General features: G+C 67.2%; 49 protein-coding genes and 3 pseudogenes (1 of these 52 cut by a window edge). 30 read left to right on the top strand and 22 right to left on the bottom strand.

All coding sequences use genetic code 11. The annotated features are described in order from the left end of the window. Together AC3WQZ_RS11940 and AC3WQZ_RS11935 are read left to right on the top strand one after the other, a co-directional pair. Positions 1-895 carry the 3' portion of a GGDEF domain-containing protein gene (locus AC3WQZ_RS11940; RefSeq protein WP_492300600.1) on the top strand. 419 nt of this gene lie to the left of the window's left edge, so the window shows 895 of its 1314 coding nt (coding positions 420-1314); its start codon lies off the left edge, out of view; its stop codon occupies positions 893-895. Between the two features lie 144 nt (positions 896-1039). Then, the gene (locus AC3WQZ_RS11935) at positions 1040-1171 is read left to right on the top strand and encodes an entericidin A/B family lipoprotein (RefSeq protein ID WP_010814145.1); all 132 of its coding nucleotides are present in this window, start codon (positions 1040-1042) and stop codon (positions 1169-1171) included. A gap of 94 nt (positions 1172-1265) precedes the next feature. Here the strand turns inward: AC3WQZ_RS11935 and AC3WQZ_RS11930 are convergent, their stop codons facing one another. The 3 genes from AC3WQZ_RS11930 to AC3WQZ_RS11920 all read right to left on the bottom strand — a co-directional run bounded on the left by AC3WQZ_RS11930 (position 1266) and on the right by AC3WQZ_RS11920 (position 4193). Next, a complete protein-coding gene (locus AC3WQZ_RS11930; RefSeq protein ID WP_010814144.1) occupies positions 1266-1910 on the bottom strand; it encodes a bifunctional 4-hydroxy-2-oxoglutarate aldolase/2-dehydro-3-deoxy-phosphogluconate aldolase in 645 nt (214 codons plus the stop codon). A 65-nt stretch (positions 1911-1975) separates the two neighbouring features. Continuing rightward, entirely contained in the window at positions 1976-2911 is a 936-nt protein-coding gene (locus AC3WQZ_RS11925) for a sugar kinase (protein ID WP_010814143.1), read from the bottom strand. 13 nt (positions 2912-2924) lie between these two features. Then, a complete protein-coding gene (locus AC3WQZ_RS11920; protein WP_439669988.1) occupies positions 2925-4193 on the bottom strand; it encodes an amino acid deaminase in 1269 nt (422 codons plus the stop codon). Between the two features lie 224 nt (positions 4194-4417). Between AC3WQZ_RS11920 and AC3WQZ_RS11915 the strand changes: the two genes are divergently transcribed. The 7 genes from AC3WQZ_RS11915 (at position 4418) to AC3WQZ_RS11885 (ending at position 10092) form a co-directional block, all read left to right on the top strand. Further along, entirely contained in the window at positions 4418-5323 is a 906-nt protein-coding gene (locus AC3WQZ_RS11915) for a MurR/RpiR family transcriptional regulator (RefSeq protein WP_010814141.1), read from the top strand. A gap of 2 nt (positions 5324-5325) precedes the next feature. Further along, positions 5326-6798: an N-acyl-D-amino-acid deacylase family protein gene (locus AC3WQZ_RS11910; protein ID WP_010814140.1), complete on the top strand. Its 1473-nt coding sequence runs from the start codon at positions 5326-5328 to the stop codon at positions 6796-6798. A gap of 52 nt (positions 6799-6850) precedes the next feature. Continuing rightward, a complete protein-coding gene (locus AC3WQZ_RS11905; protein ID WP_010814139.1) occupies positions 6851-7243 on the top strand; it encodes a RidA family protein in 393 nt (130 codons plus the stop codon). Between the two features lie 110 nt (positions 7244-7353). After that, positions 7354-8715 carry a GntP family permease gene (locus AC3WQZ_RS11900; protein WP_492300598.1) on the top strand — a complete coding sequence of 454 codons (1362 nt, stop codon included), beginning with the start codon at positions 7354-7356 and terminating at the stop codon, positions 8713-8715. A 497-nt stretch (positions 8716-9212) separates the two neighbouring features. After that, positions 9213-9398 (top strand): DUF1484 family protein, encoded by a 186-nt coding sequence (locus AC3WQZ_RS11895; RefSeq protein WP_081225830.1) that lies wholly within the window; start codon positions 9213-9215, stop codon positions 9396-9398. A 110-nt stretch (positions 9399-9508) separates the two neighbouring features. Then, the gene (locus AC3WQZ_RS11890; protein WP_010814136.1) at positions 9509-9715 is read left to right on the top strand and encodes a type II toxin-antitoxin system VapB family antitoxin; all 207 of its coding nucleotides are present in this window, start codon (positions 9509-9511) and stop codon (positions 9713-9715) included. Continuing rightward, the gene (locus tag AC3WQZ_RS11885) at positions 9712-10092 is read left to right on the top strand and encodes a type II toxin-antitoxin system VapC family toxin (RefSeq protein ID WP_011617075.1); all 381 of its coding nucleotides are present in this window, start codon (positions 9712-9714) and stop codon (positions 10090-10092) included. The genes AC3WQZ_RS11890 and AC3WQZ_RS11885 overlap by 4 nt, the downstream gene beginning before the upstream one ends. Before the next feature lie 92 nt (positions 10093-10184). On the opposite strand, the pseudogene AC3WQZ_RS11880 reads toward AC3WQZ_RS11885, so the two are convergent. Together AC3WQZ_RS11880 and AC3WQZ_RS11875 are read right to left on the bottom strand one after the other, a co-directional pair. Next, a pseudogene (locus AC3WQZ_RS11880) lies at positions 10185-11467 on the bottom strand (ShlB/FhaC/HecB family hemolysin secretion/activation protein); the annotation flags it as partial. 1 nt (position 11468) lies between these two features. Beyond that, positions 11469-11984 (bottom strand): annotated as a pseudogene (locus AC3WQZ_RS11875) (two-partner secretion domain-containing protein); the annotation flags it as partial. A gap of 329 nt (positions 11985-12313) precedes the next feature. On the opposite strand from AC3WQZ_RS11875, the gene AC3WQZ_RS11870 reads away from it, so the two are divergent. From AC3WQZ_RS11870 to fghA, 9 genes are all read left to right on the top strand, one after another. Continuing rightward, positions 12314-13231: an aldo/keto reductase gene (locus AC3WQZ_RS11870; RefSeq protein ID WP_011617074.1), complete on the top strand. Its 918-nt coding sequence runs from the start codon at positions 12314-12316 to the stop codon at positions 13229-13231. Between the two features lie 13 nt (positions 13232-13244). Beyond that, on the top strand, positions 13245-14612 hold the full coding sequence (locus AC3WQZ_RS11865) for an NTP/NDP exchange transporter (RefSeq protein ID WP_454749473.1): 1368 nt from the start codon (positions 13245-13247) through the stop codon (positions 14610-14612). 150 nt (positions 14613-14762) lie between these two features. Continuing rightward, entirely contained in the window at positions 14763-16226 is a 1464-nt protein-coding gene (locus tag AC3WQZ_RS11860; protein WP_010814129.1) for an MFS transporter, read from the top strand. Continuing rightward, on the top strand, positions 16223-17746 hold the full coding sequence (locus AC3WQZ_RS11855; protein ID WP_492300595.1) for an FGGY family carbohydrate kinase: 1524 nt from the start codon (positions 16223-16225) through the stop codon (positions 17744-17746). The genes AC3WQZ_RS11860 and AC3WQZ_RS11855 overlap by 4 nt, the downstream gene beginning before the upstream one ends. A gap of 18 nt (positions 17747-17764) precedes the next feature. Then, positions 17765-19444 carry a glycerol-3-phosphate dehydrogenase/oxidase gene (locus tag AC3WQZ_RS11850; RefSeq protein ID WP_010814127.1) on the top strand — a complete coding sequence of 560 codons (1680 nt, stop codon included), beginning with the start codon at positions 17765-17767 and terminating at the stop codon, positions 19442-19444. After that, positions 19441-20991: an FAD-binding oxidoreductase gene (locus tag AC3WQZ_RS11845; protein WP_010814126.1), complete on the top strand. Its 1551-nt coding sequence runs from the start codon at positions 19441-19443 to the stop codon at positions 20989-20991. Before AC3WQZ_RS11850 ends, AC3WQZ_RS11845 begins: the two co-directional genes overlap by 4 nt. Positions 20992-20996: 5 nt before the next feature. Beyond that, the gene (locus AC3WQZ_RS11840) at positions 20997-21581 is read left to right on the top strand and encodes a glycerol-3-phosphate responsive antiterminator (protein ID WP_010814125.1); all 585 of its coding nucleotides are present in this window, start codon (positions 20997-20999) and stop codon (positions 21579-21581) included. Between the two features lie 169 nt (positions 21582-21750). Then, complete coding sequence (locus tag AC3WQZ_RS11835; protein WP_010814124.1) at positions 21751-22857, top strand: S-(hydroxymethyl)glutathione dehydrogenase/class III alcohol dehydrogenase; 1107 nt, start codon at positions 21751-21753, stop codon at positions 22855-22857. Positions 22858-22870: 13 nt separating this feature from the next. Continuing rightward, positions 22871-23713: an S-formylglutathione hydrolase gene (fghA, locus tag AC3WQZ_RS11830; RefSeq protein ID WP_492300593.1), complete on the top strand. Its 843-nt coding sequence runs from the start codon at positions 22871-22873 to the stop codon at positions 23711-23713. A gap of 10 nt (positions 23714-23723) precedes the next feature. Here the strand turns inward: fghA and AC3WQZ_RS11825 are convergent, their stop codons facing one another. Then, positions 23724-24737, bottom strand: coding sequence for an AraC family transcriptional regulator (locus tag AC3WQZ_RS11825; RefSeq protein ID WP_439669983.1), 1014 nt, complete (start codon positions 24735-24737; stop codon positions 23724-23726). Positions 24738-24889: 152 nt separating this feature from the next. On the opposite strand from AC3WQZ_RS11825, the gene AC3WQZ_RS11820 reads away from it, so the two are divergent. From AC3WQZ_RS11820 to AC3WQZ_RS11795, 6 genes are read left to right on the top strand one after another with little or no spacing between them, the layout of a single operon-like run. Further along, positions 24890-26023, top strand: coding sequence for an acyl-CoA dehydrogenase family protein (locus AC3WQZ_RS11820; RefSeq protein ID WP_010814121.1), 1134 nt, complete (start codon positions 24890-24892; stop codon positions 26021-26023). A gap of 44 nt (positions 26024-26067) precedes the next feature. Next, positions 26068-27591, top strand: coding sequence for a CoA-acylating methylmalonate-semialdehyde dehydrogenase (locus tag AC3WQZ_RS11815; RefSeq protein WP_010814120.1), 1524 nt, complete (start codon positions 26068-26070; stop codon positions 27589-27591). 37 nt (positions 27592-27628) lie between these two features. Continuing rightward, positions 27629-28534, top strand: a complete 906-nt coding sequence (gene mmsB, locus AC3WQZ_RS11810) for a 3-hydroxyisobutyrate dehydrogenase (protein ID WP_492297035.1) — start codon at positions 27629-27631, stop codon at positions 28532-28534. After that, positions 28531-29301 (top strand): enoyl-CoA hydratase, encoded by a 771-nt coding sequence (locus tag AC3WQZ_RS11805; protein ID WP_454749476.1) that lies wholly within the window; start codon positions 28531-28533, stop codon positions 29299-29301. Before mmsB ends, AC3WQZ_RS11805 begins: the two co-directional genes overlap by 4 nt. A 9-nt stretch (positions 29302-29310) precedes the next feature. Next, positions 29311-30438, top strand: a complete 1128-nt coding sequence (locus AC3WQZ_RS11800) for an enoyl-CoA hydratase/isomerase family protein (RefSeq protein WP_492300591.1) — start codon at positions 29311-29313, stop codon at positions 30436-30438. A gap of 14 nt (positions 30439-30452) precedes the next feature. Continuing rightward, complete coding sequence (locus AC3WQZ_RS11795; protein ID WP_011617068.1) at positions 30453-31121, top strand: Crp/Fnr family transcriptional regulator; 669 nt, start codon at positions 30453-30455, stop codon at positions 31119-31121. Positions 31122-31134: 13 nt separating this feature from the next. On the opposite strand, the gene alaC is transcribed toward AC3WQZ_RS11795, so the two are convergent. From alaC to AC3WQZ_RS11745, 10 genes and pseudogenes are all read right to left on the bottom strand, one after another. Next, positions 31135-32361: an alanine transaminase gene (alaC, locus tag AC3WQZ_RS11790; protein WP_011617067.1), complete on the bottom strand. Its 1227-nt coding sequence runs from the start codon at positions 32359-32361 to the stop codon at positions 31135-31137. Between the two features lie 130 nt (positions 32362-32491). Beyond that, positions 32492-32902 carry a hypothetical protein gene (locus AC3WQZ_RS11785; protein WP_010814114.1) on the bottom strand — a complete coding sequence of 137 codons (411 nt, stop codon included), beginning with the start codon at positions 32900-32902 and terminating at the stop codon, positions 32492-32494. Between the two features lie 56 nt (positions 32903-32958). Beyond that, positions 32959-33786, bottom strand: coding sequence for a siderophore-interacting protein (locus AC3WQZ_RS11780; protein ID WP_492300588.1), 828 nt, complete (start codon positions 33784-33786; stop codon positions 32959-32961). 78 nt (positions 33787-33864) lie between these two features. Continuing rightward, complete coding sequence (locus tag AC3WQZ_RS11775; RefSeq protein ID WP_041688074.1) at positions 33865-34572, bottom strand: PadR family transcriptional regulator; 708 nt, start codon at positions 34570-34572, stop codon at positions 33865-33867. A gap of 91 nt (positions 34573-34663) precedes the next feature. After that, entirely contained in the window at positions 34664-35752 is a 1089-nt protein-coding gene (locus AC3WQZ_RS11770) for an MBL fold metallo-hydrolase (protein ID WP_492300587.1), read from the bottom strand. A gap of 156 nt (positions 35753-35908) precedes the next feature. Continuing rightward, positions 35909-37354, bottom strand: a complete 1446-nt coding sequence (locus tag AC3WQZ_RS11765; protein WP_492300586.1) for an FAD-binding oxidoreductase — start codon at positions 37352-37354, stop codon at positions 35909-35911. 25 nt (positions 37355-37379) lie between these two features. After that, complete coding sequence (gene hpaI, locus AC3WQZ_RS11760) at positions 37380-38189, bottom strand: 4-hydroxy-2-oxoheptanedioate aldolase (RefSeq protein WP_492300585.1); 810 nt, start codon at positions 38187-38189, stop codon at positions 37380-37382. Between the two features lie 37 nt (positions 38190-38226). Beyond that, positions 38227-39700, bottom strand: a pseudogene (locus tag AC3WQZ_RS11755) (NAD-dependent succinate-semialdehyde dehydrogenase). 34 nt (positions 39701-39734) lie between these two features. Next, positions 39735-41258, bottom strand: coding sequence for a UxaA family hydrolase (locus tag AC3WQZ_RS11750; protein WP_492300584.1), 1524 nt, complete (start codon positions 41256-41258; stop codon positions 39735-39737). 23 nt (positions 41259-41281) lie between these two features. Next, positions 41282-42298, bottom strand: coding sequence for a tripartite tricarboxylate transporter substrate binding protein (locus tag AC3WQZ_RS11745; RefSeq protein ID WP_492300583.1), 1017 nt, complete (start codon positions 42296-42298; stop codon positions 41282-41284). Between the two features lie 144 nt (positions 42299-42442). On the opposite strand from AC3WQZ_RS11745, the gene AC3WQZ_RS11740 reads away from it, so the two are divergent. Then, positions 42443-43384 (top strand): LysR substrate-binding domain-containing protein, encoded by a 942-nt coding sequence (locus AC3WQZ_RS11740; protein ID WP_492300581.1) that lies wholly within the window; start codon positions 42443-42445, stop codon positions 43382-43384. On the opposite strand, the gene AC3WQZ_RS11735 is transcribed toward AC3WQZ_RS11740, so the two are convergent. Next, complete coding sequence (locus AC3WQZ_RS11735; RefSeq protein WP_011617060.1) at positions 43381-44136, bottom strand: sulfite exporter TauE/SafE family protein; 756 nt, start codon at positions 44134-44136, stop codon at positions 43381-43383. The two genes, AC3WQZ_RS11740 and AC3WQZ_RS11735, sit on opposite strands and share 4 nt — an antisense overlap. A 424-nt stretch (positions 44137-44560) precedes the next feature. On the opposite strand from AC3WQZ_RS11735, the gene AC3WQZ_RS11730 reads away from it, so the two are divergent. From AC3WQZ_RS11730 to AC3WQZ_RS11720, 3 genes are read left to right on the top strand one after another with little or no spacing between them, the layout of a single operon-like run. Next, positions 44561-45994 (top strand): cytochrome ubiquinol oxidase subunit I, encoded by a 1434-nt coding sequence (locus tag AC3WQZ_RS11730; RefSeq protein ID WP_011617059.1) that lies wholly within the window; start codon positions 44561-44563, stop codon positions 45992-45994. A 4-nt stretch (positions 45995-45998) separates the two neighbouring features. Next, the gene (cydB, locus tag AC3WQZ_RS11725; protein ID WP_492300580.1) at positions 45999-47006 is read left to right on the top strand and encodes a cytochrome d ubiquinol oxidase subunit II; all 1008 of its coding nucleotides are present in this window, start codon (positions 45999-46001) and stop codon (positions 47004-47006) included. Continuing rightward, a complete protein-coding gene (locus tag AC3WQZ_RS11720) occupies positions 47006-47155 on the top strand; it encodes a DUF2474 domain-containing protein (protein ID WP_084187059.1) in 150 nt (49 codons plus the stop codon). Before cydB ends, AC3WQZ_RS11720 begins: the two co-directional genes overlap by 1 nt. A gap of 25 nt (positions 47156-47180) precedes the next feature. On the opposite strand, the gene AC3WQZ_RS11715 is transcribed toward AC3WQZ_RS11720, so the two are convergent. The 5 genes from AC3WQZ_RS11715 to AC3WQZ_RS11695 form a co-directional block, all read right to left on the bottom strand. Then, positions 47181-47945, bottom strand: coding sequence for a fumarylacetoacetate hydrolase family protein (locus AC3WQZ_RS11715; RefSeq protein WP_058697059.1), 765 nt, complete (start codon positions 47943-47945; stop codon positions 47181-47183). 92 nt (positions 47946-48037) lie between these two features. Further along, on the bottom strand, positions 48038-49486 hold the full coding sequence (locus AC3WQZ_RS11710) for an MFS transporter (protein WP_037025473.1): 1449 nt from the start codon (positions 49484-49486) through the stop codon (positions 48038-48040). 109 nt (positions 49487-49595) lie between these two features. Next, positions 49596-51122, bottom strand: coding sequence for an amidase family protein (locus AC3WQZ_RS11705; RefSeq protein ID WP_492300578.1), 1527 nt, complete (start codon positions 51120-51122; stop codon positions 49596-49598). Between the two features lie 93 nt (positions 51123-51215). Next, positions 51216-52520: an MFS transporter gene (locus tag AC3WQZ_RS11700; protein ID WP_492300577.1), complete on the bottom strand. Its 1305-nt coding sequence runs from the start codon at positions 52518-52520 to the stop codon at positions 51216-51218. A gap of 118 nt (positions 52521-52638) precedes the next feature. Further along, positions 52639-53859, bottom strand: a complete 1221-nt coding sequence (locus AC3WQZ_RS11695; RefSeq protein WP_010814096.1) for a pyridoxal-phosphate-dependent aminotransferase family protein — start codon at positions 53857-53859, stop codon at positions 52639-52641. Between the two features lie 180 nt (positions 53860-54039). Here AC3WQZ_RS11695 and AC3WQZ_RS11690 point away from each other — a divergent pair, with 180 nt between their 5' ends. Further along, positions 54040-54759, top strand: a complete 720-nt coding sequence (locus tag AC3WQZ_RS11690) for a GntR family transcriptional regulator (protein ID WP_439669954.1) — start codon at positions 54040-54042, stop codon at positions 54757-54759. A 181-nt stretch (positions 54760-54940) separates the two neighbouring features. Continuing rightward, the gene (locus AC3WQZ_RS11685; RefSeq protein WP_492296983.1) at positions 54941-56992 is read left to right on the top strand and encodes a LamG-like jellyroll fold domain-containing protein; all 2052 of its coding nucleotides are present in this window, start codon (positions 54941-54943) and stop codon (positions 56990-56992) included. Positions 56993-57064: the final 72 nt, after the last annotated feature.

Raw genomic sequence — 57064 nt, 5'->3', positions numbered from 1 at the left:
ACGCAGCCTGCAGCAGGCCCTGGACGCCATGCTGCGGGTCGATCGACGGGGAGGCGACGGCCTGGCGCGCGCCGACAAGCCCGCCGCGCCACCGACGGCGCCCCTGCTGGCCGCCCTGCCCGACGCACTGGAGCGCGGCGAACTGAGCCTGCAGCTGCAGCCGCGCGCCGACTTCGCCAGCGCCGTGGTCAGCGGCTACACCGTGCGGCTGCGCTGGCACCATCCGGCGCTCGGGCGGGTGGCGCCGCAGGATTTCCTGCCGGCGGTGGAGTCGCTGGGGCTGGTCGGCCGGATTGGCAGCTGGCTGCTGGAAAGCGTGCTGCCGCTGGTACGCGCCGCCGAAAACGTGGCCCCGCTGCAATTCACCCTGCTGGCCTCCAGCGCCCAGCTGCACCGTCCGCAGATGGTGGAGGCACTGGCCCAGGCCATCGACGCAGGCGGCATCGCACCGGACCGCCTGTGCATCGAAGTGTCGGCCAGCGCGGTGCCGGCCGACGCCGACATCATTGCCCGCTTTGCCGCCCTGCGCCGGCGCGGACTGCAACTGACGCTGGGCGATTTCGACGACAGCCCGGGCTGCCGCCAGTTGCTGGCGGCGCTGCACCCGGACCGCGTCACGCTGGACGCGCGCCGGCTGGGCCATGCCCCCCGGCCCGGTGATTCCGCCAAGCGTGCCGACAGCCTGCGGGCCGCCTGCCGGCTGGCCCGGGGCGCCGGCGTGTCGGTCTGCGCCAAGGGGATCGAGACCCGCCAGCAGCTCGAGGCGGTGCGTGCCTGGGGCTGCCACAGCGTGCAGGGCTACCTGCTGGCGCAGCCATTCCCTGCGACCTGGCTGCTCCAGACCCATGCGGCAATCCAGCAGCGCGCCCGGGAACTGCTGGCGCCCCACGCCTGAGAAGCGGCTGGCGTTGCGCCCGTTGCACGATTTACAAATTGGCACATACCAGATGTCAAACCCGCTCACAGCAGCGGTAAAATCGGCGCAAATCCCTCAATCCCTGAATCTCTCGATTCTTGAAATCCTCGAAAGGAGCCCGGCGTGAAGAAAGGTTGGATCTGGTGCGTTTTGTTTGCCACACTGTTGGCTGGATGCAACACGATGGCGGGGCTCGGCCAGGATATTCAGCGCGGTGGCCAGAAGCTCGAAAGCTCGGCGGACCGTCACAAGTAAGCCGCCAGCCCCCCAAGTCTGATGCGGCCCGGACCGCGTCGATATGAAAACGGCACGCCGCATGGCGTGCCGTTTCTCTTTGCGCTGCCGCTGCTCAGCGCTTGTTGCGCAACGCCCTGGCCTGCTCGGCCAGCGTGCGGATGCGGCCCCAGTCGCCACTGGCAACCGCGTCCTTGGGCACCACCCACGAACCGCCCACGCACACCACGTTCGGCAGCGCCAGGTAGGTCGGCGCCAGCGCGGCGTCGATGCCGCCGGTCGGGCAGAAGCGCAGCTGCGGCAGCGGGCCGCCCAGCGACTTCAGCATCGGCACGCCGCCCGCTGCCTGCGCCGGGAAGAACTTGAGGAAGGTGAAGCCGGCTTCCAGCGCCGCCATCGCCTCACTGGCGGTGGCCACGCCCGGCAGCAGCGAGATGCCCGCGCCCTGCGCGCCCTCGGCCAGCGCCGGGGTCAGGCCGGGCGAGACGGCAAACTGCGCGCCCGCATCGCGCACGGCGTGCAGCTGCTCGACGTTCAGCACCGTGCCGGCTCCGACGCAGGCCTGCGGCAAGGCTGCCGCCACCGCCTTGATCGCCTCCAGTGCCACCGGCGTACGCAGCGTGATCTCAAGCAGCGGCAAGCCGCCGGTGACCAGTGCCTCGCTGACGTGCAGGGCCTCGTCGACCGAGTGGAATTCCAGCACCGGGATCACCGGCACGTCGGCAAGGCGTTGAAGCAGCGGGGAAGTCTGGTTTTGCATGGCTGTCTCGGAGTAGGGAGTGCAGGAGCAGGGTTTCAGGGAAGCAGGAGTTCAGGCCAACCGGGTCATGCGATCACCGACACCGACTGCGCCAGCCGGCCCAGCACGGTCTGGGCGTCGGGGATCGGCGCCACCGCGCCATAACCGGTGGTCGACAGCGCGGCAGCCACGTTGGCATAACGCGCCGCCTCGAACGGGTCGGCACCCGCGGCCAGGCGCGCAACAAAGCTGCCGCCGAAGCAGTCGCCCGCCCCGGTGGCATCGACCGGCTTGACCGGATAAGGCGGCACCAGCGCGCGCGACTCTGGCGTGGCCACATAGGAGCCCTCTTCGCCCAGCTTCAGCGCGACCAGGCCGATGCCGCAGCCCAGCAGGTAGTCGACGATGGCGTCGCGGTCGTCCAACCCGGTCAGCACGGTGATGTCATCCCAGCTGGGCAGGCACACGTCGGTCAGCATCAGGGCCTCGCGCATGATGCCGCGCGCGCGCGCCAGCGACCACAGCCGCAGCCGCAGGTTGGTGTCCAGCGTGACCTTGGTGCCGGCCTTGCGCGCATGCTCCATCGCGTCCAGCCCGGCATCGCAGGCGCTGGTGCTGATGGCCAGGCTGATGCCCGACAGGTGCAGGTAGCGCGCCGCGGCGATCGCGCCCAGCGGCAGATGCTCGTGCTGGTAGCGGCTGGCAGCAGAGCCTTCGCGCAGGTAATCGAAGCGGTGGCCGTGGTTGTCGTGCGAGACAAAGTAGACCCCGGTAGGCGCGCTCGGGTCGACGCGCACGTGGCGGGTATCGACCCGCTCCTGCGTCCATAGCGCGCGCAGGCGCTCGCCGAAGGTGTCGGCACCGACCGCGCAGATATAGCCGGTGCTGGCGCCCTGGCGCGCAGCGGCAATGCAGAAGTTGGAAGTGTCGCCGCCAAAGCCTTGCAGGTAGCGCGACGGATCGTCGGGCTGTTGGTTGAACTCCACCAGCGGTTCGCCGTAGGCCAGGATATCGATGCTCATGGGGCTGCCTGCCTCAGAAGAAGGTTTGCACGATGTCGATCACGCGCATGTCGCGGTCCAGCACCGGGATATGGCGCCACTTGTCGAAAGTCAGGCACGGGTGCGAGATATCGAAGGCGATCATGTCGCCGACCTGAACGTCGTCGCCAGGCTTGACCTGCAGGTAGGCGTGCTGGTCCATCATGCCGGTGACTTCCCAATGCGCGGGGACGTCCACCGGCGCCTCGGTGCCAGGCCGGTACAGCCGTGCCGGGATCGGCATGCCGGCGTCGAAGGCCGCATCGCGCTTGCCCATGCCGATGATGACGCGGTCCGGCTCGGGGATCGACTGCACATAGGCCCACAGCTGCAGCGCCGGCAGCAGGCCCTCGCGCATCTTCTGCGCGACCGGGTTGCTGGCCAGGATGCGCTGCTGCGCGGCGCGGTAGATGCCCACGTCATGCGTCAGGTAGCAGCCCGGGCGCAGCACGATGTCGATCGGCGCGCCGATCTCGGTGCGCGCGAATTCCTCGGCCACCACGTCGTACCAGGCCGAACCCGCGCCCGACATCACCACCGGGCTGCGGCCGAAGCGGCCTTCCTGTGCCAGCTGCCGCGTTACCGCCACGGTGCGCTGCAGGAACTTGCGGATATCGGCTTCTTCCTTGAGCACGCCTTCATAGATCTCGACGCCGGCCAGCGACAGCGCCTGCGGCCAGCGCGCCAGCGCGTCCAGCACGGCCTGCTGCTGCGCGTCGTCGCGTACGCCGGTGCGCCCGCCTTCCACGCCCAGTTCCAGCAGCACCTGCAGCTTCTGGCCGCGCTCCTGGAAGAACTTGCCGAGCTGGTCGACCAGCGCGGCCGAGTCCACCAGCGCGAAGAATTCGAAATCCGGATCGCGCAGCAGGTCAGCGACGATTTCCATATTGCGCCGGCCCACCAGCTGGTTGGCCATCAGCACGCGCTTGACGCCGTGCGCATGCGCGGCAGCGGTCTGGTGCGCGGTGGCCAGCGTGATGCCCCACGCGCCGGCGCCAAGCTGGCGCGCAAACAGCTTGGGCGCCATGGTGGTCTTGCCATGCGGCGCAAGCTGCACGCCGTATTCGTTCATGAAGCGGCGCATCCATTCCAGGTTATGCGCAAGCCGGTCTTCATAGAGCACCGCGGCCGGCAGGCTCAGCTCTTCCCGCAACAGGTTCCAGCCGGTCTGGCCGGCCGCATCCGGGGCGATGGGGGTCTCCATCCGTCCCAGCGCCTTGTTGAGCGGATCGATCACGCCAGCCTGATACTTTATTTCACGCATGCTTGTCATCACCCTGAAAAAATCTGATTGACGTAATGATAGCCCTGAAAATAAGATATTTCATCCTTGTTATAAAGTAACACGCAGATGCCCGGAAGGGCTAGCCGGGACCACGCGACTGGCATCCGCCACGTGCGCCAATCACTGTTATAGCCCCTGCCTGCAAGCACCGCAGTTTTCGTCACATTTCGATCCGACCCGTCTTCCGACCAGACCTGCCGCCCATGACTGCGCCCTTCGACATCCTGACCCGCATCGCCGAGCGCGGCCCCGCGCTGCGCCTGGCCGAGCAGAAGGTGGCGCAGGTGGTACTGGAAGACCTGGCCGGCGCGGCCGCCGCCAGCATCAATGAGCTGGCGCGCAAGGCCGGCGTCAGCGAGGCCAGCGTGACGCGCTTTGCCAAGGCCATCGGCTGCCGCGACGTGCGCGACCTGAAGCTGCGCCTGGCGCAGGCCACCGCGGTGGGTGCGCGCTTCCTGCAGCCCGGCAGCGTTCCCGCCGGTGAAGCCACCCCGGCCACACTCGCTGACAGCATCCACGCCGACATCCTCACCGCGCTCGAAGTCAACCGCGGCATGATGGATGCGCAGCGCATCGAACAGGCCGCGCGCCTGTTGCTCGGCGCACGCATGGTCTACGCTTTTGGCATGGGCGGCGGCTCGTCGTTCATGGCCGACGAGGCCCGCCATCGCCTGGCGCGCCTGGGCCAGCCGGTGGCGAGCTACCAGGACGCGCTGCTACAGAAGATGGTGGCGGCCACGCTGGGCCGCGACGACGTGGTGCTGGCCTTCTCGGCCAGCGGCCGCGTGCCGGAGATGCTGGCCAGCTGCGATATCGCGCGCGAGTACGGTGCCCGCCTGGTGGCCGTGACCGCGCTGGGCTCGCCACTGGCCGCGCGCGCCGACGTGCTGCTGCCGGTGCGCACGCTGGAGACGGATTTCATTTTCAAACCGTCGGCATCGCGCTACGCCATGCTGATGGTGCTGGACGTGCTCGCCACGCAATGCGCGCTGTTGCAGCCGGACCAGAGCAAAGAGCGCCTGCGCCGGCTCAAGTACGTGCTGGACAGCCACCGCGGCGAAAGCGGCCCCGCCCGGGGCCCTGACAGCCGCCAGCCGCTCGGAGACTGACCATGCCACACCTGTTCGATACCCTGATCCGCTGCGTCACCCTGATCGACGGCTCCGGCGCCGCCGCACGCCTGGCCGACGTGGCCCTGCGCGACGGCCGCATCGCCCGCATCGATGAAGCCGGCGCGATCGATCCCGACGCCGCCTCGCATGTAGTCGAAGGCGACGGCCTGGTCCTTGCACCGGGCTTTGTCGACGTGCATACGCACGACGATACCAACGTGGTGCGCCAGCCCGAGATGACGCCCAAGCTGTCGCAGGGCGTGACCACGGTGGTGGTCGGCAACTGCGGCATCAGCGCCGCACCGGTGACGCTGGCGGGCGAGCCGCCCGACCCGATGAACCTGCTCGGCCATGCCGACGCCTTCCGCTACCCGGATTTCAAGTCCTACGTCGATGCGGTGGAAGCCGCGCAGCCCGCGGTCAACGTTGCCGCGCTGGTCGGCCATACCGCGCTGCGCAGCAACCATATGGACCGCTTCGACCGCGCCGCCACGCCGGAAGAAATCGCGGCAATGCGCGCGCAGCTGGAAGAAGCGCTGCAGCACGGCGCGCTGGGCCTGTCCACGGGCCTGGCCTACGCCAACGCCTTCAGCGCGCCGACCGATGAGGTGCTGGCGCTGGCCGAACCGCTGGCCAAGGCCGGCGCGCTCTACGCCACCCACCTGCGCAGCGAGTTCGCCGAGATCCTCGACGCCATGGATGAGGCCTTCCGCATCGGCCGCCATGCGCGCGTGCCGGTGGTGATCTCGCACCTGAAATGCGCGGGCGTGGCCAACTGGGGCCGCAGCACCGAGGTGCTGGACGCGCTCGACGGTGCGCAGCGCTGGCAGCCGGTGGGCTGCGACTGCTACCCCTACACCGCCAGCTCCTCCACGCTGGACCTGAAGCAGGTCACCAGCGACTTCGACATCATGGTGACCTGGTCCGAAGGCGCGCCCGAGATGGGCGGCCGCCTGCTGGCCGATATCGCCGCCGAATGGCAGGTAAACCTGCACGAAGCCGCGCGCCGGCTGATGCCCGCGGGCGCGGTCTACCACTGCATGGAAGACGCCGACGTCGACCGCATCCTGAGCCATCCGGCCACGGTGGTCGGGTCGGACGGGCTGCCCAACGACCCGCTGCCGCATCCGCGCCTGTGGGGCGCCTTCCCGCGCGTGCTGGGCCACTACGCCCGCGACCGCGAGCTGTTCCCGCTGACGGTGGCCGTCAACAAGATGACCGGCATGTCCGCCGAGCGCTTCGGGCTGCAGGAGCGCGGCTTCGTGCGTGAAGGCTACTGGGCCGACCTGGTGCTGTTCGACGCCACCACCATCCGCGATGCGGCCAGCTTTACCGATCCCATGCAACCGGCCGAGGGCATTGCCGCGGTCTGGGTCAACGGCGAGCTGTCATGGCAGCAGCGCCAGGCCACCGGCGTGCGCGCCGGCCGGTTCCTGCCGCGAGGCTCGCGGCCTGAGTTCGGCGCCGCCTGACCGGCGCGCTGCCCTCCTTCCTTCCCATATCCAACCCATCCCAGGAGTACCCATGGACATCAAACGATTCGGCGTCGAAGGCGGCACCGGTACCGGCGGCCAGCACATGCCCTTTGCCCGCGCGGTCGCGGCCGACGGCTGGCTCTACGTCTCCGGCCAGGTGCCGATGGTCAGCGGCGAGGTCATCGACGGCGGCATCGTGCCCCAGACCCACCAGGCCATCAAGAACGTGCTGGCCATCCTGGCCGAGGCCGGCTACGGCCCGGAGCACGTGGTGCGCTGCGGCGTCTGGCTGGACGACACGCGCGACTTCGCCTCGTTCAACAAGATCTTCAAGGAATACTTCGGCGCCAACCCGCCCGCGCGCGCCTGCGTGCAGTCGAGCATGGTGGTGGACTGCAAGGTCGAAGTGGACTGCATCGCCTACAAGAAGCCGGCGGCCTGAGCCTGCTGCCTGCGGATTGCGTGCCCTCTCCCGCTACCGCGGGAGAGGGGAAAAACTAAAAACTAACCCCTGCCGCCACAAGCGGCCTTTTTTCCACACAAGGAGACTATATGGGTGCCGTCACCGGAACCACGCTCTTGGTGTATGCGCTGATCGCAGTGATCGCACTGGTGGTGCTCATCGCGCGCTTCAAGCTCAACCCCTTCATTACCCTGGTGGTCGTATCGGTGCTGCTCGGCTTTGCCGTGGGCATGCCGATGGGCGACATCGTCAAGTCCTTTGAAGCCGGTGTCGGCGGCACGCTGGGCCATATCGCGCTGGTGGTCGGCCTTGGCACCATGCTCGGCAAGATGATGGCCGAATCCGGCGGCGCGGAGCGCATCGCGAACACACTGATCGATTTCTTCGGCGCGAGGAACGTGCATTGGGCGATGGCCACCATCGCCTTTATCGTCGGCCTGCCGGTGTTCTTTGAAGTGGGCTTCGTGCTGCTGGTGCCGATCGCCTTCAACGTGGCCAAGCGCACCGGCACGTCGATGGTACTGGTCGGCATCCCGATGGTGGCCGGCCTGTCCGTGGTGCACGGCCTGATCCCGCCGCACCCGGCTGCGCTGCTGGCGGTGACCGCCTATGGCGCCGACATCGGCAAGACCATCATGTACGCGCTGATCGTTGGCATTCCCACGGCAGCCCTCGCCGGCCCGCTGTTCGCCAAGCTGATGGACCGCTACGTCAAGCTGCCCGAGGTCAACCCGCTGGCGGACCAGTTCACCGAAGAGGATGAGCGCGTCAAGGCATCGCACGAGTTGCCGGGCTTCGGCATCACGGTGTTCACCATCCTGCTGCCCGTGATCCTGATGCTGATCGGCAGCTGGGCCGACCTGTTCACCACGCCCAAGACCTTTGCCAACGACTTCCTGAAGCTGATCGGCAACTCGGTGATGGCGCTGCTGATCGCCGCGCTGGTGAGCTTCTACACCTTCGGCAAGGCGCGCGGCTTCAACCGCGAGACCATCCTCAAGTTCACCAACGAGTGCGTGGCGCCCACCGCCATCATCACGCTGGTGGTCGGCGCCGGCGGCGGCTTTGGCCGCATCCTGCGCGACTCCGGCATCTCCAACGCCATCGTCGACGTCGCCACCGGCGCCAACGTGTCGGTGCTGGTGCTGGGCTGGCTGGTGGCGGTGATGATCCGCATCGCCACGGGCTCGGCCACGGTGGCCATGACCACCGCCGCGGGCATCGTCGCGCCGATCGCCGCCAGCGTGCCGGGCACCCGCCCGGAACTGCTGGTGCTGACCACCGGCGCCGGCTCGCTGATCCTGTCGCACGTGAACGACGGCGGCTTCTGGCTGGTCAAGGAGTACTTCAACATGACCGTGACCCAGACCTTCCAGACCTGGTCGGTCTGCGAAACCATCATCTCCGTGGTGGCACTGCTGCTGACGCTGGGCCTGGCCACGCTGATCTGAGCATTACTCCCACGCCCCCGCCCCGGGGGCGCGCCGGGCGGCCCCGGCAGGCCCCGGTATCCACCGGGATTGGCTTGCCTGCGCCGGCCATCCCAGCTTCAAGGCCGTGGCTGCCTTCGACGGCATGGGCGCGGTTTACGAAAGCCGCACGTGCATTTTCAAGAGTCGGCGATTTCCGGATCCGCTGCATGGATTCAAACTTCGCCCGCCCCTGGAAATGCGACATCTCTCATCGATTCCCCTGCACCGACAGCAAATACTGGTGGCGTCATCGGATCACCGATGATCGGGTGTGGAAAGCCCGGATGCCTGACGAGGACAGGCGTTGCGCTTGCAGCATGCAACGCCTGTGTGCTCGCATGGTTCCATGGCGGGCCAAGCGAGGCAGCCGCAAGGCTGGCCGGTTCCACCTCGTCAGACCGGTCTTTCCACCCTCGTTGACTGGCCCGCCGCCCTCACGTGGAAAGGAGTGGCGCGCACTCACCAGTGAGGAATCAATGACGACGATCGATAAGATGACTAACGAATGCTTGCAGCAGGTTCGCGCTGGTATCGACGGAGTTCTCGTACTTCTGGATCACGAAAGCGAACGCTCGGAGGGCTGCTTCAGCGCGCTTTGCCTGCTTGGCATGGTGAAGGCGCAGCTTGATGGACTGCTGGCCGAACGGGAGCGGATGCTGTAGCGGCGCGTTGGTGTGACGGGGCAGTCACCGTCACACCATCCTGCGGGCAACCTTGCCTAGATGCTTTTTTTGATGCACCATAACATCAAATCTGAGGCAAGGAGCATGCTATGCGCACGACCGTCACTATCGATGACGCCCTTTATGAACAAGCACTAGAGATAGCCGACCCTGGCATGGACAAATCTGATCTTTTTCGTGAGGCAATCAAGACTTTCGTGCGGGTGCAAGCAGCCAAGCGCCTCGCGGCGCTGGGTGGCACCGCGCCCGACATGGAAGATGTGCCACGTAGCCGCATGGAACCCGAATCGAAATGAGCGTGCTCGTCGACACCTCTGTGTGGGTGGATCATTTCAAGAACCGCAATGACGCACTGGTCAGTTTGCTCGTGTCGGATCAAGCACTGACCCACCCCATGGTCCTGGTCGAACTAGCCTGCGGTACGCCCCCGGCACCGCGTGCGCGGACACTCGGTGACATCGGGCTGTTGCAGCCCGCAAGGCAGGCCAGCCTGGCAGAGGTAATGGCGTTCATCGAGCACGAGAAATTGCATGGACTCGGTTGCGGCCTGGTGGATGTCTCATTGCTGGCTTCCACTTTGATCACGCCAGGCGCACGGCTATGGACACTGGATCAGCGTCTCAACGACTTGTCAGTGCGTTTTCGTGTGGCGCATCGACCCAAGCTTCACTAGCAGGCTGCTGAAGTACGCCCCGCTACAACCGGATGCTTTCCAACTGTTGGTGTGCCGATGATTCTGCACTGTCACGCCTCGTCCTGCGGGAATCAGTACCGATACACCACCTGCAACCCAGCCGTCACCGCGGCCGTATGGAACGCTGCGGGCTTATAGACCGGCATACCGACGAACACGTCATACGAGACTGAGCCCAGCCGCGAGCCCAGCCCTCCGCGTAGTCCAACCACCGCCCCGGCCAGTTGGGTGCCGGCCAGCGCAGTGGTAATCGGCCCGAAGCCCCTTCCATAATCGAGTCCTGCATACAGCGCCTGCCCGCTGCCGCCCAGGGGCGCATGTAGCTCATTGCGCCAATAGAAGCCGCGCTCGCCGGCCAGCAGGTTCTCTCCATCGAAGCCACGCACCGTGTAGCGGCTGCCGATGGTGAGCGCATCAATGTAGTAGAGCCGGTCGTTGGTGAACTGGCCGTGGAAAGTGGTGACATACCGCAGCGGCAGCTCGCCCAGCTTGAACGGTACCGACAGGTTGGCGTCCGCCACGAGCATCCGATAGCGCCAGGTGGGGCCGCCACTGTCGGCCAACACATCGTCCTGCGCGCCGAATCCGCCGATGCCCTGGCGATAGGCCAGCGTGCCGTCGAACTGCGCCGCGCCGAAGTAGTGGCGATCCGTGATGCCCGCCTCGAGCACCGTATTGTTGCGGCGCTGCTGCGCGATCTCGGTGTCCTCGATGAAGCTCTTGCCAAAGCGCCGGGTCAGGCGAAACTGCATGCCGAACACATCGTTCTGGCTGCGGTTGAGCACGCGGTGCAGCTTCAGGTCCGCTGTCTCCGACTTGCCGCTGGAGATGAAGGTCTGATTGACACCGGCGATCTGCTGGAAATAGTTGTTCACCGAGTAATAGCCATTCCAGCCACGCGTGCCTGTTCCTTGTTGGCGAAGCCCAGATCCTGGTTGTAGCCGACGTTGAAAAGGTCGTTCAGGCCGAGCGGATTGTCCAGACTCACGCTCAGGTTGCCCTGCCACTTGCCGGTCGAGCGCGTGCCGGAATTGTCCACCGAGGCCACCACCGTCCAGGGCTTGCCGCGTTTGACGGCGATCACCACGCCGCTCACGCCCGGCGCCTTCGTCGGCACGATCTGCATGTCCACATCCTGGCTCGGCACACGCTTCATTTGCTCCAGGCCTTGCTCAAGGTCGCGCAGGTTCAGCAAGTCGCCTGGGCGTGCGGGGAAAGCCGATTTCCGGGTGCCCCACAGGTCGGGCTCGGCGAAGCGCAGTTCGCCTATGACGCCGGGGAGCAGTGCCAGCTTCAGCGTGCCGGAACTCAAGTCCTGCTCGGGTACCAGCACGCGGGTGGTGACGTAGCCCTTGTCCGGCAACCTCCAGGTAGCCGCGCAACTGGCTCGGCAGTGTGCCGGTGGCCTGGTTGACGATGATGCGGGCCGAGCCGCCCGGCAGCAGGTTCGGGTTGCCGTTGACGTACCCCGCCTGCTGGGTAGCCACGATCGACGGCGAATTGTTCAGGATGATGCCGGCCTTGGGGACGTCGAACTGGGTGTAGGCGTTGACGGACACGCCGGCGGTGGACGGCCGGGTGATATTGACCTGCTGCAGCCCGTTCGCGGTCTGGACCACGGCGGGCCGGTTGGCGCCCGCGTTCGGGTCCGCCACCACCTGTGCGCTGGCCGCCTATGGCAGCCCCATTGCGCACCAGGCGGCCAGGGTCGTTGCCGGCAGGCCGAAGCGCGCCATGCGGGTGAACGCCGGAGCCTGTGTGCCGCGTGACCCGGCGCTGCGCCCCTTGCCCAGGCCGCTCGCCGATTCCTAGACCGCCATCAGCATGGCGCGTGACCGATTGAAGACAAGGCGGTAGCAACGGCGATTCATGATCTGGGTAACGGCACACGGTTTAATACGTGCGCAACTTTACCCAAGCCACTAAGGAATAAATGTCAAAAATCTCAAAATGAGACAAAACATGAAAATCTGAATTGCCTGATTGATTCCACAAGAAATTTAACGTTAGTGGCTCATTTTCGCCTGTGTCCGGAGCCACCGCGCCCCTCCAGGCCGCGCTCACCAGCGCATCCAGCCGCGCCTTGCCATTCCCCGCCCTGAACGGCGAAGTCTGCCGCGCAACCGATCAACGCAACGGTTTACAAGGCTCCGCCCACCGCCTAAGGTCAACCAGTAAGTGACTTGCCGGGAACCATCCCATGTCGATCGACCGCCGCTCCTTCCTCAGCCTTGCAGCAGGCCTGGCCGCTACCGGCCTCGGCCCTGTGCTGCCGGCTCATGCCGCCACCGTCGCCGCCCCCTTGCGCCGCAATATCCCGGGCACCACCGAAGCCCTGCCCGTGATCGGCATGGGCACCGCCGACACCTTCAACGTCGGCACCGGCGCCGCCGAACGCAAGCCGCTGGCGGAGGTAATGGGCCTGCTGCTGCAGAGCGAAGGCTCGGTCGTCGATACCGCGCCCAGCTACGGCAGCGCAGAGGCCGTGACCGGCGACCTGCTGCGCGCGGCCAACGCCCGCAGCCGGGTGTTCCTGGCCACCAAGATCTCGGCCAAGTCCGGAGCGCCCGCGCAGGCGCAATGGGCGCGCTCGCTGGCCGACCTGCATGTAGACAAGGTCGACCTGCTGCAGATACACAACCTGATTGACTGGCAGGCCAACCTGCGCTGGCTGCGCGAGCTGAAGGAACAGGGCCGCATCCGCTACCTGGGCGTCACCCACTACCGCGACGATGCGCACGAGGCGCTGGAGAATATCGTGCGCAGCGAGCGCGTGGACTTTGTCCAGATCAACTATTCAGTGGCCGAGCGCAATGCCGAGCGCACGCTGCTGCCGCTGTGCGAAGCACGCGGCGTGGCGGTGCTGATCAACCGGCCATTTCAGGACGGGCGTCTCTTTCGCGCCGTCAAGGACCGACCGCTGCCGCCGTGGGCCGGCGATATCGACTGCGGCTCGTGGGCCCAGCTGTTCCTGAAGTTCATCGTCAGCCATCCCGCCGTGACCGCGGCGATCCCGGCCACCTCCAAGCCGCCCAACATGGCCGACAATCTCGGCGCCGGACTGGGCCGCATGCCTGACCCCGGCCAGCGCGAGCGCATCGCCGCGCTGCTGCGCTGAGCGGCAATCTATCGTGGACGATCCCGCGCGCGAGGCGCCTGCCGGCGGCCTGGCCCGGCTGCGGCGCGGCTTCGGCATCCGCCCCGGCGAGACCGGCGCCGTGGTGGCCGGCTTCCTGTTTTTCTTCTGCCTGTTCGCCAGCTATTTCATGCTGCGCCCGGTGCGCGAGACCATGGGCATTGCCGGCGGCGTGAAGAACCTGCAGTGGCTGTTCACCGCCACCTTTGTCGTGATGCTGGCCGCGATCCCGCTGTACGGCGCGGTCTGCGCGTGGCTGCCGCGGCGCCGCTTCGTGCCCTGGGTGTACGCCTTCTTTATCGCCAACCTGCTTGGCTTTGCGCTGGCCACTCGCGCCCTGCCTGACAACGTCTGGCTGGCGCGCGTGTTCTATGTGTGGCTGTCGGTGTTCAACCTGTTCGTGGTGTCCGTGGCATGGAGCCTGATGGCCGATGTGTTCCGCCCCGAGCAGGCGCGCCGGCTGTTCGCATTGCTGGCCGCCGGCGCCAGCGCGGGCGGGCTGGCCGGCCCCGTGCTGGGCGGCTGGCTGGTGCCGCAGATCGGCCTGACCGGGCTGATGCTGCTGTCGGCAGCGCTGCTGGCCGCAACGCTGCCGGGCGTGGGCTGGCTGTTCGGCTGGCGCCGCCGCGCCGGCGCGGGCGTGGTGCAGCCGGGCGAAGCCCCGGCCGGCGCGGCGCAGGATCCGGCCAACCCCATCGGCGGCGGGCTGCTGGCCGGGCTGTCGCTGCTGCTGCGCTCGCGCTACCTGCTTGGCATCGGCCTGTTCGTGATCCTGCTGGCCACGGCCAGCACCTTCCTGTATTTCGAGCAGGCGCGGCTGGTGGCCGAGGCCTTCCCGGAGCGCACCCGCCAGACCCAGGTCTTCAGCGCGCTGGATGCTACCGTGCAGGCGCTGACCATCCTGGTCCAGCTCTTCTTCACCGGCCGCATGGCGCGCCGCTATGGCGTCACCGTGCTGCTGACCGCGGTGCCGCTGGCGGTGACCTGCGGCTTTCTCGTACTGGCGATGCTGCCGACCTTCGGCGTGCTGGCCGGCGTGATGATCCTGCGGCGCGTGGGCGAATACGCGCTGCTGCGCCCCGGGCGCGAGATGCTGTTCACCGTGGTCGATCCCGAGACCAAGTACAAGGCCAAGAACGTGATTGACACCGCGGTCTACCGTGCGGGCGATGCGGTCAGTGCGTGGGTCAAGACGGCGATCGATGCGCTGTCGGGCCATCCCGCCACGGTGGCGCTGGCTGGCGCCGTGCTCGCGCTGGTGTGGGCGGGGCTGGGCTGGTGGCTGGGGCGGCGGCATGAGGGGCAGTTGCGACCGCCGGATGCCAGCCTCAGCCGTGCAGTGGGAAATACCGCTGCACGCTAATGCCCGGGACAAGGGTTTTCCCGGTTGACGCTGTGCCTGCGAAGCCATACATTGGTCACGCAGATCTAGATAAGAGACCATCTGTAAGATGGTCTCTTCGCGCCTTGCAGTTGCTGCGGCCTCTTACAGAACAAATAAGAGGAGACCGCCGTGCAACACTCTGCCATCAAGATTCGTGGCATCGATGATGTCATTGCCTACATAGATTCCTGCCCGGGCATTCGCGGCAGGGCCGGTGTCATCTGGTGGCTCGCACTCGGCGGGCTATTCCTTGATGCATTTTCCAATTCTGCGCTGAGCGCCGGCCTCGGGCCGATGACGCGCAACCTTCAACTCGCGCCTGCAAAGGTCGCCCTGTTGACCTCGTTTGCCTCCTGGGTGGCCATTGCCTTCAACCCTATCGGCGGCTGGATGGCCGACCGCTGGGGCCGCGTCCGACCGCTGGTTCTCGCCAAGGTCCTGGCCGTGGCCGGCGCATTGCTGGTGGTGTTTGCCCCCGGCTTCGAGGTGATCCTGGCCGGTCGCTTCTTTGTCGGCGCGGCCTACGGCATCGACTTTGCCATCGCCATGGCGGTGCTGGCGGAGTTCACGCCGGTGAAACTCAAGAGTCGGCTGAACACGTGGCAAGGCATGTGGTACACGGCCGTCTGCTCCAACCTGCTGCTGGCACTGCTGTTCTACTCCTGGGACGTTGGCGATACGATCTGGCGCTACTCGGTGGCAGCCACCGCGGTCTTCGGCGTGATCATCCTGCTGCTGCAGGGCCTGTTCCTGGTGGAAAGCCCGATCTGGCTGGCACGCAAGGAATTGCTCGATGCCGCCGCACACGCCATGACGCGCATCTATGGACGTGAGTTCGTAGCCGCACCGCCCGCGGAACGCATCCCCGTCCTCAACCAGGCGCGCCGCGGCCTGGCCAACGTTCTGCTGATCTTCCGCGGCGTCTACCTGCCGCGCACCGTGCTGGCGGCCACCGTGCAGATCGGGCAGTCGATCCAGTACTTCGCGATCGGCTGGTACCTGCCGCTGATCAGTGCGGCCCTGTTCGGCAAGGACTTTGTCTACGCGACCATCGGCGCGCTGGTTTTCAACGTCTGCGGCATCTTTGGCGGCTTCCTCTCGCCCTTGATAGGCCGCAAGCTGGGCCTGCGCCGCGCCTCGGCGTTCGGCTTTGCGGCGGTATTCGCCATGCTGCTGATCCTGGGCCTGTTCAACGGCAAGATGCCGATGTGGATGGCAGTGGTGGTTCCGTCGCTGTTCATCCTGTTCCACTCGGGCGGGCCCGGCGCGAATGGCAAAAGCCTGTCGTCACTGTCCTTCCGCAGCGAACTTCGCGCGGGCGCCAACGGCATCATCGGCGCGCTCGGCGCCATCGGCGCTGCACTGGGCCTGCTGGTGTTCCCGCTGTTCCGCGCACAGTATGGGCTGGAAACCACCTTCCTGATTCTCTCTGTGGTCCCGCTGCTGGCCAGCATCATCTGCTTTGCGATCCGCTGGGACCCGACCCGCACCACCATCAACCCCGACAATGAAGCCGATGCCCCGCAGTTCAAGGGCGATGTGCCGGACGCTCCGGGTTTCATGAATCCCGCGATTGAGAAGGCCCGCCCATGACCCAGCGCAGAAATGTCATCCTTGCGATCGATGAGGGCACCTCAGGCACCCGGGCAGCGGTGGTCGCCGCTGACGGTCATGTCATGTGCCTCGAGTACACCACGCTTGAGGTCCGTTCGCCCTGCCCTGGCGTGGTCGAGCAGGACGCCGACGTCCTGCTCGACAAGACCCTGGCAGTTTGCCGCGCCACCCTGGCACAGGCTGCCCGCGAAAACCTGACCGTCACCGCCCTCGCCATCGCGACCCAGCGCGCCACCGCGGTACTGTGGGACACGCAGACCGGACGTGCGCTGGTACCCGCCATGGTGTGGCAGGACACGCGATACGCAGCCGATCTGGATCAGCTTGCGCCGGCATGGGACGCGACTCTGCGCGAAGCAGTCGGCCGCCCCACCGGTGTGCGCTCGCCTTACCTATGGGCGGCGCGGCACCTGCGCGACACGCCGGCTGTGGCTGACGCCTTCCGTGCGCGCCGGCTCGCCTTCGGCACCATCGACAGCTGGCTGCTTTGGCACCTGTCGACGGCACGCACGTGCATCACCACGCCGACCAACGCCACTTCCTGCAACGCCTATGTACTGACCGGGCATCGCTACCAGCTCGACTGGATCGACGCGCTTGGCTTTCCGCGCGAGCTGCTGCCTGAGCTGCGCCAGGATGCGGACGACTTCGGCCGCACGCGGCGGGACGTGCTGGGGCTTGACGTGCCGATCCTGGCTTGTGCCGGGGACCAGCTCGCCGGCGCAATCGGCCTGGGATGCCTCGATGCCGGCCAGGCGATGTGCCTGCATGGCACCGGCAGCTTCGTCGACCTGGTAGTCGGTCCGAACCTTCCTGCCCGCAGCGGCAAGTCGGACAGCACCCTGACCATGACCGCGCGCCGGCAACTGGGCGTGTCGCATTTCTCCGTCGAAACCTTTGTCGCCACCACCGGCTCCGCGCTCAACTGGGTCTGCGACAAGCTCGGCTGGTTCGAGAACGCCAGGCAAATCAGTGCGCTGGCCAGCACCGTTGCGTCTTCACGAGGCGTGACCTTTATTCCCGCGCTGACCGGCCTGCGCGTCCCACGCATGCAGCCCGAGGCGCGCGCCGCACTGACCGGCATCTCGATGGCAACGACGCAGGCCGAGATGGCCTTTGCCATCCTTGAAGGCATTGCGCATTCGGTGACTTCCTGCATCGAGGCAAACCGGGAGATCGCGGGCGTGCCGGTGTCGGAGCTCGTGGTTGGCGGCGGCTTGTCCGGCAGCGATGCGCTGCTGCAGATGCAGGCGGATCTCAGCGGAATTTCCATCCACCGCATGAAGGAGACCGACCGCGCCAGCCTGCGCGGCATCGCTTACCTTGCCGGCTCGTCCGGCCTGCTTTGGGATTCCATGCAGCAGGCCCGGACCACCACCACCCCGGACGCAGTATTCGAACCGGCGATCAGCGCCGATGAGCGCGCCCAGCGGCGCGCGCTCTGGCATGCGCGGGTGGCATCCGAGCTCAACCATGCGGACGCGCTTGCGGTCCATTAATCAGGAGCAATAACAGACATGGTGATTTTTCCATCCCGCAGCGCTAACCGCGAGCGCGCCGCCATGACCAGCACCGAGCCGTTGCGGCTGGTGCGCCGGGACCTGCTCGACCGCCTGGAGGCGGATGCGTTCGACATCCTGGTGGTCGGCGGCGGCGTGACGGGCGCCTACGCCGCGCTGGATGCCAGCTTGCGCGGCTATCGCGTGGCGCTGGTTGAAAAGTGCGACTTCGCCGCGGGGACCTCTTCCAAGTCATCCAAGATGGTGCACGGCGGCCTGCGCTATATCGAGCAGGGCAATCTCGGCCTGGTACGCCATTCACTGCTGGAGCGCCAGCGCCTGCGCCGCAACGCGCGCCACCTGGTGCAGCGGCTGCCGTTCCTGTTCCCGGTGATGGAGCGCAACGGCGTGTTCGACAAGCGCCTCGCCAAGGCCTTCGAGAGCCTGCTCTGGACCTACGACCTCGCCGGTGGCTGGCGCGAGGGAATCCTGCACCAGAAGCTGACCAAGGCCGAGGTGCTGTCCCACTGCCCGACCTTCAATGAGGAACATCTGACCGGCGGCTACCTGTACTTCGATGCGCGCGTCGATGATGCCCGCCTGACACTGAACATCGCGCGCACGGCAGCGTTCCACGGAGCGGCCGTGGTCAATCACGCGACCGTCGCCGAGATCACCCGCGACGGCCACGGCAAGGTGGATGGCGCCATTGTCCACGCCGGCGAGCGCGAGATCCGCGTGCGCGCAGGCGTGGTCATCATGGCAACCGGCGTCTGGCTGCGCGACTGGACCGGCCGCAGGAAGGGCGAGGCCAGGACCCTGCACATTCGCCCTGCCAAGGGCGTCCACGTTGCCATCCCGTGGCTGAAGATCCGCAATGACTGCACGGTGACGATCCCGGTGCCCGGGCGCAGCCGCCGGGCAACGATCACGCGGTGGGGCAATGTGTCCTACCTCGGCACCACCGACGAAGACTATGAGGGCGACCTCGACAATGTCATGTGCACCCGGCAGGAGCTCGACTTCCTGCTGGAGGGCGCGCGCTCGGCACTAAAGACCGACCTGACGGCGGATGACGTGGTCGGCAGCATCGCGGGGTGCCGCCCGCTGGTGGCGCCGCCCGGCGGCAAGACCCTGGAAATCAAGCGCAATCACGAGATTCATACCGCGGACGACGGCCTGGTGACCATCGTCGGCGGCAAGCTCACGACCTCGCGGCACATGGCCGAGCAGACCATCGATGCGGCGCAGAAGGTCATCGGCAAGCGCAGCAAGTGCCTGACCAGATCGGCCTATCTGCTCGGGGCGGCTGGCTATGACGCGCAGGCCATCGTCGCATCCGGCGGCATGTCCGCGCACCTGGGCGAGCGCTATGGCACGGAAGCGCGCTTTGTCAGCGACATCCTGCAGGCGGACGCCACCCTGGCCAGGCCGATCGTCGAAGGCCTGCCGTATACGGAAGCCGAAATCGTCTACGCCGTGCGCCATGAACTGGCCGGCACGGTTGACGACGTCTTGTCACGACGCATCCGCGCCCGCCTGATGGCGCGCGATGCCTCCGCCCGCGCCGCAGCGCGGGTGGGCCAGATCCTCCAGGCCGAACTCGGATTGTCCGAAGCGGCCGTGGCGCGGCAGGTCAGCGAATACCTGGCCGCCGTCGCCCTCGAAAAATCCGTCCTCATGGGAGACTCAGCATGATCAGCAAGGAAGCCATCAAGCGCGGCTACAACCGCGGCAACTACGTCGTCGGCGCCCACACGCCGCCGGGCTATGCGGCGAACATCCAGGGCACCCCGGATGCGCCGGGCCTGCAACGCGACACCATTGCCGTCTGCGCGGCCGATATTGCGGCCTTGCGCAAGGTGGCCGACGAGGTCCTGACCGATACCGCCGACGTCGTGGCGTGGACGCGCGACTGGTGGGCAGGATCGATGATCACGGAGACCGCCGGCAGGCCCGCCACGCCGCGCGGGGTCATCGTGCGCGCTTCCACCGTGGAACAGGTGCAGGCAGTCATGCGCATTGCCAGCGCCAGTGCCATTCCGGTCACCGTATCGGCCGGCCGCAGCAACGTGACGGGCGCCGCCCTGCCCGTGCGCGGCGGCATCGTGCTGGACGTGTGCGGCCTGAACCAGTTGGTCGGATTCGACAAGGACAGCCAGATCGTCGACGTGGAAGCCGGCATGTTCGGCGACATTTTCGAACAGACCGTGCAGAAGGAATTCGGCATGACGATGGGCCACTGGCCATCGTCGTACGCGATCAGCACGGTCGGCGGATGGGTAGCCTGCCGCGGCGCCGGTCAGTTGTCCACGCGCTACGGCAAGATCGAGGACATGGTGTTCGGCATGGATGTGGTGCTGGCCGACGGCAGCCTCGTCACCGTGGGCGGCTACTCGCGCGCGGCATTGGGCCCGGATCTGCAGCAACTGTTCATCGGGTCCGAGGGCATGCTGGGCGTGATCGTGCGCGTGCGCCTCAAGCTGCACCGCCTGCCCGACTACGGGCGCGCCATCGCCTATGGCTTCAAGACCTTTGCCATCGGCCTGGAGGCCTGCCGCGAAATCATGCAGCGCGGGGCCAATCCCGCGGCGCTGCGGCTCTATGACGAACTGGAGAGTGGCGTGCAGTTCGGGCTGCCGGACACCAACGTCCTGCTGGTTGCCGACGAGGGGGCGCGCGAGATGGTCGATGCGGTGATGACGATCAGCGAGCGCGTGTGCCAGGAACTTGGTGACAAGCTGGACAGCGAGTCCATTTTCGAGCGCTGGCTCGACACGCGCTACCTGACCGGCAAGAGCGCCGAGGGCTTCAAGCGCAGCCCCGGCTTTGTCGCCGACACGCTCGAAATGTCGGGACCGTGGCGCGACCTGGCTGCCATCTACGCGGACGTGGTCAAGGCCATCAATGCCGTGCCGGGCACCCTCGCCGGCTCCGCGCACCAGTCGCACGCCTATGTGGACGGCGCCTGCCTGTACTTCTCGCTGCGCGGTGAGGTCGCGGTGGAAGACCGCCAGAAGTGGTATCGCCAGGCATGGGATGCTGCCAATGCGGTGCTGATCCAATACAATGCAGCACTGAGCCACCACCACGGAATCGGACTGTTGCGCGCGCCATACATGGCCCCGTCGCTGGACACGGCGTTCCCGCTGCTGGCGGCGGTCAAGCAGGCACTCGACCCGCAGAATATCCTGAACCCAGGCAAGCTGGGTCTCAGTGACGTGCTCACCAACGAACCGAAGTAACCAGCATGGACAGGTCCCTCGGTGCGCGCCTGACGCGACACCCCGTCATCGGCACACTCTACGGTGTTGACCAGATCGACGCCATTTTTGAAAGCGTGGCCGAAGTCTGCATTGTCGCCAACGTGGAACTGCGCAAGCTGCAGCCCGTCATCGCCACGCTGGCCAGCGCCGGCAAGTACGTCATCGTCAATATCGACAGCTGCGAAGGCTTGTCGCAGGACAAGGGCGGGGTGGAGTACCTGGCCGACATCGGGGTGACCAGTCTGGTTTCCACGCGCGTGGCAACGATCCAGCGCGCCAACCGCGCCGGCATGGTGACGATGCAGAAGGTCTTTGTGACCGACCGCTCCACCTGGCCGCGCAGCGTCAAGGCGCTCGAACAGAGCGACCCGAACCTGGTGCAGCTGATGCCGGCACCGATGCTGTCGCACCTGCCAGAAGCGGACCGCAAGGCGCTGCCGCCGATCGTGACATCAGGCTTTGTCTGCAATCGGGATGATATCCGCAGCGCGCTCGCACAAGGCGCTGTGGCCGTCTCCACCAGCGACCGCAAGCTCTGGAACCTGGAAGCGAGAGCGCTGAAGGCGTAAGAGTCCCGCCTGGGCAGTTTCGCTGACCGCTGATCGGCCAAAACTGGCCTGCAGCCGCAGGAAGATCGTATAGTCATGTCCTCGGACCTGGCTTGCCCCGCGCCGCGCCGGCCTGCGCCGCGCAGCCTGCAAGCCACCCCCCACATTCCTGATCCCGGAGGACTCCCCCATGAAAACCAAAGCCGCCATCGCCTGGAAAGCCGGCGCCCCGCTGACCATTGAAGACGTGGACCTGGACGGCCCGCGCGCCGGGGAAGTGCTGGTGGAAGTCAAGGCCACCGGCATCTGCCATACCGATTACTACACCCTGTCCGGCGCCGACCCGGAAGGCATCTTCCCGGCAATCCTGGGCCATGAGGGCGCCGGCATTGTCACCGACGTTGGCCCCGGCGTGACCTCGCTCAAGCCCGGCGACCACGTGATCCCGCTGTACACGCCGGAATGCCGCCAGTGCAAGTTCTGCCTGTCGCGCAAGACCAACCTGTGCCAGGCGATCCGCGCCACGCAGGGCAAGGGCCTGATGCCGGACGGCACCTCGCGCTTTTCTATCGACGGCAAGCCGATCTTCCACTACATGGGCACCTCGACCTTCGCCAACCACATCGTGGTGCCGGAGATCGCGCTGGCCAAGATCCGCCCGGATGCGCCGTTCGACAAGGTCTGCTACATCGGCTGCGGCGTCACCACCGGCGTGGGCGCGGTGCTGTTCACCGCCAAGGTGGAAGCCGGCGCCAACGTGGTGGTGTTTGGCCTGGGCGGCATCGGCCTGAACGTGATCCAGGCGGCCAAGATGGTGGGCGCCGACAAGATCATCGGCGTGGACCTGAACCCGGGCCGCGAAGCCATGGCGCGCAAGTTCGGCATGACCCACTTCATCAACCCGAAGGACGTGGAGAACGTGGTCGACCACATCATCCAGCTGACCGACGGCGGTGCAGACTATTCGTTCGAATGCATCGGCAACACGCAGGTCATGCGCCAGGCGCTGGAGTGCTGCCACAAGGGCTGGGGCAAGTCGATCATCATCGGCGTGGCCGAGGCCGGCGCGGAGATCTCGACGCGCCCGTTCCAGCTGGTGACCGGGCGCGAGTGGAAGGGCTCGGCCTTTGGCGGCGCGCGCGGGCGCACCGATGTGCCCAGGATCGTCGACTGGTACATGGAAGGCAAGCTCAATATCGACGACCTGATCACGCACACGCTGCCGCTGGAGCGCATCAACGAGGGCTTCGACCTGATGAAGCGCGGCGAGTCGATCCGCTCCGTGGTGCTCTACTGAGGACGGCGCCGACATGGAACTGATCTCGCAACACGGCTGCCACGGCGGCGTGCAGCGCTTCTATCGCCATGATTCGACGGCGATCGGGCTGCCGATGCGTTTCTCGGTCTACCTGCCGCCGCAGGCGCAGGCAGGCGGCAAGGTGCCGGTGCTGTTCTACCTGGCCGGCCTGACCTGCACCGAGGAAACCTTCATGATCAAGGCCGGTGCGCAGCGCTTTGCCGCCGAGCACGGCCTGATGCTGGTGGCGCCCGATACCAGCCCGCGCGGAGCGGGCCTGCCGGGCGAGGCCGATGCCTGGGACTTCGGCGTGGGTGCCGGGTTCTATGTCGATGCCACCGAGGCGCCGTGGCAGGAGTACTGGCGCATGGAAAGCTACGTGGCCGACGAACTGTTCGGGCTGGTCACCACCGCCTTGCCGGGCGATGCCGGCCGCGTCGGCATCTTCGGGCATTCCATGGGCGGGCACGGCGCGCTGGTGCTGGCGCAGCGCCATCCGCAGCGCTTCCGCTCGGTGTCGGCGTTTGCGCCGATCGCCGCCCCGTCACGCTGCCCGTGGGGTGAGAAGGCTTTTACCGGCTACCTGGGCAGCGACCGCGCCGCGTGGGCCGAATATGACGCCAGCGAGCTGATGGCACGCCAGCAGGGCGCGCCCTTCCCGGCTGGCATTTTGGTCGACCAGGGGCTGGACGACCAGTTCCTGCAAAGCCAACTGCATCCGGAAGCATTCGCGGCAGCCTGCCAGGCCGTCGGCCAGCCGCTGACGCTGCGCCGGCATAGCGGCTACGACCACGGCTACTACTTCATCACCAGCTTTATCGCCGACCACATCCGCCACCACGCGGCGCAGCTGTAGACGCGCCGCATCAACCTTCCGCCACCCGGCGGTATGCCCCCGGGCGCGATCCGGTCCAGCGCCGGAACGCCCGGTGGAATGCGCCCGGCTCGGCAAAGCCGAGTTCGGCCGCGATATCCGCCACCGGGCGGCCGGAATGGCTGAGCGCCTCGATGGCAAGATCGCGCCGCAGCGCATCCTTCAGATCCTGGTAGCTGACGCCCTCCTCCATCAGCCGGCGCCGCAGCGATGATGCGGAAAGGTTCAGGCTGATTGCCAGGTCTTCAAAGGTGGGCCATTGATCCGGACGCTGGTTGCGCAGCAGCCTGCGCACGCGCGCGCCCACGCTGGCGCGGTCGGAGTACTTCACCACCACGTTGTGCGGCGCATCGCGCAGGAAGGCCTTCAGGCTGCGCTCGTCCTGGCGCACCGGCTGCTCCAGCAGTGCCGAGTCGAAGACCAGCGCCGTGGCCGGCTGCCCGAACGCCAGCTGGCGCGAATACATGACGCGGTATTCCGCGCTGTACTGCGGCTCGTCGTAGTCGAAGGCCGCCAGCCGCACCGGCACGCGCCGCCGCAGCAGCCAGCTCATCAGGCCATGCAGCATGATCAGCATGGTTTCCTTGGCAAACACGCCGGGCTGCCGCCCCAGGTGCGCGCAAGGCGCGGTCAGCACCAGCGCGGCCTCGTCGCCGTGGCGCTCCAGCCGCACGCCGATATCGTCCAGCAGCAGCCGGAAGTACCGCGTGATGCGCTCCAGTCCCTGCCCCAGGGTGCGGCTGCCGGCCACCGCGTGGCACAGCATGGCAAAGCTGCCGCATTTCATGCTGCGCGAATCCTGCCCGAAGAATTCATCGTCCAGCGCCGCCGCCACGGCCATCCACAGCTCGCTGTAGCTGGCGGCCGATACGCGTGACTGCGGCACCGCCAGCAGCGCCGGCGCAATGCCAGAGCCGCGCAGCACCGGATCCGGGTCGATGCCGCGCGCGCGCAGCCCCGCGATGGCGTGGTGGACGAAACAGATGGCGACACTGCCTTTTTCCATGGCGCTGGAGGGTGGCAAACGAGTTCACGAAGATTGGCGGATTTTGGCATAGGAGCCCGCCCCCGGCGTTCCTACACTGCCCGCAGGTCAAACGCCAAGCGCGCATTCTGCCTGACTTGCCGCGCGGCTCCAAACCCCCACCCTCATCTGCCATGCACAGCGACTACACCGAAGAGCAAACCATGATCCGCGACAGCGCGCGCGCCTTTGCCAGCGAACGGCTGGCAGTGGGCGCCGCGCAATGGGACCGCGACGGCCGCCTGCCCGATGAAGTCGTCGCCGAGATGGGCGCGCTGGGGCTACTGGGCATGATCGTTCCCGAGGAATGGGGCGGCACCTATACCGACTACGTCGCCTATGCGCTCGCCATCGAAGAAATTGCCGCCGGCTGCGCCGCCTGCGCCACGATGATGAGCGTGCACAACTCGGTCGGCTGCGGGCCGGTCCTGCACTATGGCACCGATGCGCAGAAAGAACGCTACCTGGCGCGGCTGGCCAGCGGGGAGCTGATCGGCGCGTTCTGCCTGACCGAGCCGCAGGCCGGCTCCGAGGCGCACAACCTGCGCACGCGCGCGCGCTTCACCGACAACGGCTGGGTGCTCAACGGCAGCAAGCAGTTCGTCACCAACGGCCAGCGCGCCGGTGTGGCGGTGGTGTTCGCCTCGACCGAGCCCGAGCGCGGCAAGAAGGGCATCTCGGCCTTCCTTGTCCCCACAAACACCCCCGGCTTTATCGTCCACGCCCCGGAGAAAAAGCTCGGCATCCGCGCCTCGGACACCTGCGCGATCACGCTGGAAGACTGCACCGTGCCGCATGACGCACTGCTGGGCGAGCCCGGCGAGGGCCTGCGCATTGCGCTGTCCAACCTGGAAGGCGGACGCATCGGCATCGCCGCGCAGGCAATCGGCATTGCACGCTCAGCCTTCGAGGCCGCATGTCGCTATGCATCGGAACGCATCCAGTTCGGCCGCGCACTGCGTGAACACCCGCCCATTGCCAACATGCTGGCCGACATGGCCACCGAGCTGAACGCCGCGCGCCTGCTGGTGCACCGCGCCGCGCGCATGCGTAGCGAAGGCGTGCCGTGCCTGTCCGAAGCCTCGCAGGCCAAGCTGTATGCGTCCGAGCTGGCCGAGCGCGTGTGCTCCAAGGCGTTGCAGATCCACGGCGGCTACGGCTACCTCGAAGACTACCCGGTCGAGCGCCACTACCGCGACGCCCGCATCACCCAGATCTACGAAGGCACCAGCGAGATCCAGCGCATGCTGATCGCGCGCAGCCTGTAGTCCCCCATCCCTTGCCAACAGAACCAGACCTTCCGGAGACAACCATGAGTGCCGTGCCCAAGACCGACAATGCCGTGCCGACCGTGCCGCTGCTGATCAACGGCGAATGGGTGGATTCATCCGCCACCGAATTCCGCAACGTGGTCAATCCCGCCACGCAGGAAGTGCTGGCACGCGTGCCGCTGGCCACCGCAAGCGAGGTCGCCGCTGCCGTGGGCGCCGCACACCGCGCCTTTGCCACGTGGCGCCACACGCCCATCGGCGCACGGCTGCGCGTCATGCTGCGCTTCCAGGCCCTGATCCGCGAGCACAGCAAGCGTATCGCCGCCATCCTGACCGCCGAGCAGGGCAAGACCCTGGCCGATGCCGAGGGCGACATCTTCCGCGGGCTGGAGGTGGTCGAACACGCCTGTTCGATCGGCACCCTGCAGCAAGGGGGCTTTGCCGAGAACGTGGCCGCCACCGTCGACACCTACACGCTGCAGCAGCCGATTGGCGTGTGCGCGGGTATCACCCCGTTCAACTTCCCGGCGATGATCCCGCTGTGGATGTTCCCGATGGCGATCGTGTGCGGCAATACCTTTGTGCTCAAGCCGTCGGAGCAGGACCCGCTGTCCACCGTGGAGCTGGTCAAGCTGGCGCTGGAAGCCGGCGTGCCGCCGGGCGTGCTGAACGTGGTGCACGGCGCCAAGGACGTGGTCGATGCGCTGTGCACGCACCCGGACATCAAGGCGGTGTCGTTCGTGGGCTCGACCGCCGTTGGCACCCATGTCTATAACCTGGCCAGCGCGCACGGCAAGCGCGTGCAGTCGATGATGGGCGCGAAGAATCATGCCGTGGTACTGCCCGATGCGCACAAGGAGCAGACGCTGAACGCGCTGGCCGGTGCAGGCTTCGGCGCGGCCGGCCAGCGTTGCATGGCCACCTCGGTGGTGGTGCTGGTGGGGGCGGCACGCGACTGGGTGCCCGACCTGGTCGAACGCGCCAAGACCCTGAAAGTCGGCGCCGGCGCTGAAGCAGGCACCGATGTCGGCCCCGTGGTATCGGTGGCGGCAAAGGAACGGATCCTCGGCCTCATCGCCGCCGGCGAGCGCGAAGGCGCGACGCTGGTGCTGGATGGCCGCGGCGTGGAGGTGCCGGGCTTTCCGCAGGGCAACTTCATCGGCCCGACCATCTTTACCGATGTCCGGACCGACATGTCGATCTACACCGAGGAGATCTTCGGGCCGGTGCTGGTGGTGATCGGCGTCGATACGCTGGACGAGGCCATCGCCCTGGTCAACCGCAACCCGTTCGGCAACGGCACCGGCGTGTTCACGCAGAGCGGCGCCGCGGCGCGCAAGTTCCAGAGCGAGATCGACGTGGGCCAGGTCGGCATCAACATCCCCATCCCGGTGCCGGTGCCCTACTTCAGCTTCACCGGATCGCGTGGCTCCAAGCTGGGCGACCTGGGTCCGTACGGCAAGCAGGTGGTGCAGTTCTATACGCAGACCAAGACGGTGACGGCGCGGTGGTTTGATGACGCGACGGTCAACGATGGGGTGAACACCACCATCAGCCTGAAGTAATCGGGCGGCATTCAAGAACGACACGGAAGGAGACCCCATGCATATCGCCTTCATCGGCCTCGGCAACATGGGCGCGCCCATGGCGCGCAACCTGCTCAAGGCCGGCCATACGCTGACCGTATTTGACCTGAACGCCGCGGCGGTGGCGTCGCTGTGCGCCGAGGGCGCCGCCACCGCGGATTCCGCCCGCAAGGCCGTGGCCGAAGCAGACTTTGTCATCACCATGCTGCCCGCCGCTGCCCATGTGCGCAGCGCCTACCTGGGCCCGGAAGGCGTGCTGGCCGGCGTGCGCCCGGGCGTGCCGCTGGTGGACTCCAGCACCATCGACCCCGCCACCGTGCGCGAACTGGCCGCTGCCGCCGAGGCGCACGGCAATGCGCTGGCCGATGCACCGGTCTCCGGCGGCACCGTTGGCGCCCAGGCCGGCACGCTGACCTTCATGGTCGGCGCCACCGAAGCGCTGTTCGCCCAGGTGCGCCCGGTGCTGGCCGGCATGGGGCGCAACCTGGTCCACTGCGGTGGCACCGGCACCGGCCAGGTCGCCAAGATCTGCAACAACCTGATCCTCGGCATCTCCATGATCGGCGTATCCGAGGCGATGGCGCTGGGCGTCAAGCTGGGCATCGACGCCAATGTGCTGGCCGGCATCGTCAATACCTCCACCGGCCGCTGCTGGGCCTCGGATACCTGCAACCCCTGGCCCGGCGTGATCGAGACCGCGCCGGCCGGGCGCGGCTACACCGGCGGCTTTGGCGCCGACCTGATGCTCAAGGACCTGGGCCTGGCCAACGACGCCGCGCGCAGCGTGAAGCAGCCGCTGTTCCTGGGCGCGCTGGCGCAGCAGGTCTACCAGGCCGTGAGCCATGCCGGCGACGGCCAGCTCGACTTCTCCGGCGTGATCCGCCAGTACCTGTCCGCCGCTGACAAGGAGTCCAAGCAATGATCGAGTTCGCCCTGCACGGCCACGTCGCCACGCTGACGCTGAGCCGCCCGCCCGCCAACGCCTTCACTGCGGAAGGCCTGCAGCAGTTGCGCGAGCTGGTGGCAAAGATCGACGCCAACCCCGAAGTGCGCGCCGTGGTGGTCACCGGTGCCGGCGAGAAGTTCTTCAGCGCCGGCGCCGACCTGAACGGCTTCGCCGAGGGCGACCGCGCCCATGCCCGCGTGATGGCGCAGCAGTTCGGCAGCGCCTTCGAGGCCCTGCAGAACGCGCGGCCCGTGGTGATCGCCGCGATCAACGGCTATGCCATGGGCGGCGGGCTGGAATGCGCACTGGCCTGCGATATCCGCATCGCCGAGGAACACGCGCAGATGGCCCTGCCTGAAGCCGCGGTCGGCCTGCTGCCGTGCGGCTGCGGCACGCAGACGCTGCCGTGGCTGGTCGGCGAAGGCTGGGCCAAGCGCATGATCCTGACCAACGAGCGCGTGGATGCCGCCACCGCGTTGCGCATCGGGCTGGTGGAAGAAGTCGTGCCGCGCGGCCAGGCCATCGCCACCGCGCTGGCGATGGCTGAGCGCGCCTGCAACGTGAGTCCCCGGGCCGCCGCGCACAGCAAGCGGCTGGTGCACCTGGCGCGCCAGGGCGTGCCACGCCAGGCCGCGCTGGCGCTGGAGCGCGAGCGCTTTGTCGACCTCTTCGACGATGCCGATCAGCGCGAAGGCGTCAACGCCTTCCTCGAGAAACGAACGCCGCAATGGCGCAACGCCTAGGAGCCCGCCATGCGCCTGACTGAAGAGACCAAGGCCGCCAACCTGGATGCCGCCGAGCCGGAGGTGCTGTTCCAGGTCGTCAACGGTGTCGGCATTGCCACGCTGAACCGGCCGCGCCAGCTCAATGCCCTGTCGCACCCGATGATCGTCGCGCTCGGTGCGCAGATGGAAGCCTGGGCGCGGGATGACGCCGTCCGCGCAGTGGTGCTGCGCGGCGCCGGCCCCAAGGCCTTCTGCGCCGGCGGCGACATCCGCGCGCTGACCGACAGCTACCGCGACGGCACCCCGCTGCACCGGCGCTTCTTCATCGACGAATACACGCTGGATTACCGCCTGCACCGCTATCCCAAGCCGCTGGTGGCGCTGATGGACGGCATCGTCATGGGCGGCGGCATGGGCCTGGCGCAGGCCGCGCACCTGCGCATCGTCACCGAACGCTCGCGCGTGGCCATGCCCGAAACCGGTATCGGCCTGGTGCCGGACGTGGGCGCCAGCCATTTCCTGTCGAAGCTGCCGGTGCAGCTGGCGCTGTACCTGGGACTGACCGGAGTCACCATCGGCGCGGCCGACGCGCTGCTGTGCGGGCTGGCCGATGCCGCGGTGGACTGCGCCACGCTGGCCGGGCTGGAGCAGACCCTCGCCGGCATCGCCTGGGGCCATGACGCGCTCGCTGACCTGCGCCATGCGCTGGTGCGCGAGCCGGTGGCCAGCGCCGCCGACGCGCCGCTGCTGCAGGTGCTGCCGGCGCTGCTGCAGCACTTCCCGGCGCATGCCACGCTGCCCGAGATCCTGGCCGGACTGGCCTGCCAGGACGACCCGGCCTACACCGCCTGGGCCACGCGCACCATCGACGTGCTGCGCACCCGCTCGCCGCTGTCCGCCTGCGCCACGCGCGAACTGCTGCTGCGCGGTCGCCGCATGGACCTGGCCGACTGCTTCCGCATGGAACTGGCGGTGGTGGTCAACACGTTCTCGCAGGGGGACTTCATCGAAGGCGTGCGCGCGCTGATCGTCGACAAGGACAACACGCCGCACTGGCGCATCGCCAGCTATGAAGCCGTCGATGACGTCGCCGTGCAGGCGCTGTTCCGGCCGTGGTGGGCACCGGGCGAACAGCCGCTGCCCCTGCCCGCCTGAGCGGATGCACCACCGTGAGCCTCGACGCGCTGCTGGCGCGCAGCCCCTGGGCGGCGGCACTGACCCCGGAGCAACGCCAGCGCGTGCGCGCCGAACTGCGTGAGCGCGCGGTGCCGCAAGGCGCCTATGTCATCCGCAAGGGCGACCTGGCCGACTGCTGGCTTGGCATCGCACAAGGCCTGGTCAAGGTGCATTGCGCATCGCCCTCGGGCAAGCGCGCGACGCTGACCGGCGTGCCGGCCGGTGGCTGGCTCGGTGAAGGCTCCCTGCTCAAGCGCGAGGCGCTGCGCTATGACGTAGTGGCCCTGCGCGATTCACGCATCGCCTGCATGCCGGGGGCGACGTTCCGCTGGCTGCAGGAGACCAGCCTTCCCTTCAACCGCTATCTGCTCGACCAGCTCAATGAAAGGCTGGGCCTGTTTATCGCCACCGTAGAGCATGAGCGGCTGCACGGCATCGAAGGACGCGTGGCGCGGGCGCTGGCTACGCTATTCCATCCCGTGCTATGCCCTTCCGGACCGGGCCCGGCGTTGCATCTGACGCAGGAAGAAGTCGGCCTGCTGGCGGGCATCTCGCGCCAGCGGGCTAATGCGGCGCTCAAGGTGCTGGAGGATGAAGGCTTGCTGGCGGTCAAGCACAGCGTGGTGCATGTGCTTGACCTGGAGGCGCTGCGCCGCTACTGAGCGCAGCGCTGGTTCATGCCTGCGCGGTTGATGCCGGCTTGACCAGCCCGTCGGCCCGGAACATCGCCTTGATGCCCCGCACCGCCTGCCGGATGCGCGATTCGTTCTCGATCAGGGCAAAGCGCACATACTCGTCGCCATAGTCGCCAAAGCCGATGCCCGGCGAGACCGATACCTTGGCCTTGGCCAGCAGCTGCTTGGAGAATTCCAGCGAGCCCAGCGCGCGGTACGGCTCGGGAATCCGCGCCCAGATATACATCGACGCCTTCGGGATCTCCACCGGCCAGCCTGCTTCGATCAGCCCGCGCGCCAGCACGTCACGGCGCGACTGGTACTGCGCGGCGATCTCGCTGACGCATTGCTGGTCGCCCTCCAGCGCGGCAATGGCCGCGATCTGCAGCGGCGTGAAGGTGCCGTAGTCGTGATAGCTCTTGATGCGCGTCAGCGCCGCCACCAGGTCCGGGTTGCCCACCATGAAGCCCACGCGCCAGCCCGCCATGTTGTAGCTCTTGGACAGCGTGAAGAACTCCACCGCGATGTCCTTGGCGCCCGGCACCTGCATGATCGACGGCGCCTTCCAGCCATCGAACACGATGTCGGCATAGGCCAGGTCGTGCACCACGAAGATGTCGTGCTTGCGTGCCAGCGCAATCACGCGCTCGAAGAAGTCCAGCTCAACGCATTGCGCGGTGGGGTTGGACGGAAAGCCCAGCACGATCATCTTCGGCTTGGGATAGCTGCCGCGGATGGCACGCTCCAGCTCGGCAAAGAAATCGATGCCCGGCACCAGCGGCACCGAGCGGATATCCGCGCCGGCAATGACCGCGCCGTAGATATGGATGGGGTAGCTGGGATCGGGCACCAGCACCGTGTCGCCGCGGTCCAGCGTGGCCAGCATCAAGTGCGCCAGGCCTTCCTTGGACCCGATGGTGACGATGGCCTCGGTATCCGGGTCGATCTCGACGTCATAGCGTTCGCGGTACCAGTGCGCGATCGCGCGGCGCAGCCGCGGGATGCCCTTGGAGGCCGAATAGCCGTGCGTATCGGGCCGTTGCGCCGCTTCCGTGAGCTTGGCCACGATATGCGCCGGCGTGGCGCCATCGGGGTTGCCCATGCTCATGTCGATGATGTCCTCGCCACGGCGGCGGGCGGCCATCTTCAGCTCGGCGGTGATATTGAAAACGTACGGGGGAAGGCGATCGATGCGCGCAAAGCGGCGCTTGCCAGAAGCGGCAGTCATGGAGGAAGTCCTTTACGTAAGCGCCCGGAACCGTCCGAGCGACGTCGGCAGCCGTTGTCTCGGCTGCCGGAGACTCATGTTAGCGGGGATGCGGCGAATGCACAACGGTCACGTGAGGCCGCGCGGAAGATCAAAGCAGCTTGCCGCCCGGCGGACGCGTCGGCCGGTCCGGCGGCAGGTTGCGCACGATGCAGTCCAGCGCGCGCGAATCTGACTTGCCGCCAAGCGCCGCGCTGACCGAATCCCGATACTGCGTTGGCGAGATGCGCTGGTAGTAGAGCCGCGAGGTCTGGTCCAGCCAGTAGACGTAGTTGTCGTCGCCCCTGCTGCCACTGGTGCGCAGCCAGTCGCTGATATTGCTGGAGCCAACCACCATGTTGGGGCAAGCGGTCTGCAGCGAATCGAGATAGGCATTGAAGCCCTTGGCCTGGATATTGCGCACGGAGTCCGGCGCACAGGCCGCCAGCAACGCTGCGCAGGCGCAGGCCAGCGCGAAGCGCCGGCTGATCGTGAAGCGGCGAAAGGTGGGCGAAGGCTGCACGGCAGGGTCTCCCTGGCGGATGGCGGTCGCACTATCTTACCGGCACCCCGCCCGCTTCAGTCGTCCAGCGTCTCATGCACCGCCGAAGCGCCACGCTTCCAGTACGCCGACGCGCGGATACGGCGCTTGTCGACACCGCGTTCGCTGACCAGGTACTGGCGCACCGCTTTCATCGCCGCGGCTTCACCAGCGGCCCACACATAACCCTCGCCGCGCGGCAGCGTGAGCTTGCGCAGCGCCCCTTCCAGCAGGCTGCCTTCCAGCGCATCGCCACGATGCAGCCAATGCACATCGCATTGCGCCTGCGTCGGCAGCGAAATCTGCGCCGCGGCATCGCCTACTTCCACCACCACGATGGCACGCGTATCGGCCCCGAGCTCTTCCAGGCGCCGGGCGATCGCCGGCAGCGCGGTATCGTCGCCGATCAGCAGGTGCCAGTCGAACGCCGTGGGCACCACGAACGAGCCGCGCGGCCCGCCCACGCCCAGGTACTGGCCCGGCTGCGCCTGCGCCGCCCAGGTCGACGCGGGACCATCGCCATGCAGCACGAACTCGATATCCAGCTCCTGCTTCGCCCCATCGTAGCGGCGCGGCGTGTAGTCGCGCGCGGGCGGCCGCGGCTGGCCTTCGGGGAAGGTGATGCCGTCCGGGGTGACCTGCGGCAGCACCGGCTTGTCAGCGCCGTCCACCGGGAAGAAGACCTTGACGTGGTCGTCGAACGACGCCGAGACAAAGTCCTGCAGATCAGCGCCGCCAAGCGTGACACGCAGCAACTGCGGTGACACTTGCGTGGTGCGCACCACTTGCAGCAGGCGCATCTTGAGCGGATGGCGCACGCGCTGCACAGTCAGGTCGCGTGCGGAGGCTTGATTGTTCTCACTCATATTGGAATTCCTTGGGATAGAACCCGGCACCTGCCGGGTCAGGTTGCCGATGGCCGCAGCCAGCGTCAGTGCCACATGTCAGGCCTTGCGCACCGCTTCGATCTCGGCCGCCGCGCGCAGCAGGATCTCCGCGATGCGGCGCTGCTCGTCGGCGCCCGCATCGCTGCGCAGCGCAATGGCACGCTTGATCGCGGCGCGGGCTTGCATCAGCTCGGGCAGCCAGCCGCCCTGCTCCGGCTCGGGCTGCGGCTCACCGCTCATGGCGCGCCGCATCCACTCAACCTTGCGCGCCACGTGGCGCAGCTTGGCAATCATCACCTCGACCCGCTCGCGGTTGGCCGCCAGGTGGGCCTTGCCGGTCTCGGACAGCTGGTAGCGCTTCTTGTTGCCTTCCGTATCGACGGTGGCGTAGCCGACTTCTTCCAGGTAAGTCAGGGCCGGATAGACCACGCCGGGACTCGGCTTGTAGAAGCCGTTGGTACGGGTCTCGATCGCCTTGATCAGTTCGTAGCCGTGGCTCGGCTTCTCTTCGAGCATCGCCAGCAGCAGCAACTGCAGGTCATCGGCGCTGAACTTGCGGCCCCGGCGCCAGCCTTCGCCGTCGAAGCTGCCGGGACCATCGGCGCCGGCAGGGCCGAAGCCGTCGTCATGCCCGCCGCCCCAGAAGCCGCCGCCGTGGCGGCCCATGGCGTGGTGGGCGAAGTGGCGCTCAAAGTGAGGCAAAAGGCGCATCAGCAGGTGACGGCCGTGGCCTGAGGAGCCAAAAGGGTGGGAATGATGGCGCATGACTACCTCCGATATGTCGTAAAACATATCTTACGATATATATCGTACGAGTGGAAGTCAAGGCGACGCGGCAGTCCCCGCCGCCTGGGGATTACCTCATGCGGTACCAGTGGCAGCCATCGGGACCGGTCTCACGCACCGCCTCGCCCCGCTCCAGCAGGTAGTTCAGGTGCGCAATGCTCTCGCCGGTAGCCATCCCCAACAGCCCGCCGCTTCCGGTGATGGGGCGCGAGAACAACTCACCAAACACATCCACCGCCCGCTTCGGCGTCCCCAACGCGCCACGCAAGCGGTCCAGCGCCTGCATCTGGCTCGCCCGCAGATAGTCAATCCGCGCATGCAGCCCACGGAACGGTTCGTTATGCGCCGGCAGCACCATCACATCGTCCGGCACGGCAGCGCGCACCTTGTCCAGCGAGGCCAGCCAGTCCTGCATCGGATCGGCATCGGGCTCGGTCGGGAACACCGATACGTTGGAGGAAATGCGCGGCAGCACCTGGTCGCCTGACACCAGCAGCTTCAGCGCCGGGCAGTACAGGCAGGCATGTTCGGGCGAATGGCCGGTGCCGACGATGACCCGCCAGTCGTGCGCGCCGATGCGCACGGTGTCGGCATCGGACAGGCGGTGGAAGCTCTCGGGCAAGGCGTGGACATATTTGCCGAAGCCGCCGAAGCGGGTGCGGTACACCTCGATCGCTTCGTCGTCCCAGCCGGCCTTGCGATAGAACTCGATCGCGTCATCGGGCGCCGCTCGCCCCGTATCCGCCGCCAGCACGCGGCACATCAGGTATTCCAGCCGCGTCATCCACAGCTGGCAGTCGAACTTGCCGGTCAGCCACCCGGCCATGCCGATGTGGTCGGGGTGCATATGGGTCACGAACAGGCGCGTCAGGCCGCCCGCGAGCGGGCCGCTTGCGGCGAACAGCGCGCGCCAGGCCTGGGCGGTTTCCGGGGTCTGCAACCCGGCGTCGACGGCGGCCCAGCCGCTGCCGTCGCGGATGGCCCACAGGTTGATGTGGTTCAGGCCCAGTGGCATCGGCATGCGCAGCCACAGCACACCGGGCGCTACCTCGCGGGCACGGCCGGGTTCGGGCGCGTCGCCACAGGGGTAGTCGAGCTCGGGCTTTTCGAGGGAGATGGGGGCGGCTGCGAGGGCGATGTCGGGGGATTGGGCGCTCATCGGTATCTGGGCCGGTGGGCCGGCCGTGCTGTGCGCGTTGGCCGGTGCGGCAATGCCCCGGCTCCGCGCGTTCTGGATAGCTGACACCTTAGCCCAGATGGGCGATTCCTGCTACGCGCGCCCTGCCCGCGTTCCGTGGTGTGGAATAGCGGTGAGCTATCGGGCCGGCGTCGGCAGCACCTTGCCCGGATTCAGCAGGTTCAACGGATCAAGCGCCTGCTTCACCTGCCACATCAGCTCCAGTTCCACCTGGGACTTGTAGCGCGTCAGGTCGTCGCGCTTGGCCACGCCGATGCCGTGCTCGGCCGAGATCGAGCCGTTTTCCGCATGGGCCATGCCGTCGACCAGTGCCGAGACCCGCTCATACCACTGCGCCAGGAACTCTTTTCCAGGCTGATCCCTGGGTCGCAGCGGGTTGAAGTGCACATTGCCGTCGCCCATATGGCCGTCGATCACCATGCACGCGTCCGGCACCAGCTCCAGCACCCTGGCCGAGGCTTCCTCCACAAACGTAGCGATGCGCGACAGCGGCACCGAGACATCGCACTTGATGCTGCCGCCGGTGCGGGTCTGGGCGTCGGAGATCTCTTCGCGGATGCGCCAGAAAGTCTGGGCGTCGGACAGGCTGGCGGCCACTGCGGCGTCCTGCACCAGGCCCTGGCTGAAGCCGGATTCGAGGATTTCCATCAGCGTGGCGTTGAGGCTTTCCGCATCGGTCCCGGAGGTGAGTTCGATCAGCACCATCCACTCGTGCTTGTCCTGCAGCGGCGAAGCCACGTTGCCAAGATATTCAAGCACCAGTTCCAGCGCGGGCCGCGAGATCAGCTCGAACGCGGTCACGGCCTGGCCGGACAGGCGCTTGGCTTCACCCAGCAAGGCCACGGCCGCGGCGGGGTCCTGTACGGCGACAAAGGCCACGGCGCTGCTGCGCGGCTGCGGCATCAGCTTGAGCACGGCGCCGGTGATGATGCCGAGCGTACCTTCCGCGCCGACGAACAGCTGCTTGAGGTCGTAGCCGGTGTTGTCCTTGCGCAGGCCGCGCAGCGATGAGTAGATGCGGCCATCGGGCAGCACCACCTCGATGCCGAGCACGAGGTCGCGCATATTGCCGTAGCGCAGCACCGCGGTGCCGCCGGCATTGGTCGACAGGTTGCCGCCGATCTGGCATGAGCCTTCGGAGCCGATGCGCAGCGGGAACAGGCGTTGCCCGGCCTCGGCGGCGCTGCGCGCCGCGCTCAGCGTGACGCCGGACTGCACGGTCATGGTGTCGTTGATGGTGTCGAGGTCCAGCACGCGGTTCATGCGGCTGAGGTTGACGACCACGGCGGTGCCGCTGTCGTCCGGCACGGCGCCGCCCATCAGCGAGGTATTGCCGCCCTGCGGCACCACCGGCACACGCCGGGCATGGCACCACTGCAGCACCTGGCTGACCTCTTCCGTCGATGACGGCAGCACCACTACCTGGGCCTGGCCGCGGTAGATGCCGCGGTAGTCGGTGACGTAGGCCTGCGTGTCGGCGTCGCCGCTGCGGCAGGCGCTTGCACCAACGATGGCCTGCATCGCGCGCAAGGTGATGTCTGGGGTCGGGGTTTCGGCTGGCATGTGTGTAAGGCGAAGGAGATACGGGTCAGTACGCGGCGGAAGGCTTGTCTGCGGCGGGAGCTTCAGAGGGCTGCTCGCGGAACGATGCGGCAAGCTTGCGCGCGGCGTTGGCGTACAGCATCACGTCCACGCCCGTGGCCACGAAGGTGCAGCCCAGGTCCAGGTAGCGGCGTGCCAGTGCCGGGTCCGACGTCAGCGTGCCGGCGGCCTTGCCGCTGGCGATGATGGTGCGCATCGCGCCTTCGATGGCGGCCTGCACCTCCGGGTGGCCGGGGCGGCCGCGGTGGCCCATCGACGCAGCCAGGTCGGCCGGGCCGATGAAGACGCCGTCGATGCCGTCCACCGCGCAGATCGCTTCCAGGTTCTGCAATGCGGAGACGGTCTCGGCCTGCACCAGCAGGCAGATTTCATCGTCGGCCACATCGAGGTAGTCGGTGCGGGCGCTCCACTGCGAGGCGCGCGCAATCGCGCTGCCCACGCCGCGGATGCCTTGCGGCGGGTAGCGCGTGGCGCTGACCACCATGCGCGCCTGTTCCGCGGTATCCACCATCGGCACCAGCAGGCTGCGCGCGCCGATGTCGAGCAACTGCTTGATCAGCGGCACTTCACCGGCGACGGCGCGCACCACGGGCTGGACCGGGTATGGCGCCACCGCCTGCAGCGCGTGCAGTGTCGAGCGCAGGTCGTTGGGGGCGTGTTCACCGTCGATCAGCAGCCAGTCAAAGCCTGCCGTGGCGGACACTTCGGCCAGGTACGGCGTTGCCATCGACAGCCACAGGCCGATCTGCGCCTGGCGGGCGGCCAGCGCGGTCTTGAAGGGATTGTTTGCGGGCATGGTGTGTTCCGGTTCGATGATCGATGAGCCCGGCGCTTCAGCCGAGCTGGCCCTGGCAAAGGTACTTGGTATGCATGTAGTCGTCCAGCCCGTGGCGCGAGCCCTCGCGCCCGTAGCCCGATTCCTTGACGCCGCCGAACGGCGCCGCCTCGGCCGCGATCGCGCCTTCGTTGATGCCCACCATGCCGGTTTCCAGCGCCTGCGCCACGCGCCAGATGCGGCGGATGTCGTTGGAATAGAAGTAAGCAGCCAGGCCGAACGGGGTGTCGTTGGCGTCGCGGATCACCTCGGCTTCATCGCGGAAGCGGAAGATCGGCGCGACCGGGCCGAAGGTCTCTTCACACGACAGCTCCATCGCGGGGGTCGCATCGGCCAGCACCGTCGGTGCGTAGTAGTGCGGGGCCATCGGCGGTGCGCACGCGCTTGCCGCCGGTGACAACGCGCGCGCCCCGGGCGACGGCGTCTTCCACGTGGCGTGCGATCTTGTCGACGGCGCGGGCATTGATCATGGGGCCGATCTGCGCGGCCTCTTCCGTGGCCGGACCGACATGGAGCGCGCCAACGCGCTGTGCCAGGCGCTCGACAAAGGCGTCGTGCACGGCGTCATGCACATAGACCCGGTTCGGGCACACGCAGGTCTGGCCGCCGTTGCGGAACTTGGACGCCATCAGGCCATCGGCGGCGGCATCGAGATCGGCATCCTCGAAGACGATGAAGGGCGCGTTGCCGCCCAGCTCCAGCGACAGCTTTTTCAGCGTGGCCGCAGATTCGCGCGCGAGGTGCTTGCCCACGGGCGTGGAGCCCGTAAAGGTGATCTTGCGCACGCGGCTGTCGGCCAGCCAGGCATCGACCACGCCCGGCGTGTGCTCGCGCGATGCGGTGACGATGTTGAGCACGCCCGCGGGCATGCCGGCTTGCTGCGCCAGCCATACCAGCGCCAGCGCGGTCAGCGGGGTGTCCTCGGCGGGCTTGGCCACCACCGTGCAACCGGCGGCAAGCGCCGGGGCGATCTTGCGGGCGATCATCGCCAGCGGGAAGTTCCACGGCGTGATCGCCGCGACCACGCCCACCGGCTCCTTCAGCACCAGCAGTTTGCGGCCCGGCACGGCTTCAGCGACGATATCGCCGCAGATGCGCGTGGCCTCTTCGGCAAACCACTCGACATAAGACGCGCCGTACTGCACCTCGCCGCGTGCCTCTTTGAGGGGCTTGCCCTGCTCAGTCGAGATGATGCGCGCCAGGTCATCCTGGTGCGCAAGGATCAGCGCATGCCAGCGCTTGAGCAACTGGGCGCGTTCGCGCGCGGGCCGGCGGCTCCATGCCGGGAAAGCGGCAGCGGCGGCATCGACGGCAAGGCGGGCATCGCCGGCATCGCTGTCTGGCACGTTGGCAAAGGTCTCGCCGGTGGCCGGGTCGGCGACCGGCAGGCGTGCGCCAAGGCCGGCATCGCACCACCGGTCGTCAATCAGGTTCTGGCTGCGCAGCAGCGCTTGCTCGGAGAGCGTCAGCATAAGTATGGAGGAAGAAAGATTGGCGGGAGGCGGCTCAGCTGACGATGCCGAGGTGCCACGGCACGAACTCGTTGTCGCCCAGGCCCAGCGCCTCGCTCTTGGTCGGCTCGCCGGAGGCCGCGCGCAGGATATGTTCGAAAATCCGCTGGCCCATCTGCGGCACGGTCAGTTCGCCGTCGAGCACCAGCCCGCAGTTGATGTCCATGTCTTCTTCCAGACGGTGGTACATCGCCGAGTTGGATGCGAGCTTGATCGTCGGCGCGGGCTTGGAGCCGAACATCGAACCGCGGCCCGTGGTAAAGCAGATCAGGTTGGCGCCGCTGGCGATCTGGCCGGTGACGGCCACCGGGTCATAGCCGGGCGAGTCCATGAACACAAAGCCAGCCTGGTCGATCGGCTCGGCGTATTCGTACACCGCCTGCAGCGGCGTGGTGCCGCCCTTCATGGCCGAGCCCAGCGATTTCTCGAAGATATTGGCCAGGCCGCCCTGCTGGTTGCCGTGGCCGACCACGCCGTTGAACTGGGCGTTGTGGCCGGCGGTGTAGCGCTCCCACCAGGCCAGGCGGTCCAGCAGCTTCTGGCCGACCTCGGGCGTCACCGCGCGGCGCGTCAGCATGAACTCCACACCGTGGATTTCCGGGGTCTCGGACAGGATGGCGGTGCCGCCATGGCGCACCAGGATATCCATAGCCGCGCCCAGCGCCGGATTGGCGCTGATGCCGGAAAAACCATCCGATCCTCCGCATTCCAGCCCGATCTTCAGATGGCTGGCCGATACCGGCTGGCGCACTGCGGCATTGGCCGCGGGCAGCATCGATTCGATCGCGCGGATGCCTGCGGCAATGGTGGCGCGCGTGCCGCCGCTATCCTGCATCACCAGCGTGTGCACCGCGGGGCCGGGTTCAAGCCCCTGCGATTCCACCAGTGAGGCCACCTGGTTACGCTCGCAGCCCAGGCCGACGATCAGCACGCCGGCCAGGTTGGGATGGCGCGCGTAGCCGGCCAGCGTGCGGCGCAGCACGTCGAAGTGCTCGCTCGGCGATGACATGCCGCAGCCGCTGGTCTGCGCGAACGCCACCACGCCATCGACATTCGGATACGCTGCCAGCCGCTGCGCTGTGAAATGCGCGGCAATCTGGCGGATCACGGTGGACGAGCAATTGACCGACGACAGGATGCCGATGAAATTGCGCGTGCCCACGCGCCCGTCCGGGCGCACAAAGCCGTTGAAGGTGGCGCGCCGGGCCTCGGGCACGTAGTCCACCGGCCGCACGTCCTGGCAGAACGCCGGGTCGCGGTAGAAATCGACCAGGGTCAGGTTGTGCGAATGCACGTGGTCGCCCTGGGCGATATCGCGCGCGGCCACGCCGATGACGGTGTCGAACTTGCGCACCGGCGTGCCGGCGGCGATGGCGCAGGCAGCGATCTTGTGGCCGGCCGGCACCTGTGCGCGCACGCGCACGGCGGGGTCGGCCAGCTGCTGGCCAAGGCTGAGGTCGCTGCGGGCGACCAGCACGTTGTCGTTGGCGTGCAGGCGGATGACGGGATTGGGATTCACTTGGACTTGGCCTTGGACGGCAATCAGCCTTGCTGCAGCAGCTCTTTCAGCTTGAGGCGCTGGATCAGCTGGGTTTCCTGGTCATAGACGCTGGCCACGTACTTTTTGTAGTCAGGGCCGTCCAGGTACATCACGGGCGCATCCAGGCGCGCCGCCACCTGCTTGAACTCGTTGCTGGCCACCGCGGCGCGGAAGGCGTCGCGCAGCTTCTTTTCCACGGCGGGCGGCAGGCCCTTCGGGGCGCCGATGCCGTTGGGCGCTTCCACCACCACGTTGTAGCCCAGCTCCTTGAGCGTCGGCGTGTCCTTGAAGCGGGTCGCGCGCTGTTCGCCCCAGGTGGCCAGCAGGCGCAGCTTGCCGGCTTCCACGTGCGGCGCCCATGAGCTGGAATCGGCCAGCAGGTCGACCTGCCCGGCCAGCACGTCCTGCAGCGCGGCGGCGCCGCCCTTGTAGGCGATCGCGTTGAACTGGATGCCCGCGGCCAGCGCGAACTGCTCCATGCCGACGTGGGTCGCGCCGCCGATGCCGGCGTGCGCATAGGTGATCTTGCCGGGGCTGGCCTTGGCGGCGGCCACCACGTCCTGCAGCGTCTGGTAGCGCGAGCTGGCCGGCACGGCGATGCCGAAGGTCTGGCCGGAGGTGCGCGCCAGGTAGGTCAGCTCGCTGCGCGGATCCAGCTGCAGCATGCCGAGCTGCGCGAAGCGCGTCACCGAGATCGGGATCTGGCCGATGGTGTAGCCGTCCGGATTGGCGCGCGCCAGGGCCTTGGTGCCGATCATGCCGGAGGCGCCGGCGCGGTTCTCGACCACGATCGACTGCTTGAGGATGCCGCTCGCCACCTGGCACAGCGCGCGCATCGACTGGTCGGCGGTGCCGCCGACCGGCCATGGGCAGATGAAGGTGATGGGACGCTCCGGATACTCGGCGGCCAGCGCCCGCGCGGCAGGCAGCAGCACGCCGGCAGCGCCCGCGGCGGCACCCGCTGCGGCTCCGATGAGCAGGCGGCGGCGCTTGGAATCGATGGGGAATCCTTGGGTCATTTGCGGGTGTCTCCGATGTTCTGATTATCGGCGGGACCGGCGCAGCCAGCCTCGTCATGCCCCGCATTCTGTCGCGCCTCAACATAACAATCCAATCAAAGAACGGCATTGCTTCATAACCTTAAGGTTAGATAGACTGGTGGCATGGTCCAGATCGATCGCGCGCTGCGCTCCAATATCAAGCTGCGCCACCTGCAACTGCTGGTGGCGCTGGATGAGTTCCGCCACCTCGGCCGCACCGCTGAGTTCCTGTCCGTGAGCCAGCCGGCAGTGTCCAAGGTGCTGACCGAAGTCGAAAGGATGCTGGGTCTGTCGCTGTTCACGCGCTCCACCCGCGGCACCGAGCCCACCCCCGCCGGTGAATCGCTGGTGCGCTTTGCGCGCTCGGTGCTGGCCCAGTACGAGCAGACCCGCGACGAGATCGCCGCGGTGCAGAGCGGCGCTTCCGGCCGCATCCGCGTGGGCTCGATGGGGGCGGCGCTGCCGGTGCTGCTGGCGCAGGCCGTGGGCGCGCTCAAGGACCGCCACGCGCGCGCCACCGTGCTGGTGGAGGAAGGCGACCTGACCCACCTGCTGCCCAAGCTGCGGCTGCGCGAGCTGGACCTGATCGTGGGCCGGCTGGAGCCGGGCTATGCGGCGCCGGACCTGCTGACCGAAGCCCTCTATGAAGAACCGATGGTGGTCGTGGTCCGGCGCGGCCACAAGCTCGCGCGCAAGGCCCGCCCCAGCTGGGCCGACCTGGCGGCGATGCCCTGCGTGCTGCCGCCGCCGTGGGCCTCGCTGCGCGTGAAGATCGAGCAGGCCTTCTATCGCCACGGCCTGCACCCGCCGCAGGATGTCATCGAGACCTCGTCCTACCTGGCGCAGGCCACCTTCGTCGGCCAGCGCGGCGCGGCCGGCTTCATGGCTGAGTCGGTGGCGCTGTCGTTGCAGGAGGAAGGCCGGTTGCACGTGCTGAAGATGGCCGTGCCTGTCGACCTGCCCCCGGTCGGCATCATCACGCTGCGCGAACGGGCGCCGTCGCTCGGCACCGACCAGCTGGTGGAATGCCTGCGCGAGGCTGCGGCGCAGGTCAGGGCCGTCTAGCCCGCACGCGCCATCAACACCGGCGCCGACGTGGCCAGCAGCGCCACGCCGGATACGGTCAGCAACGTCAGCACGACCTTGCGGAAGGTGGCCTCGCTGATGCCCAGGTAGAGCCGCGTGCCCAGCAGCGTTGGCACCAGCATCGCGGGCGCCACCACCAGGAACATCGGCAGCATCTCGCGCGTGACGATGCCCTTGCCCACATACGCGGCCATGGTCATGGCCAGCGTGGCGAGGTTGAAGTTCTGGATCACCGCGCGCTGTTCGTCCTTGTCGAAGCCGCGCAGCGTGCACCACAGCGTGGGGACCACGCCGGTAAAACCACCGATGCCGCCCATCACGCCGCCGGCCGCACCGGCCACGCCATCGGCCACGCGCCCGCCCACGCCGATATGGGGCAACTTGCGCACCATCAGCATCACCGGGCACCACAGGGTCAGGAAGCCGCCGAGCACGACCTTGAACCACTGTGCGTCGAGCATCGGCAGGATCGCCACGCCCAGGGGGATGCCGGCCACGCCGCCGGCCACGAACGGCCACAGCCTCCGCCACGACAGCCCGCGCCGCACCGACACCGCCGCCAGCAGCTGGCCGGTAAGCGCGCCGAACACGGTCATGGCCGACGCCAGCTGCGGCTCGATCGCCCAGGCCCAGAACGACATCGCCACCATGCCGAAGGCAAAGCCCGACAGCCCCTGGACAAAGCCGGCCACGGCGGCGCCGGCGATCACGATCAGCAAGGTCGAATCCATGGCAAGCGGGGCCGCGTCAGGCAGTGGCGGACGCGATGTTCAAAGGCTTCTGGGAAGCGCATGACTATGCACTTCTTTGCCTTGCTTGTCAGCCGCTGCCTCTGCTGCGCCGCGCAAAACTGATACGGTATTTTTTCAATGAGGTGATGCTGTTCGGTTCATTTCGGCTCCGTTAGCATGGTCGCCATCGACAAGGGCAACGGGCCGCGTGAAGCGGCGCCGGCGGCACGGGGTGCGGCGATATGTCACCCGTACGCCACCGGCAGCAACGGTGCCCTTTGCTGCGCGCGCGGCGTACACTACTCTTACCGCACGCGCCTACGGCCCGCGCCCCGGCGCTCCCTGCCGACCAGCCCCGGCCTGCCAGACGGCAGCGCCGCGCCCGTCCCAGGCGTGCGCCAGGCCAGCGCCACGGAGAACAACAATGTTTGGTTTGACCGCGCTAGACCTCGCCCGCACGCAGTTTGCGTTCACGATTTCCTTCCACATCATTTTTCCGGCGATCACCATTGGCCTGGCCGCCTACCTGGCGGTGCTGGAAGGCTGCTGGCTGCGCACGCAGCGCCCGCATTACCGAGACCTCTACCACTTCTGGTCCAAGATCTTTGCCGTCAATTTCGGCATGGGGGTGGTGTCCGGGCTGGTGATGGCCTATCAGTTCGGCACCAACTGGAGCTTCTTCTCGGAGTTCGCGGGCAGCATCACCGGGCCGCTGCTGACCTATGAGGTGCTGACCGCCTTCTTCCTGGAAGCGGGCTTCCTGGGCGTGATGCTGTTCGGCTGGAACCGCGTCGGGCCGGGGCTGCATTTCTTTGCCACGGTGATGGTGGCGCTCGGCACGCTGATCTCCGCCACCTGGATCCTGGCCTCCAACAGCTGGATGCAGACGCCGGCGGGCTTCGAGATCATCAACGGCCGCGTAGTGCCGACCAACTGGTTCGAAGTCATCTTCAACCCGTCGTTCCCCTACCGCCTGGTGCATATGAGCGTGGCGGCATTCCTGGCCACCGCGCTGTTCGTCGGCGCGTCCGCCGCCTGGCACCTGCTGCGCGGGCGCGACAACCCCGCCATCCGCAAGATGCTGTCGATGGCAATGTGGATGCTGCTGATCGTCGCGCCGATCCAGGCCGTGATCGGCGACATGCACGGCCTGAACACGCTCAAGCACCAGCCCGCCAAGATCGCCGCGCTGGAAGGCCACTGGGAGAACAAAGGCAATGAAGGCCTGCCGCTGCTGCTGTTCGGCTGGCCCGACATGGCGCGCGAAGAGACGCGCTTCGCGGTCGAGGTGCCGCGCCTGGGCAGCCTGATCCTGACCCATTCCTGGGACGGACAGATCAAGGGCCTGAAGGAGTTCGCGCCGCAGGACCGGCCCAATTCCACCATTCTGTTCTGGTCGTTCCGCGTGATGGTGGGGCTGGGGCTGCTGATGATCCTGTTGGGCGTGTGGAGCCTGCTGCTGCGCCGGGGCGAGCGCATGTACCGCTCGCGCGGCTTCCTGCATATGGCGTTGTGGATGGGGCCCACCGGCCTGATCGCCATCCTGGCCGGCTGGTTCACCACCGAGGTCGGACGCCAGCCGTGGGTAGTCTACGGGCTGCAGCGCACCGCCGACGCGGTGTCGCCGCACGGCGTGCCCGAACTGGCAACGACGCTGGCGATCTTCGTGGTGGCCTACCTCTTCGTGTTCGGCGTCGGCATCGCCTACATGATGCGGCTGGTGCGCAAGGGTCCGGCGCTGGAAGAAGCCAAGCCGGAAGGCGGCCCCGGACGCGGGCATACGCCGGCACGGCCATTGTCGGCCGTGGATGACGACGAAGCGCTCGCCCCCGCCACCACTGCACGCACCCGGAGCTGACACCATGGGCATCGACCTCTCGCTTCTCTGGATCTTCATCATCTTCTTCGGCGTGATGATGTACGTGGTGATGGACGGCTTCGACCTGGGTATCGGCATGCTCTATCCGTTCGTGCCGGACCGGCATGACCGCGACGTGATGATGAACACGGTGGCACCGGTCTGGGACGGCAACGAGACCTGGCTGGTGCTGGGCGGCGCCGGACTGCTGGCGGCGTTCCCGCTGGCGTATTCAGTGGTGCTGAGCGCGCTCTACCTGCCGCTGATGCTGATGCTGCTGGGCCTGATCTTCCGCGGCGTGGCGTTCGAGTTCCGCTTCAAGGCCAACGACCGCGAGCGCCCGGTGTGGGACGCCGCCTTCATCCTGGGCTCGGGCACGGCCAGTTTCTTCCAGGGCGTGGCGCTGGGCGCCTATATCGACGGCATCAAGCTGGAGGGCCACCGCTTTGCCGGCGGGCCGCTGGACTGGCTCACGCCCTTCCCGCTGTTCTGCGGCATGGGGCTGATGGTGGCCTACACGGTGCTGGGCAGCACCTGGCTGATCATGAAGACCGAGGGCGAGTTGCAGCAGCGCATGATCAAGCTGACCGGCTCGCTGGCGTGGCTGCTGCTGGCGGTGATCGCGGTGATCAGCCTGTGGACGCCGCTGACGCATCCCGAGATTGCCGAGCGCTGGTTCAGCCTGCCCAACCTGTTCTGGTTCTCGCCGGTGCCGATCCTGGTGGCGCTGTGCATGTTCATGCTGATGCGCGCGCTGCGGCATGAGCCGGATATCTCGCCGTTCATGTACGCGCTGGGGCTGGTGTTCCTGGGCTACAGCGGGCTGGCCATCAGCGTCTGGCCCAATATCATCCCGCCGGGAATCTCGATCTGGGACGCCGCCGCGCCGCCGCAAAGCCAGGGCTTTGCGCTGGTGGGGGCGCTGTTCATCATCCCCTTCATCCTGATGTACACGGTGTGGGCCTACTACGTTTTCCGCGGCAAGGTGCGCCACGGCGAGGGCTACCACTGATGGATATGGATACACAGCGCCCGGGGACCGGCACCTGGCTGCGGCGCATCGGCTGGCTGGTGCTGATCTGGGCCGCCAGCGTGGCGGCACTGGGCGTGGCCGCGTGGGTGCTGCGGATCATCATGCAGGGCGTCGGCTTGCGCAGCTGACGCCCCGTCAAGGGCAACGCCGCCCTCAGAGCTGGACCGAGGCCTCGCCGATGCCATCGAACTCCGCGGTCACCAGGTCGCCTGCCGATGCGTCCAGGATGCCGACCCAGGTGCCGGTGGTGACGACCGTGCCGGCCTCTACGCGTCGCCCGTCGCGCGTGGCGTGGCGCAGCCAGGCGGCCAGTCCAAAGGCCGGATCGCCCAGCGCGTGGGTGCCGCGGCGCTCGATGGTTTGCGTGCCGATCCGCACCCGGCAATGCTGTGCCGCCCAGTCCCGCGCCGCATAGTCACGCCACTGGCCAAGCACCAGTGCGCCGTGGGACTGCAGGTCGGCCAGCTTCAGCAGCGCGGGCGCGGCGAGGTACTGCCGCCAGCGCGAATCGACGACTTCAATCGACACCGCCATCGCATCGATCAGCCCGGCCGCGCCGGCGTAGTCGAGGGCGGCAGCCTGCGCGGCGTCAACGCCCTGCCCCAGCCGCAACGCAATCTCTGCCTCGATGCCGCGCCATGTGAAAGGCCAGTCGCCGGCATGCGCGGGGCTGGTCCAGACCCCTGCAAGCGGCAGTTCGGCATGCGTCAGCACCGCCTCGCGCGAGGCGCCGCCGGATTTCCAGTAGCCGGCGCCTGTCGCTTGCCAGCCAAGCGCGCGGGCCACGGCCGACTGCACGGCGTAGGCCTGTTCCGCATTCTCAAGCACGGTGGCGAATTGCTCTGCATCGGCGCAGCCCTGTTCGCTACGCGCGCTGAGCAGGGCCTGCGCGACCCGATCGATATTGGAAGATGTCATGCCTTGGGTATTTCCTTGAATGAGGGATGAATATCGCCCGGTATCCCGCTCCCCGCAAGCGCGCGCAGCACGCTGCCGGGAGCGGGCCGGTCTCAGGAACCGCTAGCGCTGGCCGCGGTGCCACTGACGGCAGGCACGGCTTCGTCGTCGGCGGCGGTCTCGCCCATGGCGCGGCCGAAGGTTTCCGGCGCGAACTGCACGGCCAGCGCAAACACTGCGTACATCGCCGCGAGCATGCTGAACATGCCGCCAACGCCGTAGGTTTCGAACACGCGCCCGCTGATCAGCGGCGTCAGCGCCCCGGCCAGGGTGCCCAGCGCCAGGATCAGCGAGGTGCCGAATGCGCGCACGTGGGTGGGATACTGCTCCGGCGCGAAGATCCAGATTGACGTGTTCAGCAACACCACGCAGAACGTGAAGCACGCGCCAAACAGCAGCACCAGGCCCACGTTATACGTCAGGAAGCCGAAGCACAACCCGGCCGCGCAGGCCAGCCCCGCGCCTGTCGTCAGCACCCGCTTGCGCGGAAAGTGATAGCCGCAGTATGAGGCCGCGAGCGCCCCGAACAGGCTGCCGCTCTGCATCACCATGGTGAAGAGAAAGCTCTTGGAGATGGTGTAGCCCTGCGACATCAGGATGGTCGGCATCAGCGTCAGCACCGAGATCTGCGCGCCGTACGTCATGGACACCGCAATCCCCAGCGCGATCGTGCGCCGTCCCAGGCGGCCCTTGAAGATATCGCTCAGGCGCACCCTGGTGCGCGGCGCGTCGTCCTGGATCGCGGCCTTGATATAGGGCGTCGGCTCGCCGTCGAGCTTGCCCAGGCGGCCGGATGCCAGCACCGACAGCACCCGGTTGGCCTCGTCCACGCGCCCCTTGGACAGCAGGAAGCGCGGCGTCTCCGGAATAAAGCGCCGGTAGAACACGACGAAGAATGCCGGCAGCACCAGGCAGGCAAAGAGCCAGCGCCAGCTGTCCGGACCCGGGAACATGGCGAAGACCGCCAAGCCGAAGGCCGGCGCCAGCATATTGCCCAGGCCACCGCTACCTACGCTGACCAGGCCTACCGCGGTACCGCGGAAGCGCGTCGAGCACAGCTCGGCCAGCATGGTCACGGCGATCGAGATCTCCCCGCCCAGGCCGATACCGACGATAAAGCGTCCCGCCGCCAGCACGCCATAGTTCGGTGCCAGCGCGCAGATGATGGCGCCCAGCGTGAACAGCAGCAGGTTGGCGCTCAGCATCGTGCGCCTGCCGTAGCGGTCCGCGATATAGCCGGAGCCGATGCGTCCCAGCGCGGCGGCACTGAAGGTCAGCGTATTGAGAAAGCCGATCTCCGCCACCGAGATGCCCCACTGCTCGCGCAGCATGGGGCCGATCAGGCCGACGGCGTTCTGTTCGAAGACATCGAACATCACCCCGAGCATGATCATGAGGATGATCTTCTTGTGCGATGCCGTCACCCCGATGCCATCCATGGCCCGGTCGAGCTCATGCTGCTGTGGGGAATTCGGCGATTGAACTACTGTTTCTGCGCCCATCTTTGTCTCCTCCTCGTTTCGAGGTTGTCGCGCTATGTCCGCGACCTTGTCGCCGCCGTGTCCGGCGGGCGTTTGTAGAGCAGCGATAAAACGTCGTTCCGGCGCGCGCCTATTCCAGCGCCGGCGTCGAATGCGGCGGCCGGCGCGCGCGCAAGGCCTGCTCGGCCGCATAGGCCAGCCGTATCAGCACGGGTTCGGTGAAAGGCAGGCCAAAGAACTCCAGCCCGACCGGTACGCCTTGGGGGGCATTGCCGTCCGGCGCCGAGAATCCGGCCGGAATCACGATGGCCGGAAAGCCGGTGGCCGACGCGAGCACGCCATTGCGCTCCGCCTGGGTCTCGCCGACCGGCGCCACCAGGCGCCGCTGGTGCGGAAATGCCAGCGCGTCAAGCCGATGCCGCGCCATCAGGTCCTGCAGCCGCTGGCGCAATGCCTGCTGGCGCTGCAGGCGTTCGCGGTACTCCCCTTCCCGCTCCCTCAGCGCTGCCGCGGTGGTAAGGGTGCCCGCCACGCTTGGATGGACAGAACCGGCAGCGATGATGTCCTGCATCGATCGCACCGGGACGCCGGGGGGCAGCCCCGCCAGGTAGGCATCGAGATCGCGCTCCATCTCGTAGTGGTGCACAAGCGTGGACGCGAGCAGCTCGTCCGGGCTGATGGCGTCTTCAATCGCGATCAGCTCGGCGCCTTGTGCAGCGATGGTGGCCAGCGCTGCCTGCATCACGGCGTTGACGGGACGATGCACATCCTGGTCGCCGAAGAAATGGCGCAACACGCCGATGCGCGCCCCCCTGAGTCCGTCGCGGTCGAGGCTGGCGGCATAGCTCGCCGGGATGTGGGGCGCGCCCTGGCTGGTGACCGGGTCGGCCGGGTCATGGCCGGCGATGACATCGAGCAGCAGCGCCGTATCGGCGACGGTACGGGTGATCGGGCCGATGGTGTCCTGCGTCAGCCCGCAAGGGACCAGCCCGGCCCGGCTGACCAGGCCCATGGTCGGACGCAGGCCGACCAGGTTGTTGGCCGAGGCCGGCGAGCGGATGGAATTGACCCCGTCGGTGCCGATGCCGAGCAGGCCGAAGCTGGCTGCGATGCCGGCGCCGGTCCCGCCGCTGGAACCGCCGGGCGTGCGGGTCAGGTCATAGGGATTGAGGGTCTGGCCAGACAAGGTGCTGACCGTCTCGCCGCCGGAGGCAAGCTCGTGCAGGTTGGTCTTGGCCAGGACGATGGCACCCGCCTCGCGCAGCCGGCGGATGACGAAGGCATCGTCGGCGGACAGGTTGCCGCGCAGGCAGGCGGCGCCGGCGGTGGTTTCCATGCCGCCGCATTCGATGTTGTCCTTGACCAGCACCGGGATGCCATGCAGCGGCGCCAGCGGCCGCGTGGGGTTGCGGCCCGCCATGGCGTCGATGCGGCCGGCCTCTTCCAGCGCCTGCGGGTTGGGCTGCAGGATGCTGCGCAGGGCGGGGCCGCCCTGGTCATAGGCCGAGATGCGCGCGAGGCAGGCGCTGGCCAGTTGGCGCGCCGTCAGCCTGCCGTCGCGCATCGCGGCATGCGCGCTGGCAACGGTGGCTTCCACCACGCTGAACGGCGCGTGATGGCCGGGGCTGTCTGGCACCGGTTGGTACGAGTTTGTCATGAGAGCCTTCCATGCGCCGGCAAGGGCGCGAAGTGTTTGCGAGGTGATGGGCAGGCGGGGCAGCGGCACGGTGCCGCACCCCGCCTTGACTCGCTATCGATTGACCAGGCGGGCAGGTATTGTCCAGATGCAGAACGCACCCAGCATCAGCATCCCGGCAATCATGTAGTAAGCACTGTTGCCGCTCTGGGTCACGTCGCGCAGGTAGCCGATCATGTAGCCGCTGGTAAAGCCGGCAAGGTTGCCGATCGAGTTGCTCATGGCGATGGCCGTGGCCAACGCCGCGCCGCTGAGGAAAGCCGTCGGCAGGGACCAGAACAGCGGCGTGCAGGTCAGGATGCCGGCTGCGGCGATCGACAGGAACACCAGGGACAGCGCGGTGTTGTGCATGACCCAGGGCAACGCCAGGAAACCGATCGCGCCCATCATGCACGGGATGATCAAATGCCAGCGCCGCTCGCGGTGCTTGTCGGCGCTGCGGCCGAAGAAGTACATCGAGACAATGGCCGCCATATACGGTATCGCGCTCAGCATGCCGATATGGAGCGGGTCGCTGACACCGGTCGACCTGATGAACGTGGGCAGCCAGAGCGTGATGCCGTACTGGCCAGTGACATAGCAGAAGCAGATCAGGCTGATCAGCCAGACGCGCGGATCGGTAAACACCTTGCCGACGCGTGCCTGCGGGTCCACCGCCTTGACGTCTTCCGACTTGGCCAGTTCAAGGACCTGCTTCTCCTCGCTGGTCAGCCATTTGGCCTTGGCAATGGAGTTGTCCAGGTAGTAGAAGCAGAAGCACCCCAGCAGCACCGCCGGCACCGCCTCGATGACGAACATCCATTGCCAGCCGCCCAGGCCAGACACGCCGGCCATGCTGCCCATCAGGAAGCCGGACAGCGGGTTGCCGATGATGCCGGACAGCGGCGAGCCCATGCAGTAGATGGCCATGATCTTGGCACGCCGGTGCGACGGGTACCAGCACGACAGGTAGTACACGATGCCTGGCGTGAAGCCGGCTTCGGCCAGGCCCAGCAGGAAGCGCAGCGTGTAGAACTGGGTTGGCGTCTGCACGAACGCAAAGCACGCAGAGAGTATCCCCCACGTGATCATGATCCGGCCGATCCACACCTTGGCGCCGAACTTGTGCAATGCCAGGTTGCTCGGCACCTCGAACAGGAAGTAGCCGATAAAGAAAATCCCGGCGCCCAGCCCGTAGACGGTTTCGCTGAAGCCCAGTTGCTGCGACATCTGGAGCTTGGCAAAACCTACGTTGACGCGATCGAGATAAGCGATCAGGAAGCAGACCATCAGGAATGGCACCAGCCTCCAGCTCACCTTGCGATAGGTCGCATCCTCGAACGTCCTGATCTTTGTTCCCGCCTGCAGGGTTGTATCCACAGCGTCTCCTCTGTTTTTTGTCAGGTACGGCAGTGCTGCGCTGATCCGTTGCGACCAGTCCGGCGGGGGCGTTGCGCACGCGCGGCGCCCGCCCCCGTCTCGGAAGGCAGTGACTGCGTCAGGCGGCAGCCTTGAGCGGCAGCGGCGTCGCGTGCGTGGCGAGATAGTCCATGGCGGCAACGGTGCCGCTGCCCGCGAGCGAAACGCCCGAGATCTTCAGGCCCATCTCGCAGCCGGCCAGCGTGGCCATCAGCGTGAGGTCGTTGCAGTCGCCCAGATGGCCGATACGGAACATGCGGCCCTTGACCTTGCCCAGGCCGGCGCCGAGCGACATGTTGAAGCGGTCATAGATGTTCCTGCGCACCACGTCCGCGTCGATCCCCTCGGGCATCATCACGCCGGTCAGCACCGGGCTGTAGACGGCCGGGTCCGCGCACTGGATCTCCAGGCCCCAGGCCTTGACCGCGCGGCGGCAGGCTTCGGCCAGGCGCTGGTGGCGGGTGAAGACGTTGTCCAGCCCTTCCTCAAGGATCATGTCGAGGGCTTCGGACAGGCCATAAAGCAGGTTCGTGCTGGGGGTATAGGGCCAGTAGCCGGTCCGGTTCATCTCGATGATTTCATCCCAGCCCCAGAAGCTGCGCGGCAGCCGGGCCGTGCGGGAAGCTGCGATGGCCTTGGGCGAGACCGCATTGAAGCTGATGCCAGGCGGCAGCATCAGGCCCTTCTGCGAGCCGGACACGGTCACATCCACGCCCCACTCGTCATGCCGGTAATCGGCGGACGCCAGCCCCGAGATGGTGTCGACCAGCAGCAGCGCCGGGTGTCCGGCCGCATCGATGGCGCGGCGCACGGCGGCGATATCCGAGGTCACGCCAGTCGAGGTCTCGTTGTGCACCACGCACACCGCCTTGATCACATGCGCGCTGTCGGCACGCAGGCGGGCCTCGATCATGTCGGCCTGCACCCCGTGGCGCCAGCCCTCCACGCCCGGCAGGCCGAGGAATTCGGGCTTGATACCCAGGTTCTCGGCCATCTTCTTCCACAGCGTGGCGAAGTGGCCGGTCTCGAACATCAGCACCGTGTCGCCAGGGCTCAGCGTGTTCGACAGCGCCGCTTCCCAGGCCCCCGTGCCCGAAGCCGGATAGATCACCACCGGCTGCTCGGTCTTGAAGATCTTCTTGATGCCGTCCAGCACCTTGAGGCCCAGCGCGCCGAATTCCGGGCCGCGATGATCGATGGTCGGATAGCTGATGGCGCGCAGGATGCGATCGGGAACCGGGCTCGGCCCGGGGATCTGCAGGAAGTGGCGGCCGGCCGGATGGAAGTTGAGATTAAGCATTTGACTCCTCCTGTTGAGTTTTGAATGCAAAATACTTTATCAGAGGAGTGACGAGAAAACAGCCGGGATTGCGCCGAAATTCTCTAGCGTTTACCCCACAATACAAGGGTTTACTTGCGTTTTTGAGTTCCAGTTAAGGGTCTGCTAAAATTGAACGCAATCACGCGATAGGAATTTTGAATGCAAATTGTCGCAACTTCTGGCACGGATTCGCCGGCCCCCGTACTGCCCAGGCTCGAACGGCAACGCTTGCACGACACCGTGGTGGCCCACCTGCGCACGTTCATCGTCGAGGGCACCCTGGAACCGGGCAGGAAGCTCAATGAGCGCGAACTGTGCGAGACCCTGGGCATCTCCCGCACGCCGCTGCGCGAGGCCCTGAAGGTGCTGGCGGCAGAGGGCCTGATCGATATCTCGCCCAACCGCGGGGCAACCGTTTCGCGCCTGTCCGGGGCGGAGATCCAGGACACGTTTGAGCTGATGAGCGGGCTGGAAGCGTTTTCCGGCGAACTGGCCTGTGAACGCATCACGGCCGTGGAACTGGCCGAGATCAAGGCCCTGCACTATGCAATGCTGGCCTGCCGGGCAAACGACGACCTGCCCGGCTATTACCGCATCAACCACCAGATCCATGACCGCATCAACCTGGCGGCCCGCAATTCGGCGCTGCGCCAGACCTATCTGTCTGTGAACCGGCGACTGCAGGCACTGCGCTTCCGCTCCAACTATCAGAAGCCGAAGTGGGACAGCGCCATCCGCGACCACGAAGAGATGCTGCAGGCACTTGAAGCACGCGACGGCAAGCGGCTTGCGGCCATCCTGCGCCAGCACCTGCTGGACAAGCGCGACGCGGTGCTGCTGATCCAGGCAGGCGATGCCGGCGGCACACCGCAGGCATAGGACGGACGCTGGCGCCACCCTCACCTCAAGAATCCGAATAGCCCCATCAGCATTCTTTGCCCCGCTGTCACCACGGTGACAACCCCGGTTCTTACTCTGCGAGCGCATTGCGGCAAACGCAATCCGCCACGCGGCACCTGCCGCCGGCGCACAACAACGCAGATGAACAGGGGAATCAAAGATGGCAGGGAACCTTGCACCGGACAGGCTGGCGGGGATGTCGCGCGGCCGTGTGCTGGCCGCCACCATGATCGCCGCACTGGCGGCAACACTGGCCGGCTGCGGCGGCGGCGATGACACCGCGCCGACAACCGCACCGAACGACACCACCATCAAGACCCCGCCGCCTGCCGGTGCCGGCGGCCCGCGCGTGCTGCTGGTCGGCGTGGACGGTGCCACCTATGCCCAGGTGCAGGGCGCGCTGCTGCGGCGCGAGCTGCCCAACCTGGCCCGGCTGAACCTGGTGCCCACCGCCACCGGCGGCATGCCCGGCACCATCACCGCGCAGCCGCCGCTGGACGCGCCCAGCTGGGCCACGGTGCTGACCGGCGCCTGGGCCAACCGCCACGGCATCGAAGACGATACCGGCAGCACCGCACTGCAGGCCCCCACCGTATTCCGCTACCTGCGCGCGGCCGGCAAACCCGGCCTGCAGCAAGGCGCATCCACCAGTTCGGGGGTGCTGCCGGGCCTGCTCAAGGCCGAGCAGGAAGCGGGCATGCTCGATACGCTGATTGACTGCGCCGGGGTCGACAGCTGCGTCACGCAGAACGCCGTGCGGCAGGTGCAGTCCGGCTATGGCGTAGTGTTTGCGCAATACAGCGCGCCGGCACAGGCGGCAGAAGCCGGCGGCTTCGGCAACGGCGCCTATGCCACGGCCCTGGCCGGCATCGACAAGGCGCTGGGCGAGCTGCTCGGCGCCGTCGCCGCGCGCAGCCAGGGGCAGCCGGGTGAAGACTGGCTGGTGATGGTCACCACCAGCCACGGCCTGGATGCCACCGGCGCCACCACCACGGTGCCGACGGTGGAGAACCGCACCGCCTTCCTCGCCACCAACAAGGCGCTCAACGGCGCGCTGGCCAAACCTGGCGCAGCAGCGCCGGACACCCCGGCGGACCTGTCGGCGCTGCCGACCGAAGCCGATCTCGTCCCGACCGTGCTGGCCCACGCCGGCGTGGCGCTTGACCCGGCCACCACGCGGCTGGACGGTTCGGCGCTGACCACCGCCAACGCAGGCGTGCGAGCCATCGGCGCCAGCATCAGCCAGTACAACGACGCCATCACGCTGGGCTGGCAGAACCCGACCGAAGCCTTCGGCGTCACCCGCGTGCTGCGCGACGGCGTGCAGATCGCCTCGCTGGGACCTGAGGTGCGGCAGTTCACCGACAAGGCCTTCAACATGGCCACGGGCCTGTACCAGTTCAACTACACGCTGGTGCGCAATGACGTGCCGGTGTCGTACCTGGCGCAGATCCACTACGTCAAGCCGGTCATGCTGGCGCCGACGCTGCTCAATGGGCTGGCCACGTACTTCAGCCTCGACAGCAAGCCGTTCGCCGATGCGAAGAACGCCGCCACGCTCGGCCCGTGGGCGGCAAGCCTTGACGGCGGCACGCTGGCTGCCGACAACTTCAGCAGCCAGTCGCTGCAGCTGGACTCGCGTGTCGACAGCTACAAGCTGGCGTACAACGCTGCCGATATCACGCAGAGCCCGCAGTTCACCATCGGCTTCTGGTTCCGCACCGACTGCACCCAGGGCAACGGCACCGGCGAGCCCATCCTGTCCAACAAGAACTACATCTCGGGCGGCAACCCCGGCATTGCCGTCGCGCTGTTCGGCAGCTGCGAGATCCGCTTCAACCTGGGCAGCGGCAGCGGCAAACGCGACGACATCAACGGCATGAAGGTGTCGGCCAACCAGTGGGCCTACCTGGCGCTGTCGGTCGATGCGACAGCCAGGCGCTTCAGCGCCTATGTCATCGATCCGGTGCTGGGCCTGCAGAAGACCGAGAACAAGGCGATCACCAATACCGACGTGACCAAGCTGGCCGGGCTCGGCACCGGCTGGGGCGTGAACGACGATGCCACGCACAACTACGTGGGCAACAACCCCGGCGCGCTCAAGGGCGTGATGGGCTTCAACGACCTGGCGATGTGGACGCGCGTGCTGTCGCTGGACGAGCTGAAGGCCATCACCGGCGCACGCCAGCCGCTGTCCACGCTCAATCCTTAAATCCGGCCGGAGCCCGTTTCGTCACGGAACGGGTTCCTCACCGACCCTTCCCCCCCGCCCGATCCCCTGCAG

This window comes from Cupriavidus sp. FW305-26 (assembly GCF_058787975.1).
Note: the sequence above shows the minus strand (reverse complement) of the source record. Positions and strands in the feature narration are given on the sequence as shown.

Bases quoted from the DNA above. Each gene is read 5' to 3' on its own strand.
- AC3WQZ_RS11930 (WP_010814144.1), bottom strand. From the start codon at position 1,910: ATGCAAAACCAGACTTCCCCGCTGCTTCAACGCCTTGCCGACGTGCCG.
- AC3WQZ_RS11925 (WP_010814143.1), bottom strand. From the start codon at position 2,911: ATGAGCATCGATATCCTGGCCTACGGCGAACCGCTGGTGGAGTTCAAC.
- AC3WQZ_RS11920 (WP_439669988.1), bottom strand. From the start codon at position 4,193: ATGCGTGAAATAAAGTATCAGGCTGGCGTGATCGATCCGCTCAACAAG.
- AC3WQZ_RS11915 (WP_010814141.1), top strand. From the start codon at position 4,418: ATGACTGCGCCCTTCGACATCCTGACCCGCATCGCCGAGCGCGGCCCC.
- AC3WQZ_RS11910 (WP_010814140.1), top strand. From the start codon at position 5,326: ATGCCACACCTGTTCGATACCCTGATCCGCTGCGTCACCCTGATCGAC.
- AC3WQZ_RS11905 (WP_010814139.1), top strand. From the start codon at position 6,851: ATGGACATCAAACGATTCGGCGTCGAAGGCGGCACCGGTACCGGCGGC.
- AC3WQZ_RS11900 (WP_492300598.1), top strand. From the start codon at position 7,354: ATGGGTGCCGTCACCGGAACCACGCTCTTGGTGTATGCGCTGATCGCA.
- AC3WQZ_RS11895 (WP_081225830.1), top strand. From the start codon at position 9,213: ATGACGACGATCGATAAGATGACTAACGAATGCTTGCAGCAGGTTCGC.
- AC3WQZ_RS11890 (WP_010814136.1), top strand. From the start codon at position 9,509: ATGCGCACGACCGTCACTATCGATGACGCCCTTTATGAACAAGCACTA.
- AC3WQZ_RS11885 (WP_011617075.1), top strand. From the start codon at position 9,712: ATGAGCGTGCTCGTCGACACCTCTGTGTGGGTGGATCATTTCAAGAAC.
- AC3WQZ_RS11870 (WP_011617074.1), top strand. From the start codon at position 12,314: ATGTCGATCGACCGCCGCTCCTTCCTCAGCCTTGCAGCAGGCCTGGCC.
- AC3WQZ_RS11855 (WP_492300595.1), top strand. From the start codon at position 16,223: ATGACCCAGCGCAGAAATGTCATCCTTGCGATCGATGAGGGCACCTCA.
- AC3WQZ_RS11850 (WP_010814127.1), top strand. From the start codon at position 17,765: ATGGTGATTTTTCCATCCCGCAGCGCTAACCGCGAGCGCGCCGCCATG.
- AC3WQZ_RS11845 (WP_010814126.1), top strand. From the start codon at position 19,441: ATGATCAGCAAGGAAGCCATCAAGCGCGGCTACAACCGCGGCAACTAC.
- AC3WQZ_RS11840 (WP_010814125.1), top strand. From the start codon at position 20,997: ATGGACAGGTCCCTCGGTGCGCGCCTGACGCGACACCCCGTCATCGGC.
- AC3WQZ_RS11835 (WP_010814124.1), top strand. From the start codon at position 21,751: ATGAAAACCAAAGCCGCCATCGCCTGGAAAGCCGGCGCCCCGCTGACC.
- fghA (WP_492300593.1), top strand. From the start codon at position 22,871: ATGGAACTGATCTCGCAACACGGCTGCCACGGCGGCGTGCAGCGCTTC.
- AC3WQZ_RS11825 (WP_439669983.1), bottom strand. From the start codon at position 24,737: ATGGAAAAAGGCAGTGTCGCCATCTGTTTCGTCCACCACGCCATCGCG.
- AC3WQZ_RS11820 (WP_010814121.1), top strand. From the start codon at position 24,890: ATGCACAGCGACTACACCGAAGAGCAAACCATGATCCGCGACAGCGCG.
- AC3WQZ_RS11815 (WP_010814120.1), top strand. From the start codon at position 26,068: ATGAGTGCCGTGCCCAAGACCGACAATGCCGTGCCGACCGTGCCGCTG.
- mmsB (WP_492297035.1), top strand. From the start codon at position 27,629: ATGCATATCGCCTTCATCGGCCTCGGCAACATGGGCGCGCCCATGGCG.
- AC3WQZ_RS11805 (WP_454749476.1), top strand. From the start codon at position 28,531: ATGATCGAGTTCGCCCTGCACGGCCACGTCGCCACGCTGACGCTGAGC.
- AC3WQZ_RS11800 (WP_492300591.1), top strand. From the start codon at position 29,311: ATGCGCCTGACTGAAGAGACCAAGGCCGCCAACCTGGATGCCGCCGAG.
- alaC (WP_011617067.1), bottom strand. From the start codon at position 32,361: ATGACTGCCGCTTCTGGCAAGCGCCGCTTTGCGCGCATCGATCGCCTT.
- AC3WQZ_RS11780 (WP_492300588.1), bottom strand. From the start codon at position 33,786: ATGAGTGAGAACAATCAAGCCTCCGCACGCGACCTGACTGTGCAGCGC.
- AC3WQZ_RS11775 (WP_041688074.1), bottom strand. From the start codon at position 34,572: ATGCGCCATCATTCCCACCCTTTTGGCTCCTCAGGCCACGGCCGTCAC.
- AC3WQZ_RS11770 (WP_492300587.1), bottom strand. From the start codon at position 35,752: ATGAGCGCCCAATCCCCCGACATCGCCCTCGCAGCCGCCCCCATCTCC.
- AC3WQZ_RS11765 (WP_492300586.1), bottom strand. From the start codon at position 37,354: ATGCCAGCCGAAACCCCGACCCCAGACATCACCTTGCGCGCGATGCAG.
- hpaI (WP_492300585.1), bottom strand. From the start codon at position 38,189: ATGCCCGCAAACAATCCCTTCAAGACCGCGCTGGCCGCCCGCCAGGCG.
- AC3WQZ_RS11745 (WP_492300583.1), bottom strand. From the start codon at position 42,298: ATGACCCAAGGATTCCCCATCGATTCCAAGCGCCGCCGCCTGCTCATC.
- AC3WQZ_RS11740 (WP_492300581.1), top strand. From the start codon at position 42,443: ATGGTCCAGATCGATCGCGCGCTGCGCTCCAATATCAAGCTGCGCCAC.
- AC3WQZ_RS11735 (WP_011617060.1), bottom strand. From the start codon at position 44,136: ATGGATTCGACCTTGCTGATCGTGATCGCCGGCGCCGCCGTGGCCGGC.
- AC3WQZ_RS11730 (WP_011617059.1), top strand. From the start codon at position 44,561: ATGTTTGGTTTGACCGCGCTAGACCTCGCCCGCACGCAGTTTGCGTTC.
- cydB (WP_492300580.1), top strand. From the start codon at position 45,999: ATGGGCATCGACCTCTCGCTTCTCTGGATCTTCATCATCTTCTTCGGC.
- AC3WQZ_RS11720 (WP_084187059.1), top strand. From the start codon at position 47,006: ATGGATATGGATACACAGCGCCCGGGGACCGGCACCTGGCTGCGGCGC.
- AC3WQZ_RS11715 (WP_058697059.1), bottom strand. From the start codon at position 47,945: ATGACATCTTCCAATATCGATCGGGTCGCGCAGGCCCTGCTCAGCGCG.
- AC3WQZ_RS11710 (WP_037025473.1), bottom strand. From the start codon at position 49,486: ATGGGCGCAGAAACAGTAGTTCAATCGCCGAATTCCCCACAGCAGCAT.
- AC3WQZ_RS11705 (WP_492300578.1), bottom strand. From the start codon at position 51,122: ATGACAAACTCGTACCAACCGGTGCCAGACAGCCCCGGCCATCACGCG.
- AC3WQZ_RS11695 (WP_010814096.1), bottom strand. From the start codon at position 53,859: ATGCTTAATCTCAACTTCCATCCGGCCGGCCGCCACTTCCTGCAGATC.
- AC3WQZ_RS11690 (WP_439669954.1), top strand. From the start codon at position 54,040: ATGCAAATTGTCGCAACTTCTGGCACGGATTCGCCGGCCCCCGTACTG.
- AC3WQZ_RS11685 (WP_492296983.1), top strand. From the start codon at position 54,941: ATGGCAGGGAACCTTGCACCGGACAGGCTGGCGGGGATGTCGCGCGGC.